The sequence below is a fragment of the Roseburia sp. 1XD42-34 genome (assembly GCF_009917385.1).
GTDB lineage: Bacteria > Bacillota > Bacilli > Bacillales > Amphibacillaceae > Virgibacillus.
Genome location: NZ_QWLJ01000030.1, coordinates 1 through 57,671, shown reverse-complemented (window position 1 = coordinate 57,671; position 57,671 = coordinate 1). Strand labels below are relative to the sequence as shown.

The window sequence follows — 57,671 nt, the reverse complement described above, 5'->3', positions numbered from 1 at the left end:
TATTCAAACCGTTTGTGAATATATTTATAGGCATAAAATAATCCATGTTTACGGATTAGGATTAAGCGCAATCGCGGGAGCAGACTTTAAATTTCGTTTCACAAGAATTGGAAAGTTTGTTGAAGTTGTCCAAGACCATAATTCGATTGAAATGATATCCTCCCTACTTAATAAGGATAATTTAGTGATTTATTTGTCATTACGCGCTAAAAATCAATATGTGTTAGACTCGCTGCTCCAGCTTCAGCAGCAAGGGACATCTATTATCATGATTACTTCAAACCAATCGCCAGAAATTAGAAAGCTAGCAAATGTTACGTTACTGACGTCCACTTTAAAAAACACGAATGAAGTTGGCCAAATCTCTGTACAGATTCCGCTTCTTATTATAATTGATATGATTTATTCCCAGTATATTAGCATGTACAGAGAGAATATAAGCAAATGGATCCACACAGAACATGCTTATTTACAAGGTCACAATATGTAATGCAAGCGACTGTAAAGTGAATCTTCACTCAGTGGAGGTTTTCATTCATCGCCGATAAATAGTTTATCGTAATAGTAGAACCTAAAGCCTTCTTTTGAAATAGGGATTTAGGTGCTGTTATCCCCCACCGAGGCTTGTCGCTGTACAGATTATCCAACTCCTGAAGTGAGAGACTTACAGCACCTTATATGTGTGATAAGAAAAACCTAAATTAGCAAGCAAAGCTATCCTTCATAAAATAAAGGAAAATTTTAATAGTAGCTGTAAAACAAACATAGTTATAGACAGTGAAAGTTGTAAGCTGTTTTTAACTAATCCTAAAATTCGGGGGAATGCTTTGCATCTTTTTCAACAGTACCAATTCTTTGCTGATTAAGCATTATGAAGCAAGTGGTTAATAAACCCACAGAGCCAATATTTTAATAGCTTAAAGAAAAGGGGTATAGAATGACACAATATCTCGCATTTGATTTTGGAGGCACTTTTATAAAATACGCGTTGGTAGATGAAGAGGCAACCATTTCTTTTGAAAATAAGATTCCTACTCCCGAAAGTTTACAAGGATTGATGAATTTTATTCAACAAACTGTCCAACAAATAAAGCTAAAGGAAGACATTCAGGGGTTAGCGATTAGTTGTCCAGGAACAATTACAGCTACTGGAGATGTACAAGGTACCAGTGCCATCCCATATTTGCACGACCTTTCCTTAAAGGAAACACTTCAAGAGATAACTGGCGAACAAGTTGCAATAGAAAACGATGCAAATTGTGCAGCTCTTGCTGAACTATGGAAAGGTGGTGCGGCCGGTCTTCAAAATGTATTAGTCATTGTCATTGGTACAGGCATTGGCGGTGCCATTATTTCAAACGGCAAACTATATCGAGGTGCCCATCTGTATGGTGGAGAGTTCGGTTATTCTATTTTGTATGCAGACCCAGAAACAAAAGATATCAATCATTGGAGTCACATGGGTTCGACTTCTGCAATAATAAGAAAAGTAGCTAAACAAAAAGGAGTACCAACAAATCAGTTTTCTGGTGAACAAATTTTTGCAATGGCTGAAGATGGAGATGCGATATGCCAGCAGGCTATTGATGAATTTTATTTCATACTAGCTACAGGCATATATAATTTACAACATATCTATGACCCAGAAATCATTTTAATTGGTGGCGGAATCAGTACACGACTCGATTTTATGTCTACATTATCTACTAACATACATGAGATCCAAGAAATGATGAAAATAGGTAACCCGCACGGGAAAGTTGCCACTTGTACTTTTTTACAACGGGCAAATCTTATCGGTGCAACGTATCATTTTATTCAAACCAATCACTAAAGAAAAGGTGGTAACTATGTCACAATACAGATTTCCAAATGACTTTTGGTGGGGAAGTGCTGCTTCGGCTACCCAAACAGAAGGTGCTGCAGCAATTGGGGGAAAAGGTAAAAACATTTGGGATTATTGGTACGAGCTAGAACCGAATCGCTTTTTCCAGCAAATAGGTCCAACTGAATCATCCCGTTTTTATGAAAAATATAAAGAAGACATCGCATTAATGAAACAATTAGGTCATAATTCCTTTCGCTTATCCATTTCCTGGTCTCGACTCATCCCTAATGGCACTGGAGACGTCAACCAAGAGGCTGTAGCATTTTATCATCAAGTACTGGATGAGCTTCACAAAATGGGAATCGAACCTTTTGTAAATCTATATCATTTCGATATGCCACTAGCATTACAACGAATAGGAGGCTGGGAAAACCGAGAAGTTGTCGATGCTTTTCAGGCGTATGCACGTGCTTGTTTTCAATTATTTGGTCCGAAAGTCAGCAAATGGTTCACGCAAAACGAACCAATTGTACCTGTGGAAGCAGGTTATTTATACGATATGCACTATCCCAATGTCATAGATTTTAAACGAGCTGTCCAAGTAGGATATCACTCTATCCTTGCTAGCGCTAAAGCGATTCAAGCTTATAAAGAAGAAAGACACCAAGGGAAAATAGGTATTATCTTAAATGTTACACCGTCCTACCCAAGAAGTAACCACCCCGCCGATGTAAAAGCTGGAAGGATTGCGGATTTATTATTCAACCGCTCTTTTTTAGATGTTTCTGTTAAAGGTTATTTTCCCGAAGAACTTGTGCTATTACTTGATGAACACGATCTTTTGCCACCTACTAAAGCAGAGGATAAAGCAACCTTCTCGCAGCACACGATAGATCTATTAGGGGTAAATTATTATCAGCCCCGTCGAGTAAAAGCAAAAGAAAACGCCCCTCATCCAGATGCACCTTTAATGCCAGAGCATTTTTTTGACGCCTATGAAATGCATGGAAGAAAAATGAATCCATACCGTGGATGGGAAATATATGAAAAAGGAATCTATGATATTTTAATAAATTTGAAAAACAACTATGGCAATATCGAATGTTTTATCTCTGAAAATGGAATGGGAGTCGAGAACGAGGATCGATTTAAAGACGCATCTGGGGTTATTCAAGATGATTATCGAATTACCTTTTTTAAAGAACACTTAAAATGGGTACATAAGGCTTTAGCAGAAGGCGTAAATGTAAAAGGTTATCACGTTTGGACGTTTATGGATAACTGGTCCTGGATGAATGCATATAAAAATAGATATGGATTAGTAGCCGTTGATTTAAATAATAACGCAAAACGTTCTATTAAGAAAAGCGGCTGGTGGTTTCGAGATGTTGCTACTTGCCAAGGATTCTCCGATGAATAAACAATATCGACTTACATTTCAGCCGTGGGATCTCCTCACGGCTTACTTTATTCAAAAACATACCAAAAAGATAAAGTGGAATTTTCAATCAGCAGAGGTTTTCTTTCACCCCCAACTCATTGTTAGTACCGTAATCGTAAGACCGAAAGGCTTCTTACAAAATAGTACATTTAGGTGCCGTTATCTGCAGCTGTTGTAGTATCAATTCCTCAATACCTGCAGTAGGATTCTTACAGCATCTTATTATGGCAAGGCAACAGTAAATGTCTGCTTACTGATTATTAATCCACCCTCTAGCCTGCAACGTTTTAATCCTCTGCTGCTTTCCTTTGGGATTAAAATGATGCAAATTACCTTCAGTCGGATGACTATGACAAGTTTTTTCTTGAACTCCTTCGTCTAAGAAAGTTTATTACTTAGGGATTTCTCATCTAAAATAAATGAAAAATAAACTTTAAAACCAATAAACTCCAAAAGCATCTTAGCCTATGTATGTTTACCTTTATCCCCCTTATCTGCAAACCGCTTGAAACTATCGTTTTCCTAGCCTACTATGCTTGGAGTGTTGCAATACATTAGATGCATCTATTAGTTAAAAGTCAATAGGTTAACCTACTAGTATAATTGTGAAATTTCGATCAATAATAAGAAAACAAATATTCTATTACTGATAACTAACTTTTTTAGGTGTTTTTGTCGATTTTTGAGCTTTTTTGTTGAATCAATTTCCCAGTATGCTATATTAAAAATGGGAATGGAAATATTTAGCAGATTTCAGAACTTTTCTGCTAATTACAAAAATATAATTCTTTAAGGGGATAGGAACATGACGAAACAGAGTCAATTTTCAATGCCGTCTATTAATCTATTTGGCCAAGGGAGTATTCAAGAAACTGGTTCACGCTTAAAAGATGCAAATGCCAAGAAAGCGCTTTTAGTAACGGATGATGGTCTATTTAAATTAGGAATTGCAGACAAAATTGCTAGTATTATTAAAGCAGCTGGATTGGAAGTAGAAATTTATCCAAAAGCAGAGCCAAATCCTACTGACAAAAACGTTGCTGATGGTGTGAAAGCTTTTAAAGCAGCAAATTGTGATTCCCTCGTATCGCTTGGAGGTGGATCTTCTCATGACGCTGCAAAAGGAATTGGGCTAGTTGTATCAAACGGAGGGACGATCCACGATTATGAAGGGGTAGATAAGTCTGAAAATCCGTTAGTGCCTTTAATTTCCATTAACACAACTGCTGGAACAGCAAGTGAAATGACAAAGTTTACGATTATTACAGACGTAAAGCGCCATGTAAAAATGGCAATTATTGATAAGCATGTGACACCATTAGTATCCATTAACGACCCAGAATTAATGGTTGGACTACCGCCAGCTCTAACTGCTGCTACTGGATTAGATGCTTTAACGCATGCTGTTGAAGCGTATGTATCAACTGCAGCAACGCCAATGACAGATTCAGCTGCTGAAAAAGTTTTTGAACTTATTCCTGAATATTTACCACGCGCCTTTGCAAACGGACAGGATATAGAAGCACGTGAAAAAATGGTTTACGCACAATTCTTAGCTGGAATGGCATTCAACAATGCTTCTCTAGGATACGTTCATGCGATTGCTCACCAAATGGGTGGATTCTATAACTTGCCACACGGCGTATGTAACGCGATTCTTTTACCACATGTATGCCGTTACAACCTAGTAGGTCGTGAAGATCGCTTTGCTAAAATGGCAGCATATTTAGGTGAAAGTGTAGAAGGCTTAAGCAAACGCGAAGCAGCTGAAAAGGCAGTTGCTGCTATCGAACGCCTTGCTAAAGATTTAAACATTCCAACAGGCTTTAAAGAGCTTGGAGCAAAAGAAGAGGACATTCCTACACTTGCAGAAAACGCAATGAAGGATGCTACTGCTGCAACGAACCCTAGAAAGCCGAAACTGGAAGAAGTTCAAGCAATCATTCGCCAAGCAATGTAAGTCTTTTCGGATATAGAATTAAATCCAACCCGCGCGCAAGAGGTAACTAAAAAAATTCAAAGATATGATTCTCCATTTATTCATGAGAATCATATCTTTTTCATTACAATAAAGTGAGGATAATGTCGGCTCTATTAATTGTACCCCTTTTACATTCTTATCCTGATTACCGCCTTTTGAACACACAACACATTAACTAACTTTATCTTGCAATTGAATCTCATGCTTTACCTTTAATCTTCCCGACCAACTCAAATATGTCCAGATACGCATCATCTTTTCAAATGGACCAGACCGAAATCTTTTTATATAATAAAAGCTTACCATCATTTGGATAGCAAAAATGACAATAGATAGTCCAACGCCAGAAAGAACGCCTAGTTTACCAAATAACCCTAGACCGTATCCGTAAAATATACTTATACATACCATTGTTTGTAATAAATAGTTACTTAACGAAAGCTTTCCAACTGCTTCAAGCCCTTTCACCACCATATCATACGATTTATGGTGAAACAGAACAGAGAAGGCAAAAATATATCCAAAGGCGAGCACTGGTCCACCTAAGCTAAAACATAAATTAGTTATTCCCTCTTCATTGATCATTAGTGGTAATGACTTAAGAGCAATACCGCTAACGATAAACAAAATCGCTAATCTTCTCCAACGCTTTTGGTATCTATCCAGATTTACAAACCATTTTCGGTTAGCTGCATACATTCCAAACAAAAACATAGGAAGCAATATGAAAGGTGTAATCAATAAGGTTGCTGCTAGTTCCTCTTCCGTAAACATTTCAAAGAAAGGATCCTCACTGCTAAATGCTAAAATATCCGCATAGCTACCATTTTGATAAACTTTTTTTGACTTTTCTATATGATCTTCCATCACGGAAGCTTCGTCTATAGGTGCGTCTACCTCTTTACCCCCGTAACTTAAAAATGTAGTTATAAGTAATAAGGCTATTGCCCAGATTAAAATCGTTTTCGTTCTTCGTTTTAGAAATAGGAGCAAGATAAATCCGATCATTCCATAAATGAATAAAATATCCCCTTCCCATAAATAGGAGCCATGAAGATAACCTATTATCGAAAGCAGGAGAAACCGCCTTGCTAAATAACGCTTAACAGGCAAACGCTTCACTTCTAATTTCTCTTTCATCTTTATCATGCCGTAACCAAACAGAAAAGCAAAAATCGGCATAAAGCTTGTTTCAATAAATATTTCAATTAAATGACGGGTGATATGATCAAACTTGGAAACGGAAAAATGCTCTAATTCATCTTTTCCATACATTCCATATTGAAAAATTAACATATTCGCCATTAATATGCCAAGTAAACTAAAACCACGTAATTGATCGACAACTGTTATTCTTTTGTTATTCAATCTTCCCATCCTCCACAATATAAGTTTAACTATGAAATATCATACATTCCCATCCTTACGTTGATCATTAATGCATATTACAAGAGGAGAAACACAGCTATAATGAGGTAAGGTTTTCGTAATGTTTCTGTGATAATATAAAATAGGAGGTAGGTGTCATATAATGGAAAATTTAACTATTTTATTAGTCGACGATGAAGTATCCATCGTACAAATGTTAAAAAAAGTGTTACATAAAGAAGGGTATTCCCATATTAAAACAGCTTACAATGCTGAGCAGACCTTGCAACAAATTAATCACTATGATTTTGATTTCATTGTTCTTGACGTGATGCTTCCAGACGGAAACGGGTTCGATCTAGGACCTAAGATCCGCGAAAAATCAAATGCACATATTTTATATTTAACTGCAAAAACAACTGACTTTGATATCTTAACAGGCTTCGCCATGGGTGCAGATGATTATGTAACAAAACCATTCAATCCGCTTGAAATTGTGGCACGTATGAAAGTAGTGCAAAGGCGGCTAACTCACTCAACAGACCAACAAACATCTAGACTTAGACCATTTATTCATAATTTTGGTCATTTTCAAGTGAATGAAATAACAAAAGAACTGAAAGTTAATGGACAAGTAGTCTATTGTCCTGCTCTAGTCTTTCGCCTGCTAGTGTTTTTATGTCGCCATCCGAATCAAGTTTTTACAAAATCCGAGTTACTTGAGGCAGTTTGGGGACTGGACCAATATGTAGATGAGAACACTGTAGTTGTTCATATTAGAAGAGTACGAGAAAAGATTGAACCAAATCCCAGCCAACCAAAGTACCTCATTACGGTTAGAGGCTTAGGGTATAAATTAATTGCGGAGCGTAACGTATGAATTCAATTAAACGGAGAATTGCTATCCATTTCTCACTTCAATTTATTCTAATGATTTTGTTAGTTACAGGTATTATACTTCTTATCTTATTCGTGTGGATAAAGGAATTAATAAATTATGAAATCCATGGTAATTATCCAAATGGTATGTTGGATGCTATTGTAACAGAAACCGTTGTTGATGATAACCATACTGTTCTTCCTGAAAAATGGATGAAGAAATTAAGAGAAAAAAACATGTGGTTACAAATCATTAATAAAACCGGTGTAGTTATCTATGAAGAAAATACTCCTAAAGATTTACCAAACCAGTATTCATTGAAAGAAATCATAAACTTAGATAAGCAGAAGACGTTAGGTGAGTATCAAATTGCTACATTAGTAGATTCTTTTTATTATAATGACCCTTATTACTTTGTCCTTGGTTATCAAGATGAAACTCAACACCTGTTAACGGAATGGGGACAGTTAGCTAATGAAGGCGGCAGTATTAAAGAAGAACATATTCCTAAATTGCAAAAGGAAGTAGAATCTTTAGGTGGATATTTAGACATCGTTAAGCCAAATGGCGATGTGATCAGACGAATTGGCAAAAGCAATAAACCCATGAAATACGATAATTTACAAATTACAGCACAGTTAGCTGAACCTAGCCACTATGGAACATCCATTCATGTAACAGATGTAGGAAATAACCTTTGGGTATTGCATTCCACATTGGATGAATATCAAGGAGAGGACTCCATCGTTCAGAAAGCTATTTTCGCTTTAATCTGTGTAAGTATTACACTACTAATCTTCATCATTTGTTTATCCATATGGCATGGAATTCGTTACGGACAACCTTTGCTACTATTTATCAGTTGGTTGGAACGAATGAAAAACGGTCAATTTGAAAAAGTGTTTACAGAAAAAGAAAAACAAAAATTATTTACTAAAAAAAATCAAATTAAAAGAAGATTTCGCCTCTACAGAGAAGTCATTGATGAAATTTACGATATGGCAGATCAGTTTTCCTCCCTTGAGAAAGAACGTGTACAACTCGAAAGGAAACGAGATGAATGGATGGCAGGTGTCTCTCATGATTTGCGAACCCCGCTTTCAACTATACAAGGCTACGCGCACTTGCTAGAAAGTGCACAATATCAATGGAATGACACTGAACTTAAAGAAATTGGTGAAGTCTTGCGTGTCAAAAGTGACTATATGCTTAACCTTGTAGAAGATTTCAGTTTTATTACTAGATTAAAAGAGCAAAAAGGAGAGGATGCCTTTTCAAGTATCGATATAAAAACAGTCCTAACAACTTGTCAATATAAATACAAAGAATATAAAAATATTCATATTTCTTTACCCAGCCAATCACTACTCATAAGAGGAAAGGAACAATGGCTAGAACGTTTACTAGATAATTTGATTATGAATGCCGAAAAACACAATCCTCCAAACACCCAAATTACTGTTACTGCAACATCGCTCTTACCCTATGTGGTTATTATAGTAGAAGATAATGGCATAGGAATGGATGATGAAACGAAACAAAATCTTTTTACTCGCTACTATCGTGGCACATCTAGTGCAGAACAAACAGCTGGAAGTGGATTAGGGATGAGTATTGCAAAAGCTATTGTCGAAGCGCATAATGGCTTCATTGAAGTTTCATCTCAACTTCAAAAAGGAACGCTGATTAAAGTAAAAATCCCTTCAACTAAAATATAATTAATATAATTCCATTATCTCTATAACTCCTAGGGCAAGTAGATATTTGTCACATTACTCTAGGAGTTATTTACTCACATAGACACAAATTTAGTATCCGTTTTCAACTTCAGATATGGATTCTATTATTGAGACTAACGTTTTACACTAAGAAGATTGGTAGAAACTAACTATTTAATTCTGTTCTTCCCATTTCGTCACCCTATTCAGCATAAGCCTCCGTTTTGATTAAATCTAATTGTATTGATCAATACTCCAATCAATATAGAGTGAAACTTCATTCAGTAGGAGTTTTCTTCCATCTCCTACTGAATGTTAGTACAGCAAAGGGTACGGAACTAAAGGCCCTTAAACGAATTGGGCATTTACGTGCCGTTTGCTCCCACTTAGACATTTTTGTATCCATTCAAGATTTTGATATAGGAGTCTTATCGCACCTTACATGCGGGATAAATATTACGATGAGACTCCCAATAGTTCAATTACGCGTTTCGTCAAGTTCGGTACAATCTCAAAAGAATATGTCATTTCAACCCGTTCCAGACTCTTATGCGCGTCCATACCGTATGGTCCAATATTAATCACTGGTACATTTAATTCTCGAATATCTTCATAAGATACCTTGTGCTTTGTTCCCCATCCAGGATTATTATCTATCACGGCTTGAATATCTTCTTTCGAATCACGGATAGCTAGAAAGCTCATATCTGAAATATGTGGAAAAAAATGCCGTGACGCTATAGGGTGCGGATAATTTGGTTGCACTTCCGCTACAGCCTGTTCCATAGCGGTTAAAATCGCCGCCTCTTTTTCATTCTCTTCCGATAAATCAATCCTTGGCGAATACAAAGAAGAGTAAAATAAAATAATAGCAGGTGCTTTATCTTTCATCCATTTCCAAGCCTCTTCTACTACATACACTGAAAATAGCCGCGTATCTAAGTCCTCTTGTTGGAGGAGAAAATTTTTAAATGCTTGCATATGCTGTATAAACGCCTCACCATGCTCTTCTATTAATAACTCCTTCATTTCATTGTAAGTAAGTACTCTAGGTCGCCACCCGAGAGTAGAAACTGCTTCTCCTCTTTTCTCCCCATATTGCTGAAAGCGCTGCTCTAATTTAGTAACTGCACGTTCAAAAGCGATATAGGCCTCTGTTTTCAATTTCTCCAATACCTCTTTTGGGGACCAGGAATGTGTAAAAAAATTATAGTACACATAGGCAGCTAAAGCCGTTTGCGTTGTATAAGTCGGTTTGAGATCAGATTGTTTAAGGGTTACCGGCGGCGGTGTCACTTCTCCGTATGCCTCATCACATAGATCTGGATTATAATTGATTTGACTGGTTAGCTCGGAAGCAATAAAATTAGGATCTAATCCTTCAAAGCAAGATCCTACATGCGTTTCTGCCCCGGTGATAAGAAATGTTGGAAGTAATTTCCCTACTGTTCCTTTATATATATAACGATTCTCGTCACCTGCAAATGCAGGAGACACAAAATCAGCATTGATAGCAACTGCATAGTCAAAGCCTTGTTTCGTTTGCAACTCTTTTAATATCTTTAACGCTGACAAAACGCCATGCGAGCTATCTTCCTCATCGCAAGCCGCTAAAAACACAAGATTACCATCCAACTCTTCTGGATGATTTGCATAATACTTCAATAAATATAAATGACTGGCAAGCCCACTCTTCATATCCAAAACGCCTCGACCAAACAACCAATCCTCCGATTCCAAATGTGCTTTTACAGATGATGACAATGGTTCATCGTGAAGGCGTGTCATCAATGCTTCTGGCGAGCATGCTTCATTTTGCAAATGCTGAAAATCAAATGTATCCACCGTGTCCAAATGTCCCATGAGTATAACCGTTCTACTGCTCTGTCCTTTTGTCCCTTTAACAAATGCAAGCACATTGTACCTCTCTATATGATCATTTACAGTTGGTTGTAAAATAACTTGATCTGTATGTTCTCTAAAATAATGGTAACTGGAAATAATGGAATAGAGCGACGACGCCAGCGTCTTTTCCCCATCCGTATTTACGACACTCTCTATTTGTACGAATTGCTTTGTCAAATGCAATATTTCTTCTCTGCAATCTAACATGCTATTCCTGCCTCCCTTATACTGTTTTCACAAGAAATCATACTATTATGATAACAGATTTTTTTCTGATTTTCAGGCCCTGCTGCAGTAACTTTTACCATAGGGATAAAAACCTTCCGTGTATACGTCCGCTCCAGCCAATTAACAATTGGCAACGAAAGGTCCCTTTCATTGATTACTCACAATATCCAATTATCCTTCTAATCCTCATTTGAATATTTCAATTATTTTTGTTATTATTTAAAAATTAACAACTTTCATTTTATACCCTTTCTTGGAATTAAATGATATGAAGGGAGCAAACGTATGCAAGAAATACTGCAATCTATTACAGAGCTTCTTTGGGGGCTTCCTCTCCTTATTGTTATTCTCTTTACTGGCCTGTACTTTACAGTTGGTAGCAAATTTTTTCAATTTATTTACTTGCCTCACATTTTTAAAAAAACATTGCTTAGCATTTTCAAAAGAAAAAGTTCCCATGATAACACAACCTCCAAAGGCATTATTACTTCCTTTGAAGCAGTAAGTACAGCTATTGGCGGGTCTGTTGGTGTTGCAAATATCGGCGGGGCATCAACAGCAATTGCTGTTGGGGGACCAGGAGCTATGTTCTGGCTATGGGTTTGTGCCTTGCTTGGGATGATTATTAAAACAGTTGAAGTAACCCTGTCTGTGCATTACCGCAGTACGGACGAAAACGGCGATCCATATGGTGGACCAACCTATTATATGGAAAAGGGGTTAGGAGAAGAGCGGAAATTTCGTTATTGGATGATACCTGCACTTTTATTTGGTTGTGGTATTTTCGGAACCTTCTTTTTCACCCTGCAAAACTACACCATTTCTGAAGCAGTAAGCTCTACATTTGACATAGGTATGATTCCCGTTTCATTAACACTTATGCTCGTTACTTATTTCGTCATTTACGGTGGTTTAAGACATATAGGAAAATTTGCAGCAAAGCTGGTTCCCTTCATGGTCCTATTTTATATTCTGTCTGGACTATATATTATTTTGAGCCACTTCACAGAGATTGGCAACGTGTTTTCTATTATATTCCAAGGTGCTTTTGGAGGAACTGCAGCAGTTGGAGGATTTGCTGGCGCAGCAGTGACTCAGGCTATTAGCATGGGAATGGCCAGATCCGTTTATAGTAACGAAGCAGGCTGGGGGACTTCTCCTATGGTTCACTCGACCGCTAAAGTAAACCATCCGGTAAAACAAGGACTATGGGGTGCTTTTGAAGTATTTATTGATACGATCGTTGTTTGTTCTGTCACTGCTTTTGTTATTATTATTACTGGAAAATGGTCTTCTGGCATGTCCGGTGCGGAATTAACGTTAGCCGCATTTGAAATGGGAATCGGTGGTACGGGAAGAATCATTATTACCATTTCCATCTTTCTATTTGGACTAACGACACTGACAGGATGGTTTGTATATTACGAGGTACTGCTTCGCCACTTATTGCGAAACAAAAATCAAACCTTTAAGAAGCGCATATTAACGTTTTACAACTGGTTCTACCCGATTCCAGGCACAGCATTAGTTATTTATGCTGTAAGTTATGGTCTAACAGGGCAAACCGTCTGGTACTTTGCCGATATCGCTTCAGCCATCCCTACATTCATTAATGTCGTGGCTATTTTGTTATTAAGTAAAACGTTTTTTACCTTGCTTCAAGATTATAAGGCAAGATATTTAGGCATTGGGCAAATTGATCCAACTGTACACCTATTTTATGAGGATACGCAGTCAAAAACAGAGCAAAAAATGAATATTTTGTAAACGTTATGCAACAAATACGATCACATAGTGTATTTGTGGGGAGTTCTTTGGTATGCTAAATTTATAAAGAAAACCTTCGTTCAGTTAAGATATTTTTCTTTCAACTCCTACTGATAGTTTACTCCAGAAGGGTATGACTTAAAAGTTTCTGAACAAATTGGGCTATAGATGCCACTTTGTCGTAATTAGACCTTTTATCAGCTCCATGCTCCTCAAAAAGCGGGAGACTTCCGAGAACTTACATTTCAAATAGTATAGATATTTTTTCTTTTTTCTCTGTACTTCCCTTTTTTATCATTGTCATTGAATATCATTTTCATTTGTTTTTTAATAAAAACATTTCATTTGCGCTTGATTTTTAAAAAATCTACAATAACCTACATGAATAAGGCTTTTCACCTCTCATTTTTCTGTAAAAAGTAGCAAAAAAGGTAAATCCTTGACAAACAACGACTACTAATTAATAATAGATGTGTAATTAGAATTATTATAGCTAAAGCTTTTGCTTTTTAGCTCATACATCAAAATACTTCTAGGAGGAAGATTGTTATGTCTTTAATAGGAACCGAAGTACAACCATTTTCTGCAAAAGCCTTTAAGCAAGGCGAGTTTATCGACGTTACAGAAGAAAATTTCAAAGGGCAATGGACTGTGCTCTGCTTTTACCCAGCAGACTTCTCATTTGTATGCCCAACAGAACTAGAAGATTTGCAAAATGAATACGAAAATCTAAAAAAACTCGGTGCTGAAGTGTATTCTTGCTCTACAGACACACACTTCGTACACAAAGGCTGGCACGACGCCTCTGAAAAAATCAATAAAATCGAATACGGCATGATCGGTGATCCATCTCAAACACTAACTCGTATGTTCGATGTGTTAAACGAAGAATCAGGTCTTGCTGATCGTGGTACATTCATCATTGATCCAGATGGTGTTATTCAAACTGTAGAAATTAATGCAGACGGTATCGGCCGTGATGCAAGCACGCTTGCTGATAAAATCAAAGCAGCACAATATGTACGTAACAACCCAGGTGAAGTATGCCCTGCAAAATGGAAAGAAGGCGAAGAAACACTTAAACCAAGCCTTGACCTAGTTGGTAAAATCTAAGGAGTGCTTTAAATGGTACTAGACCCAGAGATTAAGTCACAATTACAGCAATATCTTGAACTATTAGAAAACGACCTTGTGCTTAAAGTAAGCACTGGGGACGATGATATATCACAGGATATGCTAGCTCTTACTGATGAGCTAGCAAGCATGTCCAGTAGGATAACTGTTAAGCATACACCGTTACCAAAAACCCCAAGCTTTAGTGTTAACCGTGTCGGTGAGGATTCGGGCATTGCATTTGCCGGTCTTCCTCTTGGACATGAATTCAATTCATTAGTGTTAGCTCTATTACAGGTTAGCGGAAGAACTCCAAAATTAGATCAGAAGGTCATCGATCAAATTAAAGGAATAACTGATGAATATCATTTTGAAACATACGTTAGTCTAAGCTGTAACAACTGCCCAGATGTCGTACAAGCGTTAAATATGATGAGCGTGCTTAATCCAAATATTTCACATACCATGATTGATGGTGCAGCGTTCAAAGACGAAGTGGAAAGCAAGAACATCATGGCAGTTCCAGCCGTTTATTTAAATGGAGAATTCTTCAATGGTGGACGAATCACACTCGAAGAACTTCTAGAAAAACTGGGACATGGCGTAGACGCCTCTGAGCTTTCCGAAAAGGATCCATTTGACGTTCTTGTCGTTGGCGGTGGTCCAGCGGGTGCAAGTGCAGCCATTTATGCTGCGCGGAAAGGAATCCGTACCGGTATTGTTGCTGAGCGCTTTGGCGGTCAAGTTCAAGATACATTGAGTATCGAAAACTTCATTAGTGTCAAACGTACAGAAGGACCAAAGCTAGTAGCTAATTTGGAAGAGCATGTCAATGATTACAACATTGATGTAATGAACTCTCAACGTGCAAAGAACATCGAAAAGAAAGATTTATTCGAACTTGAATTAGAAAATGGTGCGGTACTAAAAAGTAAAAGTGTCATCATTTCCACAGGTGCTCGTTGGAGAAATATCGGTGTTCCTGGAGAACAGGAATTCAAAAATAACGGTGTAGCATACTGCCCTCATTGTGATGGTCCATTATTTGAAGGAAAAGATGTTGCTGTTATTGGCGGGGGTAACTCCGGAATTGAAGCAGCCATCGATTTAGCAGGAATTGTTAAGCATGTTACCGTTCTTGAATTCGCACCAGAATTAAAAGCAGACGAAGTTTTACAAAAACGGTTATACAGCTTACCAAACGTAACCGTTATAAAAAATGCACAAACGAAGGAAATTACAGGTACGGACAGTGTAAATGGTATTACCTATATAGACCGGGATAGCCAAGAAGAGAAATATATTGAGCTCCAAGGTGTATTCGTACAAATTGGTCTTGTTCCTAATACAGAATGGCTTGAAGGTAAAGTTGAACGTAATCGCATGGGCGAAATCCTTGTAGATAAGCAAGGACAGACAAATGTCCCAGGCTTATTTGCTGCAGGAGACTGCACCGATAGCGCTTATAACCAAATTATCATTTCTATGGGATCAGGTGCCACTGCCGCTTTAGGCGCCTTTGATTACTTGATCCGTAACTAGTCATATAGATAAGTCGTTATGCTGCCAAATGGCAGTATGGCGACTTCTTTAAAAGATAAGAAAGTATAAAATGAGGTGCTTGGGGATAAAGAAATAACCGAATAAGCCACGTCCGGCCCCATCACCCAGCAACTAGGCGACTTCACGAATCGCCCTACGATAAGGCCTCATCGATCCGTCTTTAAGAGGAAGACCGATTAAAAACGGGCTTACCGCCCAGACGTCGGCATACCCCTGTTTAAGTGACGTGATTCCTTTATTTTTAGTTGATTTGTTCCATTTACTACGTTGCTAAACGGGTGCTTGCGCCTTTGTTCCGTAAGATCATGTAGAAGTAATTCCGAATATTACTGTTATGAAAAAGTGAAAACGATTTGTACCATTCCTTTATTTTGAAATTCACCTAAATATAACTTTAGCTCCTTTCGGAAAAACGTCCTGCCTCAAAGTATACATACCTTTTCCCTATCTGTTTGATCGCTCTACATTAAAAAATGAGTCTCTACTTAAAAATATCTTTCCTAACTTTAACGTAAATAAATACACATCTGCCCATTATTTTGCATAAGATATCGTGCGTGATTACGATTATGGGAAGGAATGAATAACGTGTATAATTATCCATACTTGTACCCCACCTATCCTGGCTATTACAATGCACCGCTCTATCGCGGGAGCTATCAGCCAATGTACTTGCAGGAAGCTAACCCTATGGGTTACCAAGCCTCACCCTATTTTTTAGCGTATCCAGATCAAGGTCTACCGGAAGCCACTCGTGTTACAGATTATGGAGGACATCCATATGTTGTAAATATTGAAAAAGCTACCACGCAAAATAATACATTTCGTACTGCTATATGGACCGGTAACCATCTCCAAGTGACGTTAATGAGTATTCCTGTTGGTGATGATATTGGGCTCGAGGTACATCCAGATACCGATCAGTTCTTACGTATTGAAGACGGGCAAGGTTTAGCACAAATGGGAAACAGGAGAAACAACCTTTATTTTCAGAAAAAAGTATCTGCCAACGATGCTATTATGGTTCCTGCTGGCACATGGCATAATGTAACCAATACTGGCAGCAAACCACTTAAGCTCTATTCCATCTATGCTCCCCCAGAGCACCCTTTTGGCACAGTGGATCGAACAAAGGCAGACGCAGCAGCAAGAGAAGAAGAGCCTCATTATCAATAGCTATATTGAACAAATGCGCAAGCGCCCGGTTAGTAACGTAGCGAATGGAAAGAAGCAACGAAAGATAAAGTGAACCTTCGACCAGCAGGGTTTCTTCATCCCCGCTGATGGTTAGTAGCCCAAGGGTATGACCTAAAGGCTTTGAACGAATAGGGGATTTAGGTGCTGTTACCTCCCCGCTTAGACTTGTTCAGCTCACATCTTCCATTCTTAGACCGTGGGAGTCTACAACACCTTTTTATGGGATAAAGGAATCATGCCACTAAAACTAAGGTTATTTCGTTATCCCCAAACACCTCATTTTATACTTTCTTACCTTGCAAAAAAGAGTTCAATGAAATCAAACATTTCATTGAACTGTTTCCACGTATTGTCCCAATTTTGGAATGAAACGAATAGAGCAAAACACCATTATCCCTTACTAGGGAAAATCGTATACGACCAAGAATAAATAAAATCAGCCACAAAAACAATACTCCATATCATACCAATAGAAAAGATGGTTTCATTTGGATAAGGGGAATTTTTGATATCTCCCTGATCCACCCATGATAGATCTGTCAAATATGATTTCATTTCCTGCCAATTGTCTGTTCCCAATGACCAAAAAATCGTTTGTACAATTAGGAAGATAACGAAGTGAATGAGTGAAGAAATACGATACTTTTTCGCAACATATTTAGGATCTTTATTTCTTCTTATGGCGGCGTAATCTTTTTCTGTAAGCAATTCTACACCACGAAACTTGCCAATTTTACTACGCATCCAACGATCTAGTCTTAAAAAATCAACAATACCAAATGTACATGCATAGATGACAAAAATGGTAATAACGATAAGAAACGTCGAAATCTCCCCTGTCTGCATATATACATACACACCTAATAGAGCTTCTGCAGCTAATAAAAACAAGAATAAAAGAATAAACAGCACGCCCTGCTTCGGCCGATTCAAAAAATAGCGAAATATACCAAATAAAATCAAAGAACCAAGGGATAATATTTCCGCAGCAATAAACAATTCCCAGCTATAATCAACTACTATTTCCAGAATAACTTCTCCCTTCTTCCTTGGATTAACTCCAAATTAAAATATTAGCCTACTCGATTTTCCACTTGGTTAATCCAAGTCAAATCCGCCTCTAAATGTAATAACGTCCCAGTAACTAATAAATATCGACGCTCATCCCCTTCAAGTATTAATTCAGTTTTTAATTTTGTTAACTCCATAACTTCCTTAACGATTAATTCTTTTTGTTGTGTCAACATCAATTTTTCCAGTTCCGAATTCGTTTTTCTGGCACAGCTCCATTTAAAGAAAAAATCTTCTTTGGTGTTGCTATAGGCTACTGGTTCTATTAGCCATTTATTCAATTCCTCTTTCCCTTTTATGTGGATATCATATAACCTTCTGTCCTCCCCATCCATTCCTGGTGAAGTAACAAACCCATCCCGGATTAGACGATCAAGCGTGGTATATATTTGACCAGGATTGATTTTCCCCTTAAGTCCAAGCAGAGAATCCAGTTCTATTTTTAATTCATAACCATGACATTGTTTAACCGATAATAGTGTTAAAATCCCATATTTTACTGACATGTTAATCAACCTTCTTTAAGTGATGATGCAACGTTTTGACTCGTAACGTTTCTACTGGAAACCCAAGCTGCACAAAGACTTAAGGTAACACCAGCAATCATAGCTAGTATAACGTTAACAAACGGCAATTGAAAAGATATAAAACCTTCCATAAACGTCCATTCACTAGTTACATATATGAGGAGCGCACCGATTATAATCCCACCAAATACTCCAGCTAGCCCTATTAGCAACCCTTCCAAAAGTACCATTTTACGTACCTGTTGCTTTGTAAAGCCAATAGCCCGCATCGTACTAATTTCTGATTTTCTCTCTAATGTATTCATTAATAACGTATTAGCAGTACCAACGCTAGCTAAAAGGATAATCAGCAGCAACATAATTAAAATAAGGTCGTTCATCCCTTTGACAGCAGAAGTTGTCGATTCAATTTCTTCCTCTAGGGTTTGCACTTTTGCCAAATGGTCTCCTAAATCATTCCACAATTCTGTACGTACCTGTTCAGTTTGCTTATTAACCGTAAGCAAAATATCAAACGCGCTAGACCAGCCAAATTCTGTCTGAAAATGACGGTTATCCATAAATGCAACATACCCTGAATAATGCGAGGTATTTACTACATCGATCACTTCATACCTTTGTTTTCCAGAAGGAGTATTCATCTCTATCGTTTGCCCTATATGACCTCCCCATTCATCAAAGGCCCTACTTCCAAGAATAACCGATGGCTGATTTGCTAATTTCGTATAGACACTTTTTTCAGCCTTGAGTAAAGAGGGACCATTGCGGTTAACCGAAAAAACAGAGAATTGCCTATCTTCTCCTTGCGTCGTTTTCCAAGTAATCGGTTTTGCCTCAGCTAAAGGTTCAACATTTGTCACAGATTCGTAGGACTGAATCTTTGCTATATCTTCTTGTGTCCAAGGGGATTCAGACGTGACGCGAATATCTCCCCCATATGTCTCCCTAATTTCTTTTCCAATCGACTTAGGAGCTGATTCAATCGCAGCACCTAGCAATAGGATAATAGCGATACCTACAGCAAGAATAGCAGCTGTATTTGCATTTCTATTTAACTGTTGATCTAGGTTTTTGACAGCAACCCTACCAGGAAAATAAAACAAGAGCTCTAATACAGGTTTTAAAACCCATTTTAATCCCCTGACAAAGCAAGGAAATAGTAGAACCGAGGCTATTAAAATGGCAATATATGAAAGGGCACTATCTACAAAAAGAAAACCTAGCAATCCCAAACCTAAGATATTCCTGATTAAAAAACGATGCGATGTAGGTTGATTAGTGTTTGCTTCCTTTATAGCCAATAAAACAGGTGTTTTTCCCGCAACAAAACTCGGAAATATTGAAAAAATAACAGGAAATATGAGCCCAATCAAACTAGCTATAATAATTGGCAGTTCCCATTGCAGTGTGTAAACCATATCAAATTTAAACACACTTAGTAGCGTCGCCATAAATATATCTCCAAGCCATACACCCAAAGGCACTCCAATTAGCGTTCCTACTGAAGCTAGTAAGGTCATTTCAACAAGTACCAGCCTAAATACAGACCTTTGTAAATAACCGAGGCTTTTCATCACGGCAAACTCTTTTCTTCTTTCCATAACGCTTGTGTAAATCATATTAAACACGATAAACCCGCTAATACAGATAGATAAAACAGCTACTACATAAAAAAATGCATACAGCCCTTCAATATCGTTACTTTGTAAATCATCTGCAACTACTGGCTGAATATACATATTTGTATCTTTAAGCACTTGTTGCACGGATTGAAAAAGTTCTTCTCCATCCCCTTTTGTTTGAAATCGCATATAAGAAATATCGTTATCCATTCCTGTCCATTTTCTTAACATATCCAACGGAGCCATAATGCGAAAGCTTGTTGAATTAGCATCTTCCCAATTGTCAGGACTTGCAAGTAATTGGGTGTATTCTACAATTGCTGATACTTTTGCTGTTCCTAATCCTTCAATAGCAATAGTGTCGCCAACCTTTTTGTCCAACAACTCTGCTACCGCTTTTGGAATAACAAATCCCTGATTATCCAAGCTTCCCTCAATAACAGGAAGTTTAAGTAACGAACTAGCTTGATCACTTACGCCAGTAATACGAACAGATCTTTCCTGCAAGGTACGTTTTTCATTAAGTTCAAAGAAACCTTGCTTATCCAGTGCTAGTAAGGAGTTCGTAACTTCAGGGTTGTTTATAACACTAGATACTTCAGCTTCAGAATAAGTATGTTCATCACTTAAAATCCAATAATCGGCATTGGCTACATACATGTTTTCATAATATCGAAAGACGTCACTGGTCGTTCGATCAGCGATTAACATTGCTGTTAAAAAGGAAACCCCAAAAATAATTGCTACTAAGGAAAAGAAAAATCGCTTTTTATGGGTTGTCATATTACGCCATGAAATGCGCCATATATTTAGCATAATCTTCATCCTTCCTAGAAATAATCTTCTCAATAACACCATCCCTAAAAAGAATGATCCGATCAGCAAATCCCGCTGCAAAGATATCATGCGTAACCATGACAATTGTCTGGTTATGTTTACGATTAAAGGTCAACAATAAGCGTAGAATATCCTCTGCTATCGTTCTATCCAAATTTCCTGTTGGCTCGTCAGCTAATAATACAGAGGGGTGATTAACAAGCGCCCTCGCAATAGCTACACGCTGTTGCTGACCACCACTAAGGAGATTAGCCCGCTTTTTCTCAAAACCTTTTAATCCAACCTCTGAGATTAAGTTAGTTATTGATCGTTGGTTTCGTTTCCTTATTTTTCCATCAGCGTGAATAGGAAATGCGATATTTTCTTCCACTGTTAAAGTTGGGAGCAGCTGATAATTTTGAAACACAAACCCTAAATGTCGTCTGCGAAAAATTGTTCTTTTCTTTTCGTTCATTTCCTGTAAGGACTGTTGATTAATTTGTATATCGCCACTCGTCGGTAAATCAAGTCCTCCTATTAATTGCAGCAATGTACTTTTCCCAGACCCGCTAGGACCCATAACAGCTACAAATTCTCCTTCATTAATTTGTAAATTTACTCCTTTTAGTACTTGAATTTTTTCTTGTCCTTGCATATACTCTTTAGTTACATTATGGACTCGAATCACATCTAGCTCTCCCATCATTTTTTGTTTATCACGATTATATACTAAGTATATATAATAAATCAATTTTTTGCGAAAAATAGCCAAAAAAAGACCATTACCATATATACTTAGTATATATGGTAATGGGAGGTTTATTATTATTACTTCATTCTTTTATAAGTAGGAGGTTTTCACTCAACCTCACTAGTCGTTATAACCCCAAGCATATGACTTAAGATCCTCTTCTTAAGCGAGAGGGTATTTAAAATGTTGTTATCTTCGAATTAAACTTATTGGAATACAGACTATCCAACTCCTTGCGCAGGAAACTTAACGCACCTTACATAAGATAAAAACAGCATTTTAATTACTAGCTAATTACCGCTATTCCACTCCATCACATATTCTTTTTCTCCTGTCGGTTCATCTAATTGTTCGGCTTGGATCTGAAAGCCATTTTTACGATAAAAACGAATTGCCTGCTCGTTTTTCTGATACACTTTCAATTGAATTTGCTTCCGTTGCTCTTTTACAAATTGTAAAAGTTTTTTTCCGTATCCTTTGTCCTGATACTTTACATGGACGAATAACGCAGCTAAGTAATTATCGACCATAGAAATAAAGCCCACAATTCCCCCCTCTGCATGGAGGACACGCGTTTCTGCCATTGGTAAGTACGTTTCTTTCATCGCTTTTCGTTGCGAATCCCAATAGCTTTGCATGATAAAGCCATGTGCATATAGTGAACCTTCATACCAGATCTCTACTAACCTATCTAATTCATCTGGATGATATTTTCTTATTTTCATTCTAAATCACCTGTTCACATATTTCGTCTATTTACTGTTATTCTTAGTTACAATTATTTTACTTCCGCAAATTAATTTTAATTTTTACGTTCTACTACCCATCTCCTCTGTATTATCAAATGGGTCGAAGATAACTTATTTTACCAAATGAACTTTCATTCGCACAATACTTTTAAAAATAGTTCACAGTATCCATCATTCAATTGTAACAGTGAAAGTTGGAACTTTCCTTCCAAGGAGATGGGTCTTGCAGTTCATATCAATTTCCACACTACTTTAGAATTTGAAACGTAAAATATTATTTTTTGTTTATCACATGGGGAAATCATTTATGATGCAATGCTTTCTTTAAGCAACAGAATATGTACATGGATTAACATAGTAGCCCAGGCAATGGATTCATGCCAAATTCAAACGAAGAAATGCAATTATCCTCATTCAAAAACAGTTAATACAGCAAAGAAAATCATGAACATCTTTATTTATGATATCTGGTGGCACGTATTAACATCTATGAAAAGAGCATTATTCGACTTGTTAAATAAATCCGCTCCTCTATAATCCCATCGGTTGGTCATTACAAACTGCTATAATGAGTTAAGTAATAACTTCATTATAAACATCACTCCAGCTTTTTTTTGCCTTTTCCATGTAAATATCTATTGCTTCTCCAATAAATTTTTCCAATTCTAAAGACATAAAGCTGAAATGAAATAGAGCTTCACCTTCTAGTTCCAACTCATCAATTTGCTCTAATAATTCCTCCCCAAACATATTCACAATGAATTCCATTAGCTGTTCGAGGGTAGTCTGAACTTCAGCCTGATATGGCAGATATCTTTGTTGATGAAATTGTTGGAGCTGCTGAATATATATCATCGTCTCCCGTTCTATAACTAGCCTTTCCTCTTCTGATAAATGACGCATAAAGATCTGTTCAACGGTCGACGGTGATAAATGTTTAGCTAACCACGCCTCAGTATGTCTTTCAGTTTGTGTAGCGTGAATAAGCGTGAGTAACAGGTCGCTATCTATTTCATTGGTCTCTGTAATTTTCTCTACCCGTGAAATGGTGCGAATAACATGATCAAGATGTTCGCGCTTTTCTTGCAGTAATTTTTTTTGTTGCTCTAAAGTTTCACCCATGTTTTTCCCAGCGTTTTCACTAAGATGTTCTATAATTTCCTTCAAAGAAAATCCCAAATATTTTAAGGTAACTATTTTTTGCGCTTTAAATATATCAGCATGCGTATACAGGCGATGACCATGTTCTGTATAATCTGCCGGTTTTAATACCCCTTTTCGGTCATAATACTGTAACGTTCGCACCGTTGTACCAATCATGTTCGCAAATTGTTTCACTGTGAAATACTCTTCACCCATTCAAAATCCCCCTCTCTCACTTTTCTATCTCAGTTTACCTTATGACGTAGCGTAATAAGCAAGGGTAAGCTTGTAGATATCTGCTAATCAGTTTAAGCACTCTCAGGTCTTTGGTCCTTTGACTCCATTGTCCGCATTAATCTGTGGTGATGTACTTTATTGAAGAACTTCTCTAAATCGATATCGATAACCCAACGATAGCCATCCTTTATATAGCTTCTCGCTTTCCTGACTGCGTCATGTCCTCGTCTATTCGAACAAAGGCGCGGGGCGCCCGTTTAGCAACGTAGCGAATGGAACGAATCAACTAAAGTTTTAGGAATCATGGTGAGGCACGAACCAATGATGACTTATCGTAGGGCGATTCGTGAAGTTGACTAGTTGCTGGGCGATGGAGCCGGACGTAGCTATTCCGTTATATCTCACCCAAATATAGCCTCCATGAAGTTCGTGTTCCTAAGAGCGGAGATTCGCCACCGACTTCCTTCAGATACCTAGACACCCTTGTTTTAAACTAACCACTACTACTGCATTCGTGGATCGGGACTTCAACTTCAACCCAGAGAATATGCGCATGCCTGGCACACTAAAAAGTGCAGAACGTATACGTTTTGCACTCATTGTGCTAATTAAATATTACTTAGTTACTTGCCTATTTCAAGCATTTTTCATTAGAATTTGTTTCATTGTATATGTATTCGAAAAGTAGCCAAATATTTTTCATATATGAAACGTCAACAAAACAATTATGCGTCTTATAAATTCAAATTAAAGCTCCACATCTTCCACAAGATAATTCTTCTATATCTTTCATGCTCTAACTCCGACAAAGGAAGTAATATAAACTCCTTGCACTTCTACTTGTGAGCTTAATCATTGGAAAACAGCTTCTTAGATTCAGCCAATTTCATTAAGTAATAGCGCTCTTCCCTAGCCATATGATCAGCCATGGAAGCTGTAAACGTTCCTAATACTTCTGCACTCAATTCCATTTCTTCTAATTCATTCAAGAACGTCTTAAATAACTCCATCTCCAGTTCGACGTCATCTGTAAATCTATTTAATGCAGGGAAGGTTTGTACATTTGCTCGTAAGTAACCCGTTAATTCGACAGCTTTTAAATAAAATTGATCGAAATGCTTGTTAAATGCTTGGCTTTTTTCTTTTAGCCTTTTCTCAACCCTATCCATCCTAGAATCTATAGCACCTGCATGGCCAGAAGCATCTAAAAGCCAGATTAAATGATGATGCTAGTTCGTGAAAGATTGGAGGAATCTTCCCTTCTTTAAGATAACTTAACACGAGCTAATATTCTTCCAATTCATTTACCATATGGTTCAAAAAAGTAGGGGTAAGGTGGATACCAATATCCCCAAATAATTGGCGCTTAATAATGGAAAGCTTGAATGCTCTTAATTGTTCAACTATATTCTCTACATTATTTGCAAAAAGCGATTGCATTTGTTTCATTTAAAGATTTTGCTTTAATTAGAAGTTGATTGAAATGCTGAATAAAGTAAGTAGCTTTTTCAATATCCTTTTTCTCCGATGGATAAAGAGAATCATGTATAAACCTTGCATGATCTTCTAATACCTGTAGCCAAAACTCATGTTCAAACATAGCGCTTTTTAAGTAATTTTCCAACTAATCATCTCCTTTCACTTACTTCATTGTATTCAGTAGTTAACTGTATTATTAGTTTTTTTCATCAATAGCAAATTAACATCTATACACCCATTTGCACAGCTATGTTACGCCACTGGTAGTAAATATGGCATAAAGTGGAACTTCATTCCGTTGAGAATTTTCTCCATCTCCTGCTGGCATAAGTAGAACAACGGCTAAAGCCTGAAGCCTCCTTAAAACCTTTTTCCACTTGAGAAGTAACGCTTCCAAAGTTTTTTCTTATTACTGGAAAAAGAGGAACACTTCTTCAACATGCGATACGTTGCTGATGTAGCTTTCCTTGTCCTGAAACAAACACCTTTTCTGCATGTGAGGTCAACATCCTCCCTGATGCGTCGTATCAAAAAATGAGATGGTACTATCCATTCAGGACACAAGCTGTATAATTTGCTTTTTTAATACTGTCTACTTGGCAGGGGTCACATCAATCAGTGAAGGTTTTCATTCATTCTCCACTAATTGTCGGTACCGCCATGGTATCGCCTAAATTCTCTTATAATATAGGGCATACTGTATATAAACCAAACGTTGTACAGATATGAATCTAAAGCCAAATTGGAACGCTAGCCATTAATTCTGGTTGTACATGAAAGACGAGTATTCCCCTAATCCAAGGAGCGATGGTCGTACGATAATCAAATCCATTAGCATCGACATTAAAACTAGTTGCTAAAAGTCCAATAATGATTGCCATTCACACAAAAATTAAGGCTACCCAATCACTCGTCGAAGTCGTTACTTTAATTCGCTTTACACTTATTCGGCGATACATATTACCAAGAACAAATAGATCTAGAAAGGAAAGTATTCGAAGTAACCTCAGAAAGAATTATGATAACGAACCTTCCTGGAGAGATTCAATATGTTAACCCTGCCTTTACAAAGAGGACAGGCTACAGTAAAGAAGAAGCAATCGGGAAGACCTAGCCTGAAAACAGGAAAAGTCTTTTTATGAAATAATGTGGCAAGGTATAAATAAACATGGTTATTGGCAAGGAGAAATATGGAACAAGCGAAAAAATAGTGAAGTGTATAAAGAGTGGTTACATATAAGCACCATTAAAAATAATACTGGACAAATAAAATACTACGTTGGCATGTTTAATGTTTTATCTATGTATAACCGACCAATCATCAGCTGTAAAAATGTTTCTTCATAATAAAAGTTATTAAGGGGGCGTTCCTATGTCTATTTACAGGACTTGTAGAAGCCTTCTTTTGTATGCATCTCTTTGTTTTCACGTAAACTTTTTAGCTTACGCATTTTCATACTATCGGAAATAAAAATAGGGCACCAAATATATACGAAATTGTTTTTGCTTCCATTAATGAAGGGTATGGAATAATAGATACGTAATTATTATGGAAATTCAAACTGTAATACAGTACGTATGCATGATTGGAGGTAACGACAATGAAAAAGCGGCGAAAGATGATACGAGCTGTTAAGTATACTGGAGCTATCGTTTTAACTATCGGGATTTTAATATTTTTATATGGTTTCTTTATAAGTGACAGAAGCTATATAACAGGCATTGGGATCGGTACTGTTATGGGCGCAGGCTTCCTCTTTATAATGGGTATCTTTTTTGCAGCAACAGAAGAATCATTGAAAGAAAGATTAAGTAGATGGAGAAATACATTTAGACGAAAAAAATAAAAAGGTGGGGTGTTTTTCACCCCTTCTTCCAACACCTACGAATACTCGTCTAGTCGCTAAACAAGTAGTGGCTCTTCTAGTAAAAACGAGATGCTTAGAAAAACTTGGCTTGTCGCCAAGTCTTATGGCGAAAGCTTTTTGTTTTTCTTATACTATAAACCAAAAAAATCTTATCCTTTCCTATAGTGAAACAAAGGCGCAAAGCGCCCGTTTAGCAACGTAGCGAATGGAACGAATCAACGAAAGATAAAGTGAACTTTTGCATCTTCTATTCTTAGACCGCGGGAGTCTACAACGCCTTTTTACGGGATAAAGGAATCATGCCCACTAAAACAAGGGTATGCCGACTCTGGGCGGCAAGCCCGTTTTTAGTCGGTCTTCCTCTTAGAGACGAACCGATGAGGCCTTATCGTATGGTGTATTTCTAAAGTCGCATCGTTACTCGGCTCATGCGCCGGACGTGGCTATTCGGTTATTTCGTTATCCCCAAGCACTCATTTTATACTTTCTTTTCTGCCCAGAAAGGAAATCATTACTAAATATTATCTATTCCCAATTGGCATAGCTAAATGGAGCAAACAACATCCAAAAATTCCGGGTGACGATCCAGAGTGCAAAAAATGATTGCTTAAGGTTAAATAAAGCGGATCTTCAATCAGTAGAGGTTTTCATTCATTCCCCACGGCTTGTTAGTACCGTAATGATATGACCTAAAGACCTCTTACGAAACAGGACATTTAGGTGCTGTTATCTACAATTAGACTTGTTACAGTAGATTATTTGACTCCTTTTATGAAGTGGGATCTTACAGCACCTTATATGCGGGATAAATGATGTTTCCCATACGAATTCTAAAATTAGTCACTTCCGAATTTGTGTCCTCCCTTTCCTTATTCATTCACTTACCGCTTACCATGATATACTGTAATGCTAAAACCTCTCTTATGTAATTAAAATATATAAACAGGAAAAAAATGAGGTATAAATAAAATCTAGCTAACAATCTAATGGTTGGTCGTTTTTGCTAAAATCAGCTGATAAGTTAAGAGATATAAGGCGCATCCTTACAAGAAATACCACTACTATAGACAATAGCTATAATTTCATTTTAGTAGCATTGAATGGTAAAATAGTAATACATTATCACTCTTTTTAACAAAGAAAGCAGGTGACAGCATGGCAGACTTCTCACATTTTAATGAACACGGCAGGGCTAAAATGGTTGATATTTCTGAAAAAAACGAAAGTGAAAGAATGGCAATCGCCCGGTCAAGTGTAAATATGAATAAAATGGTTTATGAAAATATTGTCGACCAAAAGAATAAAAAGGGAGATGTACTGGGGGTAGCTCAAATAGCTGGTATCATGGGAGCAAAGCAAACATCATCGCTAATTCCGATGTGTCATCCGATACCGATTAGCAGTGTAGACCTTTCATTTACTTGGGTTGAGTTAGATGCCTATGATATGTATCAGTTAGTTATTGAAGCTGAGGTTAAAACAGTCGGTTCAACAGGAGTGGAAATGGAGGCGTTAACTGCAGCCGCCACCGCAGCATTAACTGTTTATGATATGTGTAAGGCGATTGATAAAGGGATGACGATTGGACCAACCTTTTTGCAACAAAAAAGCGGTGGAAAAAGCGGCGATTATCATAGGGACACAGACTAGCTACACATTACATCAGTAAAGCAGGTATATTGTTACATAGCAGGGAGGAAAATTCCCCCCCTGCTATTTTTTATGCTGTTTATTTCTCGTTAATCCGTTCATTAAGAATAATAAAACAAACGAAAAACCAATACTGATGAGGGCATAATAGGCTGCAATTTCTATTTGTCCCGATTCAATTGCAAGATAAATTGCGGTTGGAATGGTCTGTGTCTTCCCCGGAATATTCCCAGCAAACATCAGCGTTGCTCCAAATTCGCCAAACGCCCTCGTAAAGCTTAAAATAAACCCAGTTGCAATGGATCGATAAGATAATGGAATTGTAATGAAAAATAACAATTTCCAACTCGACGCTCCGTCTACCTTGGCCGCACCGCGAATATTATCGTCAACCATTTGGAATCCTGTTTTAAGTGATTGATACATGAGTGGAAAAGCAACAACGCTGGCAGCAATAATTGCCGCAGTGACCGTAAATAATATCGTTTGCCCATGTAGCGTGGAAATGGCTTGCCCGACAAAACTGTTGTTACCGAAAATCATAATTAGTAGAAACCCGATTACTGTTGGCGGTAACACAAGCGGCAAGAAAACGATAGTTTCAATGATCGTTCGCCCTTTAACATTTTTTTCTGTCATCCAGAATACAGATATAATTGCAAATGTAAAAACGATAACTGTAGCTATACTAGCTACGACAAGGGAAAGCTGAACAGGATGCCATGACCAAGCCATTAATCACCCACCGACTTATTACTGATAACAAAACCAAATTGGTTAAACAGCTCTCTACTCGTTTCATTTTGCACATAATTATAAAATTGTTGAGCTGCTTCTTTCTTCTTCGCGGATTGCTCATTTCCATTTTCGATCATCGCTACGTAATAGGATATAGGTGTATGTAACTTAGGATCAATCTCTTCCATCACCTCTACTCCGTTTACACGATGAAGGTCACTACTATAGACAATGCCTGCAGCAACCGCATTATCTTCCACTAACTGAAGGACATGGGATACATCTTTAGCAAATACCAGTCGCCCTTGAAGGTTCTCCCAGACTTCCATATTTTTTAACACTTCTTGGGCATAAAAACCCGCTGGAACTGCTTCTGGCGTACCAATAGCAAGTTTTTGTTCGGTATCAATGAAATCCGCTAGAGACTGGGCAGGTACCTCTTTTGGTTTAATAGCAATTAATTGGTTTTGTAGTAGCTCCTTACCTCGATCAATAAAGCCTTCCTCCATTAACTGTTCATAATCTTGCTTGGAAGCCGAAAAAAAGACATCGATTGGTGCTCCTTGTTCAACTTGCTTCCGTAACGCCCCTGTACCACCAAAATTAAATGTCACATCAATCTCCGGGTTCTCTGCAACAAATTTTTCTTTTACATCCATTAATACCTCGATCATACTAGATGCTGCAGAAACAGTAAGCTCAATAGGTTTATCAGCTTCAGAACTTGTCTTCGATGAAGTTCCACAAGCCGTTAAAAACAACAGCATCACTACGAAAATGAATATAATTGTTTTTTTCACGTTGCTTCATCCTTTTATTCCGTATCTAATTCTCATCATGCCCAGTGGGTTCTATTGGAAGAAAACAGAAAAAATTCCTGTTAAGCAGAAACCGCTATTATTGATCACCTTTTTTATTGACACTAATGAAAGAAAGTTATAGTTTCATTTTCGCTCTAAATCTTTCCTCACTTCCATTACCAAATGCCCTAGTTCTAAAAGAATAAGCTTTTCCATAGCTAATCTTACCGCCCCACTGGAACCAGGGATGGCAAAAACAATCCGGTTTCGAGATACTCCAGCTATCGCTCTTGATAAAATGCTTGCCGATCCAATATCCAATTGATAGCTGAGCATTCGAAACAACTCACCGAAGCCTGGTAACTCTTTCTCTAATAATGGCTTAACAGCTTCAAACGTAACATCTCGATATGAAATCCCTGTTCCTCCATTAATGATAACCGCTTCCACTTCTTTTCCATAATTTTTTAAACAGGACTGAATATTCGCCTTTTCATCTGGAATAACATCATATGCCCGAACAGCGTGACCTTCTTTTTCCAGAAACGACTTTATAAGCTTTCCACTTTTATCTGTCTCTTTATTCCTTGTATCGCTGACCGTCAAAATGGCACAGGTAACTGCTTTTGGTGAAAATTTTCTATGATCACGCAGCAATGTTAGCACCTCCAGTCTACGTATTTTCTGTCTCTCCAACATATTTTTTGTAATCCATTTGCCGATTTATATTTAAGAATGCCTCTACATCTTCTAATTCCACATAATGCGTATTTATTTTTTCTAACAGTTGATCTATTCTTCGCTCTCCCTGATCGAGCTGTTCTTTTATTCGTTCTTTTACAGAGCAATCGAATAAAGCAACAAGTGGTTGCATTTTTCCAGCTACGATTGGGATCACTGCATCTACATCACTCGAAGCGTGGTGGAGCAACATCTCTAAAATCTTCGGCTTCATAAACGGAACATCGACTGGCAACGTGATTAGCCACTCCGTATTACAAATCTCCATTGCAGTATATATGCCCGCTAGCGGGCCATGCCCCTGATAGCGAGCTACATCTTCTATCACCTGTAGCTCTATCTCGTCATGCTGAAAAAACGAAGCTAACTCAGGACTTGTAACCATGCAGACTTTCTTGACAAATGGACGCAGTACATCCACAGAAATTTGGTAAAAAGGCTTCCCATCTTTCTTGGCAAATGCTTTTGGGGATCCAAATCTTCTGGAGGCACCTCCAGCAATTACCGCCCCTGTTATTTTGTGCTTCACAAAAGCGCCCCTCTCCGATTAAATATCGTTTGCTAGCAAAACCGTTCTCTAAATTCCACACGCATTATCAAAAAGATCGTTAGGCTCAAATGGATTCCCGCTCATACGAGAACTGAACACCAAAATACAGTCTTCATAACTGCCCTTTGATTCTCTACCCTCCGCTTACTGGCGGAATAAAAGCAACTGTATCACCAGCTTTTATCATTTCCTGATCATTTACATATTCCTCATTAATTGCTGTCATCATTTGCTGAAGCTGAGGTAAGTGATGGCTTTCCTGGAGTTGTTTTTTTAATTCCTCAACAGTCATTCCATCTCCATTTACTTGTAATCGATCCGTCCCCAAATCTTCCTGAAGCTGTGCGAATAATAAAACATCAATCAATTAGATTATCCTCCTTTATCTTCACTATTTTAAAGTCCTTATTTATTTTAGATCTATGGTCGAACAGCTTCCATGTTCGTTCAACTATTAAGATCCAAATATCCTATTAGAGTTTCAATTGAGCAAAGAACAGAGGCGCGGGCGTCCGTTTAGCAACGTAGCGACTGGAACGAATCAACTAAAGTTTTAGGAATCATGGTGAGGCACGAACAATGATGTATCGGAGGGCGATTCATGAAGTCGCCTAGTTTGCTGGGCTTACGCGCCGGACGTGGCTATTCGGTTATTTTGGTATCCCCAAGCTCCTCATTTTATACTTACCTTTTTAGAAAGACTTAGCTTATCGCCAAGTCTTATGGCGAAAGCCTTTTGTTTTTCTTATACTATAAACCAAAAAAATCTTATACTTTCTTATCTTAAGAAGAAATGCTTTCGTCCATTTTTCCATCTATACTGCTTGTATTTCTGTAAGCTCAACCACCTATATAAGACATTTCGATTTTTTTCCTATTTTTTGCTGTTTCCTCTGTCCGCTCATCAGAGTACCGATCGTCTCTTTTCTGCCACGCAGACACCACCGCTGAACGTATTGCTTCATCGTCCGATTCAGAACGTAATATACTCCTTAAATCTAATCCATCTGATGCGAATAGGCACATATACAGTTTTCCATCTGCTGCGATTCTTGCTCTAGTACAGCTAGAACAAAAAGATTCAGAAACAGAAGTGATAAACCCGACTTCAGTAGTCGACCCCGTATACCGATATCGTTTTGCTACTTCTCCAACATAAGCTGGATTCACAGCTTCTAACGAAAAATGCTTTGTTAATTCATCGTAAAGTTCTTTTTTCGTAATCACTTGGCTAAAGTCCCAAGCATTTGTCGTACCCACATCCATAAATTCAATAAACCTTAGTGAAATACCACGTTTTTTAAAATAGGTCGCCATCGGAATGACTTGGTTATCGTTCATCCCCTTTTTGACTACCATATTCACTTTCACTCCTAACCCAACTTCCTGTGCCTTATCGATTCCTCTTAGAACCGTGTTCGTTTTGTAACTGGAATCATTAATTTCCGCAAAAACGGCATCATCTATAGCATCTAGACTTACATTTACCCTGTTCAAACCTGCAGATTTTAGTTCCCAAGCCATGCGCTCTAACAGAGAGGCATTCGTCGTAAGGGCTACATCTTCTAATTCAGGAATAGAGGCTAATTTTTCAATTAATACAGACAAATCTTTACGCAATAAAGGCTCTCCACCAGTTAATCGAATCTTCCTTACTCCCAATTGAACAAAGATTTTGGCGATCCGCTCTATCTCTTCGAACGAAAGCAGCTGCTTTCTCGGCATAAAGGTGAAATCTCTGCCAAACATTTCCCTTGGCATACAATATCTGCAGCGAAAATTGCAGCGATCCGTGACAGAAATCCGTAAATCTTGCAATGGACGCCCAAATTTATCTTTGATTACAGACATTGAACCCCCTCCTTCTCCCTTTCCTACTTAGATTCATTCTAACAGAATCAAACTCTAAATACCTTACAAATTGGTGAATTATTCGTATAAAAATACTGCCACTGAAATTATTGAAAGTACATGGTATTGTACTAGTGAAAGATAACCGAAGGAAGTTAAAGTACATCTTCTATTATTGGGGTATCATCCCCTCCTCACTGATTGTTAGAGAATGAAATATATCGGGAATTTAGATGCTGTTACCCCCATTTAGACTATTTTATCCAATTCCTGAAGGGGGAGTCTTACAGCATCTTAAAAACAGGGATAAAGATTTCACCCCTTTCATTATTATCAATGAACTTTAGTAATTAGCAGCTTCACTGTTCCTGCAGGTATTTCTACCAATACTTCATCGTTTTCTTTCCTACCGATCAATTTTTTTCCAATTGGTGAACTAGCGGAGATATGCGCTTTTTGCAGATTTGCCTCGGCAGGACTAACAATCTGGTATGTCTCTTCAAGTCCATCGGGTAATTCTTTAAACGTAACAAACGCACCAAGTTCAACGACATCACTTTTGGTTACTTCCATTATTTCTACACGGTCCAGTATGGATTCTAATTCTGTAATTTGCGCCTGTATGACGCTTTGTTCCTCCAAGGACTTTCTAAATTCTGGATCTTCATCAAAATCACAGAAAGCCCGCCCTTCCTTTACTTGTTGATTTACCTCTTGCAGCTTTACTGCTTTTAAATAGGTTAGTTTCTTTTGAAGCTCTAGGTATCCTGATTTAGTTACTTGTATGTTGTTTTTCAAACTATTTACCTCCACTAAACACAGCATACTATATCATTTGGAAAACAAGCTACCAACTGGCTCTCCGGTATTAGCGACAAAATCAGATCACGTCCTCTTCTTGCCTTTTTCAGCATTAGTATTAAATCATAGATACACTAGAAGCTACACTTATCACAAATCCAATAGAGAACCCAATAATAGCTCACCGACTAAATAGGAAGGAGATATTCATCTGGCATCGTTTCCTTATGGTTCTAACTCATCGGTTATGACCTTTACTTTACTCCATCTTCATTTGAAGTAAGTGTAAATTTTCAATAATTTATACTATCGTATCTGATTCCAAGCCTTTATCTCAACTCACGAACTTAGCAACACTTAAATACCGAGTAGAGGGAAGGATTAAGAACTTCTCACACCACCGTATAAAAAGTTCCGTATGCGACATTTCAATCTTTCTGTTCCATTAGGTACCCTTCCGTTCATTTACGGTTACTCCACTTGCTCCTTTATAACGTACACGCTTTTATAGCCGTCTTTCATATTTCGTTTGCTTAGAATCTCTTCTAAAAGTTTCACACTCTTTTCTTCCTTTCCATGACGAAGATTAAATCTATTTTTGAATGTCCTTTGAGATACGATCATACTTTCATCATTAACACATTCAGAAGTTTATCCTTCGTGAATTCATGGCATAGAAAATTATCCAACTCCTGAATCGGGAGTCTACAAGCCTTTTTACGGGATAAAGGAATCATGCCACTAAAACAATGGTATGCCAACGTTTGGGCGGCAAGCCCGTTTTAAGTCGGTCTTCTTCTTAGCGACGAACCCATGATGACTTATCGTAAGGCAATGAAGTGAAGTCGCCTAGTTGCTGGGCCTTAAGCCGGACGTGACTATTCCGTTATATCGTTATCCCAATGCTAAAATTTTTATACTTTCTTATCTCTCTTATCTCTTAAAAAAAGACAAGGCGATTAACCTTGTCTTTTCTACAAATAAATCTCTACTTTGTTTTCATCAGTTTGTAAATATTTTTCCAGTTCTTCGGCTTGGACCATGATCGCTCCCTCTCGATAAGGATTATCTGCTAACGACGTAATACCCACATTATTACCATTAATAATCACTTGTTTTTTCCCATGTTGTAAATGGTACTGATACGTTACTGGCTTCCTATCATATTGAAATGTGAACTCTAATTGATCCAATTCCATTGGCAAAACGGGGTCAATTACAAGATTTCCTTGCTGACGGCGTATTCCTAATGCATTTGAGATCAATTGATTCATATAAATCCCTGGTCCGCTTGAATAAATTCGCCATCCCGCTTTTACTGCAACATCTCCAGTACGGAGTTGAGCAAATTTTTCTCGTGCTTCATACCTTGTAGCAAATTTACCATCCGAACTGCTAAAGTACGTATTACTCTGGCGAATTTCTGCATGAGGTATTTCTTCTTGAATTAATATTGGATTAATTACAGACAAGCCTTTCCATACTTCATGATCATAACCAAGCTTTGCCATCGCTTCCACAAAGCGAATATGCGCATGCACATATTGCAGCCCTACTTCTCGACCGAAGTTCGCCGCCTGCTCTGCACGTTTAAAATGCGTACTTACTCCACCTTCATAATTTGCAGGGCGATTCATTAACCGAACGCCATCCGGAAAATACAGGTGTTCTTTAATCAACTTATAGTGTTGTTCAGCCTGCTCTTTTGTGAATAATTCGCTAATAATACTACGTTGCATTGGTAATAAGCGATAATGGATGCCCGTTTTTGAGTCCGTAGGATGAAGCATAAACTCAATATTACCTGGTTTTTCCATATATACAAAACCTGGAATGATATTCTCTGAAAGGATATATTTTTTAAAATCAGACTCTACACCTGAAGCAAGCTCTTTCATCTTTGACGATTCTTTTTCATCATACACCGCTAACGCTTGCGCCATTTTTTGTAATACTTGGTACGTTAGTGCGACCGTCCAGCTTGAGGACATGTATTTCTTTAAATGTTCATTCGCAGGTTGCAGTGTATCATCCCAATCACCATCATCATATAACGATAAAAACGTATCATGGACAAAGTGGTTCTTGATATAATCTACTTCTTTTAGAAGATGCTCCATAATCGTCGCTTTTCGTGTTGTAAATGCAAATGTACCTCTATCTGTATACGGAACTGCTTCCTCTAAGATGCTATAATCCCCGGTCGCTTCCAAATAATCAGCAACTACTTTAAGTGGCCAAACAATAATATCCCCATGGCTTTCTTCCTGTTGAACCCTCGTATACTTATCAAACATAAACCATTGCGGCCAATTACCTGTATCTTCATATTGATGAGAAAAAACGGTTTTAATAATATCCCGAACAGCTTGATCATTTTGCGTAGCTAGAAAATATTCGCTTGGACCTTGGCACACATCACGAGTACCCCAAGCGGCTCCCCCATATTGTTCTAATCCATGGGGAGATGAAAAATGTACGAGCATTTGATGCGTATACCACCAAGCTAACGTATTTATTTTCTCTAGTTCCCTCGTAGACTTACCAGAAGTAGTTAGTTTAAACCCCTTATTAACTTGACGGTAATAGATGCGATAACGCTTTATCTCTTTAGCAATATCCGACAGTTGAATGAGTTGTTCTTGTTTAGTTAATGAACCTTGGATGTTCAGTTTCCATTCAGCTGTAGGACTCATAGTCATGACTAAAAGTGATGCAGATAATGGAGAAATGTTTGTAGCTAATTCTCGCTCATCGTCAACGGTTATCTTAGTACCTGTAACGTGAATATAATAGTTTAACTCCGGATATACAGCCGCACTATCTGATTTAGAGTCGGCAGTACAAACAACGATATTTCCATTCTGTTTTATATGAAAAGGGACTTCATATTCATTATTATTCATCGTTACTTGATTTGTAACCATAAACCTATACGCTTTTCCTTTTTCCGATTTTACATGCAGCTGAATTACAGCTGCATCAACCTTAGTAAGATTAGTAATAACAATAACATCATCTAGAAATTTATAATACCATCTGGCATAATTAAAACCTATTTCGAACATAGAAGGCATCGTTAACAAACGATACGTTCCATCTATTTGAATATAGATCCTTTGCCCCGACGTTTTCATAATATTTAACGGATTTCGTGCATTAGTTATCATTTTATTCATAGAAGTATTACCAATGGCGGTCTGTGAGTTAAATATTCCATACATATATGAAGTAGTTGACATCGTATCTTCTCGCACTTGATCATTATGTCCACTCATGATGATATGCCCATGCGGACGCTCCACAAGTTCTTCTTTTCGCTTTAAAACGACATGTTCATACGTATCTGTAAAAAAGGAAAGTAATGTTCCCTGAGCAAACTCTTCCAGCTGACGATTAGGAAAATATTTTTCGATTTCTTGTGTTGTCATTTCCAATGTTTGCAGCGGATCTCCTATTTTAGATAACAAACGGACCCTTTTTAATGGACTATTATCTTTTGGTTCGGATCTTATATAACTCCATGCTTTTTTAATTTCATGATCAAATTCCAACTCCTGAATTGCAGAAGAATGATTTTCTTTAAACAAACCATAAAATACGAAATGCCGCTCCCCATTTAAAATAAGTTTCTCTGATTGTAATGCTGTATATGCAAATTCATACTGATAGTTTTTATTTGTTAAACAAGGTTTTGTTAACACTTCGGCTTGATTTGTTGTTTTATAGGATAAGCCAAAAAATTGAAATCCATCCGTAGAATAACCTACGACCTTGCTCAAAGCACCTTGCTGTATATAAGGGAATCCACTTTTTTGCGGTTGATTTTGTCTGGTACAAATAACATAGCCCTTTTGCTTATCTCTAAAAATAGAATGATCCATATATTGAGACATGTAAGCTTCGTTCGAGCGAACAGCACCTTTATCAGCCAAACCTAAATCTTGAGCATAAATTAAGTCTACTTCTATATCCTCTCCAGTTAACAACACATCCCAAAACCAAACTCCTGCATCCGTTAAATAGAAAGTGACCTCATAGTTTACATCCTCAAAAAAACCTTTCCACTTCACATATTTTTCAGTAGTAAAAATCTCACTATTCGACCGGATACCTATTAAAGGAACCGCTGTTATATCCCCATTGCGATATATCCGTAAATATATATTATTGAGCGCTCCATCAATAGGGTTTGACAGCCACTGATTAATCATTGTTTCTTTATGGGAAATTTCATAAATATCGCCACTTTGAAGAAATGTAAATGTGATGTCTCGTGCTTTTAAGTGAAATTTATCTCCTAGATTCAATAGTTATTCTCCTTTCGTTTTACGCAATTCGAACGACAATGCCATTACATCCACACTATTTGGACCAACATACACTTCAAATTTCCCTTCATCGCTATGAAATGATAAATCTGCATGATAATAACGTAGGTGTTCTTCTGTCAACATAAACGTAACTTCTTTTTCCTCACCTGGTTGTAAATATATCTTTTTAAATCCTTTTAATTCCTTAAGTGGACGCACAACTTCACCGACTAAATCTCGAACATAGAGTTGTACCACTTCCTCTCCAGCTACATCTCCCTTATTCGTTATCTTTACCTTGATCGTTAAAGGCTTATCTGGTGTTATCGTATCTGAAGAGAGTACAAAATTACTATAATCAAAACTGGTATAGCTTAATCCATATCCAAAAGGAAACAAAGCTTCATTCGGACAATCTAAATATTGCGATACGTACCGTTCCTGGGCGTTAATTGCACCTTTAGGACGTCCCGTATTATAGTTGTTGTAGTATACTGGGATCTGCCCTACACTATATGGAAACGACATGGTAATTTTCCCGGACGGATTTACCTCACCGAAAAGAATATCTGCAATCGCTGAACCGCCTTCTGTTCCTGGATACCAGGCTTCAAGCACTGCATCTACCTTATCAACGACACCATGTAAATCAAGCGGCCGTCCATTAAACAATACGGCAACAGTTGGTTTTCCTAATTCAGCCAATGCTTCTACTAATTGTAATTGAACGTGCGGCAATTGAATATTCGCCCTTGAACCAGCCTCTCCACTCATATCAGAGCTTTCTCCTAAGGCTAAAACAATCACATCAGATTGCTTGGCAACCTCTATCGCTTTAGCTAGCTCGCTCTCACAGCTAGTATCAATTCCGCAACCATTTGCTACGACTAACTTTGAAGCAGGTACTTTTTTCATAATTCCTTCATATAGCGTTACAGCGTCATCCTTTGCTCCAAGCCATGACCACGCACCAAGAATATCGTTATTGTTAGCAAACGGACCAATTAAACCTACTTTTCGTGTTGGATGAAGCGGCAATATATCTCCCTTATTCTGTAACAGGACACAGGATTTAGCGGCAAGTTCACGTGCAACCTGTCGGTGTTCTGAACACATAACGATCTCAGCTTCCCGCTTTTCATCAGCACCTCGAAACGGATGATCGAACAATCCCAACTTGTCTTTCAACTCTAGAATACGCATTACTGCTTCATCTAAAAGGGATGTATCGATTTGATTTGATTCTATGAGTGATTGTAGGTGATTAGCATAACAGTCTGTCATCATTTCAATGTCCACACCCGCTGACAGAGCTTTAGCGGCTGCTTCCGCTTCGTCCTCTGCAACACCATGCGGAATCAACTCTTTCACTGCACCCCAATCAGAAATAACAACACCATCGAACTTCCATTCTTCACGTAGTAAGTCACGCATCAACCATTTATTTCCACTCGCTGGAATGCCGTCAACTGTATTAAAGGCTGTCATGACTAACTCGCTTCCAGCTTCCAGGGCTGCCTTAAAGGCTAGGAGATATGATTCACGCAGATCTCGCTCTGACATATTCACCGTGTTATAATCCCGGCCACCTTCAGCTGCACCATAACCAGCAAAATGCTTGACGCACGAGGCAACACGTTCATGATCATGTTTTAAATCAGTACCTTGGAAACCACGAATCTGGGCTTTGGCAAATGCACTATTCAAATAAGGATCTTCACCTGTTGATTCCACCACCCTTCCCCAACGTGGGTCACGAACTAGATCCACCATCGGTGCAAAAGTTACATGTACACCACTAACAGCAGCTTCTTTAGCAGCAATGGTTGCGCTTTTTTCCGCCAATTGCAAATCCCAAGAGGAACCTATTGCTAATGGAACTGGAAAAATAGTCTTATAGCCGTGAATAATATCAGACATAATAAGTAAAGGAATGCCTAACCGATTATCTTGTAAATATTGCTTTTGGATCAATTTGGTCTCCTTTGCTCCAGAAGCACCTAAAACAGATCCTGCAAGTTGCATCATATTTTCTGGTATATTTATATCTTTCATTGGTCCAGTTATTTGCCCTTGATCAGAAGCACCTTTAAAAAATGGGGTGGCCAATTGTGTGACTTGTCCAATTTTTTCATCCAAGGTCATCTTTCCTAATAGATTTTTGATCTTATTTTCATTCAACGTTACCCCTCCTCCTAACTATAAAAAGCAACTTCATTCGAAACGTTTCAATTAAGAATACAACCTGGATTATAAGTGTTTATTTAACGTTAGTCAAATGGAATCCCGCTAAAATATCCTTTTAACATTGATTTATAAACATTTAACGAAAATATATATTAAAAACTTAAGTTGTCCACAAAAAATAGTTGAAAGCGACTTCAAATTTTATTATAATCAATTTATCGAAACGTTTCAATAAAATAAAAGGAGTGTTCTATAGTGAAAAAATGGTTGTTATTCTCTTTTATCGCAGCTCTGCTCGTTTTAAGTGCATGTGGAAATGATAAAGCTTCTAAAAAAGATAGCGAAAGCAGTGATGAAACCCTCACCGTTTGGGCAATGGGTGAGGAAGGGAAGCTTCTAAAGCAGCTAACAGAAAAATTTGAAAAAGAAAATGAAGGAACCAAAGTAGATGTACAAGCTATTCCCTGGGACAGCGCACACGACAAACTCTTAACTGCAGTTGCCTCCGGAAATGGTCCTGATATTTTGCAATTAGGTACTACTTGGGTTCCAGAATTTGCTGAAGCAGGAGCATTATTGGATTTAACCGAATATATGAAAGAGCATCCAGAATTTGCGCCTGAAAACTATTTTGATGGTGCTGCAGAAATTATGCAGTTTGATAACCAAATCGTTGGTATCCCATGGTATGTAGACACCCGAGTATTATATTACCGCACTGACTTATTAGCTGAAGTAGGTTATGATAAAGCCCCAGAAACGTGGGAAGAATTACAGGACGCTGCAAAGAAATTAGCAGATCGAGGAGAAGGCCAATACGGACTTGATATAGATCAAAATGACCAAATCATGCCATTTATCTTTGCTTGGCAAAATGGCTATGATGCAAACCTTAAAGAAAATAAATTAAATTTTGATACTCCAGAATTTATAGGAGCGATGGAATATTATACAAGCTTCTTTAAAGAAGGTTCTAGCCAAGTAGAACAAGGCGAAGAAATTATTCAAGCATTTGCTAATGGTAAAAAGCCAATGTTCTTCAGTGGACCTTGGATGGTTAATATTTTAAACGAACAAGCCCCTGATGCAGAAGGAAAATGGTCAGTTGCTGTTATGCCAGGCAAAGAAACAAAGGCTTCCAGCATGGGAGGAGCTACATTATCTATCTTCCACAATTCAGAAAATGTTGATAACGCATTGAAATTCTTATCTTATATGAATGAAACAGAAACACAACTCGAATGGTTAGACATATCCAATACATTACCTTCTAAGCCAGAAAGCTGGGAAAATCCAAAATTACAAGATGATCCAATGTATAGCGTATTTGGAGAGCAATTAAAAGAAGCAAAAGCAGGCTTGCAAACAGAGCAGTTCGAACGAATTGCCCAAGAACTGCTTAGTTCCTTAGAACGAGTAAATGCTGGTGGAGCCGATCTAAAAACTGAAATGGAACAATTCAACAAGACAGCTCAGGATTTATTAACAGAATAGCTTGTTAAGAAGTATATAAGACCTGGAGGTTCATGGTCTTATATACTTCCACCAAAATACGTTTCATAACGATAGGTGGTTTATGATATGTTAAAACATAAAATTCGTAATCGACATCCCTACATGTTTATCGCACCAGCCGTTTCATTATTAATCATATTTAGCATTATTCCGATTACTATTGCTTTTTTCATCAGCTTTACAGATTTGGATTTAAAAGGGTTAGCAAATTGGTCTAACATCAACTGGATAGGATTTGAAAACTATCAAAATTTATTTGCTGACGATACATTTTTAAAATCCATTTTCAATACTTTATTTTATGTCATGATCGGTGTTCCGCTTGTCATCATTTGTTCATTGGGAATTGCATTAATGCTTAATTATGGAAGCAACAAACTTTTTTCCATATTCCGGTCTGTATACTATATGCCCTCGATTACTAATATTATTGCAGTCGCCGTCATTTGGGGGTACCTATACAATACAGAATACGGATTATTTAATTATATTCTATCTTTACTTTCTGTAGAGAACATACCTTGGCTTCAAGAACCTACGATTGCTAAAATTTCGCTTATCATTCTCGCTGTCTGGAAAGGCATTGGGATTAACATGATCATCTTTCTTGCAGCACTGCAAGGAATACCAAGAGCTTACTATGAAGCAGCTAAAATGGACGGCGCCAACCGAATTCAAACATTTTTTAATGTCACATTACCCTTATTGAGATACGCAACGTTTTTCGTAACAGTCACCACGCTAATCGGTTGGATGCAATTTTTTGAAGAGCCTTATGTGATGACGCAAGGCGGACCGCTAGACGGAACCTTATCTATTGCATTGTTTATCTATAAGGAAGGCTTTCAATTTAGTGAATTTGGTTATGCTGCTGCTGGCTCTTTCGTACTGTTTATTATGATTATTATCGTAACTTTAATTCAATTTAAACTTCGAAAATCCGATACGGAATTTTAACCTTTCTGAAATGAGGGAATTATCTTGGCAATTTTAAATTCAACAAAAGGAAAAACAGAAAAAACCCTTATCACAGTGTTAATGATTGTTGGTGGGATACTGGTATCCATTCCATTCATTTGGATGATTACAAGTGCATTCAAGCCAGAAAGTGAAGCATTACGCATTCCACCGACCTTACTACCTGAAAACCCAACACTTGAAAATTTCAGGCACTTATTTACCGAATTAAATTTCCTGATTTATTTACGAAACACATTAATCATCGTATTCTTTTCATTCATCGGCTTGCTATTTAACGGTATGGCAGGATACGGATTTGCAAAGTTTGAATTTAAAGGTAGGGAAAAAATATTCTACCTTGTCCTAGCAACCATGATGATCCCGGGGCAAGTAACAATGATACCTGTTTATTTATTATTAAATGGTATCGGATTAACGAATACATTACCGGGAATTATTCTTCCAGGTCTAGTTGCTGCCTTCAGCATTTTTTTATTCAGGCAATTTATGACGACCATCCCGACTGATTTAATTGAAGCGGCACGGTTAGATGGAGCAGGTGAATTTTATATTTTTTTTCGGCTTATTATTCCAATAGCAAAGCCCATTTTCGCCGTACAAGGTATTCTCGCATTTATTGGTGCGTGGAACAGCTTCTTATGGCCGTTAATTGTCGCTAATGATGAAAGTCTATACACTCTTTCTGTCGGACTTTCCTTGCTACAGGGACAGTACAGCAACAACTTTGCTCTGCAAATGGCTGGAGCTGCATTTATGGTTGTACCAATCATTATCATTTTTTCATTCTTTCAAAAGTACATCGTTGAAGGGTTTACGATGTCAGGAATTAAATAAGAAAACGGTAGTGTATGCTCTTCAATATATTTCAAAATTGACTGGAACTAGAGACGTCAATGTGTGGTATTTTCTACCGGATGAATAACTTATCCTGTTAGTTACTAACTCTATCAACGCATATGGATCAGTAAATGTATTTCAAAATAAAAGAACACTACTAAAAACAACGTAGTACGACAATTGTGTTTTGGACAACCACTATTTTTCACATATATAGTGCTAATGATAAAAAACTAAGATACAATGATATTGAACAAAGCATGGAATCGTTTTTATGGAGGAAGTGTATTCATGGCAACAATAAAAGATGTAGCAAAGCTCGCTGGTGTAGCAGTCTCCACTGCTTCTTATGCATTAAACAATAGTAACAAAGTGAGTCAAGCTACAAAAGAAAAAGTAGAAGCAGCGGCAAAGACGTTAAACTATAAGAAAAATGGCTTTGCTTCTGATTTAAAAAGGACCAAAACGAATACAATAGCTTTAATACTAAGCGATCTATCTGGTCCATTTTATTCAGAATTAATTCAAGGGGTTCAAGATGTAACTACCGCCAACGGTTTTGACTTAATAGCTTGTAGTTCTATAGGGGGAGCAAATTCAACTGCGACGAAGTTTTTACAGGAAAAGCGGGTAGACGGTGCTATTATACTTGCACACAATATTAGCGATGAAGTAACCTTGCAATCTGCAAGAAAAGGCTTCCCGCTCGTTGTGTTAGATAGGAAATTAGACAGCAACTTTGTTTACAATATTGAAGTCGATAATACACATGGAGGCTACTTAGCGACAGAGCATTTAATACAAAATGGCCATCGTGAAATCGCCTATGTAAGTGGACCTTATAATTCTCATGATAACAACCTTAGGTTTCAAGGGTACATGAATGCTTTAAATGATCACGGAATAGCCTATCAACCAAAGTGGAAAATTATTGGCGATTTCACTCGTGAAGGTGGGTACCGTACAACGAAAATGCTAATCGCACAACGGAAATTTCCACACGCCATATTTTATGCCAATGATGAAATGGCCATTGGCGGTCTAGAGGCACTAAGAGAAAATAACATCTCTGTTCCCGATGATATATCCATTATTGGATTTGACGATATTCAACTTGCTGAATATGTTTCACCGCCATTATCAACAATTAAACAACCAAAATACGAAGCAGGCTCATTAGCTGTACATGTCATCTTCCAGCTTTTAGCTGGGGAAAAAGTTGACCATCATTATACACTATCCACTGAGTTAGTGAAACGACAGTCTGTTAAGCAACGGAAGCTACCTGAGCCTATAACCTAAAAGTTCATTCACGAAAGCCGACTTAAACAACATCCTAAGGCGAACCTTCAATAAGTAGGAGTTTCTTCACCCCCCTTTGAATGTTAGCACCACAAAAATATGACCTAAAGGGCTTTAATAGAATTGGGCATTTGACGTACAATTGGATCTCCTACTTGCTCTCTTGAGTTTCACTTCCCAGGATAGAAGTAAGGTCTTCCTGCCAGTTACTTACTTGATTAAACGAGTTATATCTATAGTATAAAACTAAAACTTTAAATAACATGAGCGTAGATTTTCCTGCGCTCAAATTTCATTCATCACATTATATCGATCACCTATCAGATTTTGGTATCTACTAACACAATTAGTTCCAATCTCTTTTACCAATATCGACTTAAACAATGAATTATCTTGTTTTTATTTATCTCTTTGTTCAGTTTCTTTGTCCCCATGTATTTGTTAATGTGTACTTGAGACTGCCACGAGTGGGCCTATTTCATTGAACCCAATTATTACTAGAACAAAAGCAATCAGCAATATAAACGGATGATTCCACAGCTTTTTACTTTCTACAGATGTTTGTCGTATTACCCACAAAATTAGAATCATAGTCATAAGAAAAATCATAAACATGACTCGAATAAAGGGGTCTTGATAATCCTGCATGATCATCTCTCCTAACATCGCCCCCATCATACTTCCCATCAGACCCGATAATGTTCCATCTAGCACAGCTAGTAAGCTAACTGGGATTCCTGCTAAGCAACCAACTACTATTCCTACTAGCATAGAAATTACTGTTGAATAAAATAAATTCCCCATTAACAAAATGCCAACAATGACTCCAATAGTAAGCCCAACAATCATTCCAAGCGCCATCGCAATCATCATGCCAGTCATGCTTGCAATCCTATCCCGATATATCATTGTAATTCCTATCACAAAAGTCGATAAAATGATAACAGTTACTATTACAATCATTAATGGCATAGTCATTTACATTTCCCCTTTATACTCGTCCTACTTTCAATATATGATTGTACTTCATAAAGATTCGCGTATATGCAAATAAACCATCAGAAAGTACTAATGCCAATAGTTTCCTCCTCTTTTTATACATGTTAAAACTCATTTAAATAAGGTTAAGCCTTCCCCTATGGCGTGATTTTTTTGGTCATCTGCTTTTCTTATTTCATAGTTTTTCAGTTGAATTATTGCTTTGTAATAGAACTGTTACAGTACTTTATAGGTAGTACCAGATTTTAAATAGTTCCATTTTATGTAAATTTTAAAATTACTATATTGTATACATTAAGTGCTTCTATTCCACAATTCAAATAGCAATCTCCTTTTTTTGTAATTCATGTGAGAGCTTTAATCAAACGTTTGTTTAGACTAACCTCTCTACGCACGCTTCGTTTTATAATATTTATCCATATTTAAAACATTTCCGAGAATCATACACCAACTTTTCAAGCTCATGTGGCTTTCTAGTTCATAAGCCCCCAAAAGAATTTGGACAATAAGAGTGCAAATTAATATAATACAAAGTGTCAGGGAGGCTATCATATGAAACGAACAAGACATTCTAAAGAATTTAAAATATAAGTAATCAAAGAAGAGATGGAGACTGGGAAAACATCTGTTGTTGCACGTCGATATGTTCCAAACACGGTGACAAGATAGGTTCGGGAGTACAAAGATGGAAAATATGGTGATATAGAGGTAGCTACTGTTCCAGACCTTGATTCCAAACACCTTACGAATGAAAATGAGCACTTGAAAAAAAGCATTTTAAGAGATCTCATAAAAAAGCAAAACCCCCACTTGCTGAAAAATGGAAGTAGCCGATACATGGATTCAAAAGGGATATGCCATTACATTGGTATTAAAAATATTGAAAATTCCTCGTTCTTATCGAAAGAATTAATCGTGTGAACGAGAAGCAAGTGAGGGAGGGGCGTCCAGCACCAGGCTACTCCATCAACGAGGACGGAAAGAAAATAGCTGGTGAACAGATTAAAGAATTTTTATTAGAGCTTATATCTGGAGAGTGTCACAGTTACGAAAATCTCAAATTAACTGTTATTCTTCGCCGTCAGTACACGCCAATCATTAATAAAAATAAGGTGTGGTGTATCGTCTCTGTAAAGAACTAGATATCTCTTACGTCCTCAAAGAAGGAAAAGAGTTTCACATCCTAGAAATTGGCACGAAATCATACCATTACGGAATCCAACCAACTTTAGGAGGCAGATATAAAATATGGATATATTTATGGTGAAGGTTGATTCCTGTTTGTCTTTTCCATTATCGATATTGGCGATAGATCCATCGTTGATTACCATATAGGGCTGCGTTGTGGGGCTAAAGATGCCGTACAGATAAATGGCCCACAGTTTATTTCTAACACATTTGAAGACTATTGTGCTATAGAACATGAACGAATACCGCCAAAAATGCCAAATATGAATGCACATATTGAATCATTCCATCGGATTATGGAAGATGATTGTATGTCCCGATTCGAGTTTGCAACCTATGGAGAAGCGTATGAAGCGATTACAGATTTTATGGACTTTTACAATCATCGACGTATTCATCAAGCATTGATGACTTAGCACCAAATGAATTTTATGAGTTGTATAAGGAAAAGAAGATAAACATAAATTAAATACGGGTTTAATCCCCCCTTTTTTCTTCCTTGTGTCCTGCCTTACACAACATGCCAATGCTGGCATGGAATCAAGGGCGAAGCGGAGCAAAGGGCAAAGCCTTTACTCTTGGTGGAATGGTAGCGTTGCTATTATCTTAGAAGGGCAAAAGTGAAGGTAATTCATGAAAAACAGCGAATTTCTAAGTAAAAGTTAGTTTAAGAGTGTTTTTGTCCACAATCAGGGGGTTAATCCGTTTTCGTTTATTATTGATGAAGTAAAAGAGAGTTCTTCAAATGTGAAGGATACAATTATTAAATGGCTAGATAGAGCTTGAAAAGCAATTTATTATCCATATAGATTACGATTGTATTAAAACCAATATAATAGTAATGTTATTACTGCGCTTTGAATTAATAATATTAAGGATGATTTCCATTTGATTTGGTAATTATTTTTTCTTATTATATAAGTTTGAGATATAAAATTAATAATCAACACTATAACCAGGACTAGTAAAAAGCTAAAGTAAAAGGGTAATTTCATAGTAATCATATAGTAGTATCCCTCCACATTTATTTTAGGGCGGGCATGGTGCATGCCCATCCTTTTACTTAAGCACTAATAGATGCTCTTGTAACTCTAAAATTACCGCTACCTAATAATTGTACTGTTAGGTAGGTATTATATTCGTCTAAATATTTTAAAGCTTTAAATTTACCGTGACTACGTACTTCCCATACACTTGGGTCAAGTTTATCTATCCAAGTTTTGTCAGACTCACTATACATTGCGCCAGACAATTTGACATCCTTTGTAGCTCCTTTAATTTTACCTCCACTATATGTAAATTCTCCAGCTAGTCTATGTTCAAAATTCCACCCGGCAGTGTTTTTTACATATGCGTGATATAACTTCTTTCCTGAAGGTTTAGAGGCGAGTAGTTGTACGTCACTATTATTATAAGTATTTGTATCTTTAACCTCAAAACCTAATTCGATAGTTTGATCACTGTTTCCTAGTTTTTCTTCAAGAACAATTTTAGTATCCCCGTTCTCAATTTTTTATTTGCCTCATTTATCATTTTATCGAGGGATTCGTTTACTAACTCAATTTCTTCTTTTGTAGGGTGGGTCAGATTTTCTTTACTTGAAGACTTGCTCGTGTCAGCGAAAGCAACGCTTGGAATGAATAAGACAAATAAAATTGTTATTTTTTTCATTTTCTATCCCTTTTTCGTCTTTTTAAACAAGTACGTTATACAGATTTAATGAAAAAAACACAGTATTTATCTTGATTTTTTTGATAAATATACTAAAAATTAACGTTATAGGGAATTATAATGCTATTTAACATTTTCATAACTTTCCTTGTACACACGATCCATTTCTTTAAGCTGAATGATGTTCTCTATAAAGCGGTCCACCAATGCATGACTCGCTTTTCCATTAAAATGTTGACTGACTTTGGTTAAGATGTTCTGATGTTTTTGGGAAAGTAACCAACCAGCATAACTATGTTCGAAGTGCAATTTTGTAATATCTATATTTCCTTCTAAATCTTGTTTGATTTGCTTCTCTAACGCTTTTTTTGCGCATTGGTTTCCAGGTAATCTTTCCACTAATCACTCATACTACTCATTACCACACCACTCCTATTGACGTATCTGTAACCATTGAGCAAGTATTTGACCCTCTGTTTAAAACCTTTATTCATTTTTTCACGTTATAAGCTATTTCCCCTGTATCATGTTGGCTTTTTTGCAGTTTTTCCAGCAGTTGGTACGCTTGAAAATGAAAAGAGGGTAGAACGGTTGGAAGATTTAAATAGCCCAGCTTTCTCAATATCCGGAGATTACCGTGAGAAGCTGAGAGACAAAGGTATAGACACCACAGGCTTTCACTCCATGGAAAGTGCAGAAGGAACGATGAGCGTGTTCGCCAGTCGCCTTAAAAACGGGCGCAGCTGGTGTGAAAAAGGACTTGATAAATTTATTGACATTATGGTTACCCTAAAAGATAATCTTGAGATTAAGACACACTACAGGGTATGCTTAAACAGACAATGGAAATAGCAGAAAAAAGCAAGAAAGAGAAGCCACCTAAACACTTTGTAAAGAAGTTGAAGGATAGTGCTGTAGAAGCAATCCGGAACAACTTGGGTTATTTAAAAGGGGCTCTTGGAAAACCAGTTACGGCTGCTTTAAAAGGGTTGCGAGGAATTTAAAAAAAGTAAAAGAGCTTTAAAGGATGAAGAAAGGGAAAGCTGAAATCGCTACCAAAAATGGAAGCTGAAACCATGCAAAATAAGGGACTTTAAAAATCTCCCACAAGTACTTGACACAATCGATGAACTCTTATCAGTTGCAATATCTTTTCATTTTGTTTATAATTGATTTATACTTCATATTAGCCCTCCTTGGTTCATTTAAGGGTTCATTTTTGCTGTTTAGCTTTGAACACCTCGTATCATACCAAGGGGGCTTTTTTGTACAATCCTCATTTTGCTTTATTACAGGAATTTTTTCTTATCTTTTAAAAAAATCCTGAAAGGGAGACCTCTCAGGATTTTTGCGTTGGTTTTTATTAATTGGACTTCTTCCAATAAGCAGCCTCTTTGTTAGAACGAATGGGTGGAAATTGGTCTCCACTGCTAAGTTTAATGCTTTTTTCGTCCTCTGTAACTTCACTTTCGTTTCCACCGTTTACTAAACCATCAAATTCGTAAGTTCCGTTTTCTGGTGCTTTTTCTCCTGTTTTGAAACGTTTAGTCATTGTGAAAAACCCCTTTGTTAGAATTTATAATTAGTGTGCGCACATTAATTACATACCCACGCTCAAATCCTATTAAACTACAAATATGCCTTTTTATTGTATTTAATTCTTTTTTCAATTGTTTATAGGATTGGTGATGACGATATCCAAAAGTAGTAGATAATATACTACTTCTTCATTCACTAGAATGTTACCGAACACCAGCGATTGTAGAAAAATACTTGTGGTGCACTAGGCGATATAAAAATCTTGGCTATAACTACATCTTTAGATATTTGAGTTTCTAATAAATTAATCGGAATAATAAAGAATACCGACAAAGAAAATAATAAAAACAATTATAATAAAAAATGACAGCTACAAGCAAAGTAACAATAGTAGTAGCTTTGTAGGAGTTGTGGCAGTTTGTTTTGGCGTACTTCTCCTAATTCTTTTACAGAACGGGACATGATATTCACCTCTCCATAATTTGTTCGTTATTTTTCCATCATAATTGTAGTAGTTATAGTTGTAATGGATGTATTCTTTGTTCTAATTGATGAGTTGGACCAGTAAGTCCATTTAAAAAGCTCCATCTCGTAAAGATCTAGTACTTGTTTTTAGTTTGTAAAAAATAACCTATTCCTCTTAGGGAATGCCTCTGCCTCTTCACTCCGACAGCTTTCTAACAATTTTGCTAGAATGTAAATGGTTCACTCACTTATTTTCTTTGTTCTCTACTCTATCTAACTCATTTAGAAGAGCATCTAATTCTTGAGACACTATTAAAATTTGCGAATCATTTGGATCATTTTTATAAATTTCATACATCTTTTTTCGTAATCTTTCTATCTTCTCATTTAATTGTTTATTATACAGCTTGAAACTTCCTCTCCACTTGAATGTTTAAAATCTATTTTGAGTGTCGGCGAAGAATTGACTTTGCTAAAATCCTATTTCATTCATTATATTAGTAACCTACACGTCTAGTAAGGGAATATACAAAGTTCATCATACAATATAATTATATATTGTGAACGCATTCACGAAAAATGCACAACTTGTCTTTTCGTATAACTTACTCTATTAAGGTAAATATTAGATATCTTAGCAGACAAACTCCAATACAATTTACATCACCGACAAAATATCTTATTACATATAATAGTAGGTATGTCAATCAATCCTACTCATTCATGAAAACAGTTCTTTTATTTCCTATACTTTCCTACTAATCCATATAATACATACCCACCAAGCATATACATTATATTTTGCTTGAAATTTCTTATATTTAAAGCTGGCATTTTTTGTTATATACTGACTGTACAAAATTATTATGGGGTGATTAAGTGAGAGCAATTATAACGAAATGTCGGTTATGTGAAGTTCCAATGGAATTAAACCCATTTTCATTTTGTCCTACATGCCTTGAAGACAGAGAGAAAATTATCCACTATATTATGGAACACCCCCAGTCTTCGATTAAACAAATAGCAAAATCCACGCAAATATCTTTAGCTAAGGTTAATAAATTAACCTCGTTGAAGCTTTCTCATAATAAAAACTGAACTACAAGACTTCTTCTTTTTCCCTACTTTTACCATATATGTATTTTCAACCTTATTTTAACGAACTATCAAAATTAATTACTATAGTAAATCGCTAAATGATAGTCATATACTACTCCTTTTTACAGCAAAAACTATTATATATTTATATTTTGTCACATTTTGTCAAGTTTTGTTAACTCCTTTTGTATGTATAGTGGTACAATAGGAAATGGATATAAAAGTTAATGTTTAGGAGGCTTTAAAATGGAGAAGGTAGCAGTAGTTACAGGATCCGCAGAAGGCTTAGGAAAGGGTATTGCACATCGCTTATGTAAAGACGGGTTCAAAGTAGTCATACACGATATTAATGAACCAGTTTTAAACGAAACGGTGAAAGAGCTTAAAGAAAGTGGATTTGACGTCATTGGCGTTGTAGGAAATGTCGCCAAGCGAGAAGATCAGTTTAATTTAGTAAAAGAAACAGTGGAACATTTCGGCAGATTAGATGTATTCGTTAATAACGCCGGTGTTGACACCGTTACACCATTCTTACAAATAGAGGAAGAAGAGCTAAACCGCTTATTCCAAATCAATGTAAATGGAACTGTATTCGGTACCCAAGCAGCTGCAAAACAATTTATCAAACAGGAAACGAAGGGTAAAATCATTAATGCCTGTAGTATTGCTGGTCACGAATCATACGAAATGTTAGGCACTTATTCAGCTACAAAACATGCTGTAAGATCTTTTACACATTCATCAGCAAAAGAACTTGCTAAACACCAAATTACTGTTAATGCATACTGCCCTGGTATAGCAAAAACAAAAATGTGGGATAGAATTGACGAAGAAATGGTGAAACATAGCGATAACTTAAAACCAGGTGAAGCTTTTGAACAATATTCTTCTGCAATTGCATTACAACGTTACCAAACCCCAGAAGATGTTGCGAATTTAGTTTCATTCCTAGCTTCAGATGACTCTGATTATATTACAGGTCAAACTATTCTAACAGATGGTGGACTTGTTTATAGATAAAGTAAAGTAACACCAAATCGGTACATTTGGTCAAATAGAATAAAATCTGCTGGTAACGACTAGCAGGTTTTATTTTAATTCCTACGATAGCAGCTTGTCAAAATAACCTTCCCTCTAATCATTAAATGGGTTTAGAAAAACAGACTGCTTCTATAACATTACCTATAAGGTATGCAGGGCTATACTATTCGTACCAATGATTTTTTAACAAATTCATCCATGTATTTTTTGAAATTAGTATTAAAATATTACGGATTTGCGGATGATAAAAAAACCCTCAAACAGTAAGAGTTCTTATTATCCTCCCACTGATTGTTAGAGGAACGAATCGGGTATTTAGTGTTGTTAACTCACTCTTAGATTTTGGCAGTGCAGATTATCCAACTACTGAAGTCGGAGTCTTACAACACATTATATGCATGATAAAAATACTATTGTTCAATAAAAATAAGGATTATTTCCTTTTAACAGCGAGAAATAGCATTATTATTTATTAAAAAATTATTTTTTCAAAAAATAGCGTTTATTTTGTTCAATCGTTTATAGTTTGATCATTCAGTGGAAGCCCCTTTCCACATATTGGATTACACTACATTATTCCATGCTTAATAATCTAGTTGCCGCAAACTTAAAATTATTTCCTCTTTACTATTTTTCTTCAGCTTGTATTTCCTCAACTTACTTTCAATCGTTTTTGCTTCGTTTGGCTTATTACTAAATTTATTAGCTATTTGATAAAATAACTCACCTAAAATATTGCTAGTCCCAGCTGATCCTAGCTCAAAGCCCAATGTTCCTTTCTCTGAAAGTGAGTGCCCTGTCAATGACATCACTTCATTTTTAAAGTCATCTTTAATTAATATTTGGGGTGCATTATTTTTCAAAGCCAGTAGCAAATCATCTATATTGGCAGCCACAAACATTTTAAATAAACCTCCCTTCATCCTTTGCAAGTTTATGTTACATAAACAACATATTCACCTATGTGGATTACATTAACATCAAAAATTATCTATGATATCACTTTCATTATACCATAATATTCCTTAATTTTCCTAGTATAACCATATTTTTTACCATTAATTAAGCCATTATAAAATTAAATAACCTCCTCTCTCTACCCAAAATTCCTCTTGCAGTATTTTTCATTCACAGGGAATCGAGTTGGAGTTCTTTCATTAAATCTAGACACTTTTGAGAATGACTCACAATAGTGCTAATCACTAGTTCAATTTATGTTAAGTTAAGTTAGAGATTTAACTCAGATTGTCAAAGCCTTAACGCAATCGCACGGACTCACATTTAAACATAGTAGTATTTGCAAAATTATAAAAGCTTTATTGTTAATAAGTTTTTCTCTACAGCCTTTTTATATTAACGCTCAAGCCTAATATGTTAAATCCCATTAAACATCCAACTTGCACCACCAGAAAATTTAACAATTCCTCTTTAATCCATCAGTACTTTGGAGCTGAGACCATTTCTTCATCGATCTTAATAAATAATTGTAAAAACCCTCAGGAAGACTCATTGTAATCCTCACCAACTTTTATATACTTAATAATATATATTACCATTTTTATACAATTATACAATGTTTTAACTTGAAGCTAATTGGTAATATATACAAATTATAGAGAGGGAGTGAGTTTTTATGTTAAGAGTTTCACGTTCAAGGACATTGGTTTTTATAAGTAGTATTTTTATCGCATTTATTATTATGTTGGTATTTTCAAATGAAGTATCTGCTCATGGCTATGTCGATTCCCCTAAAAGTAGAGCATTGCTCTGCAAAGAAGGAACTAATAGTGGTTGTGGAGCAGTAACTTATGAGCCACAAAGTGTAGAGGGACCAGGTGATTTTCCTAGTGTAGGAGCACCTGATGGAAAAATCGCAAGTGGCGGCAGCAGATTTTTTGAACTTGATCAGCAGTCACCTACCCGTTGGGCAAAAAATCCGATAAAAAGCGAAATGAATACATTTACTTGGACAATAACCGCCCCCCACGCTACAGAGAAATGGGACTATTATATTACAAAAGAAGGTTGGGATCCTAATCAACCGTTAAAGCGTTCTGATTTAGAATTATTCTGTAGCGTAAATGATGGCGGAAAAGTTCCGGGATTCAAAGTAAGTCATAACTGCTCTGTACCAAAACGTACCGGTTACCATGTCATCCTCGCCTATTGGGAAATCCAAGATACTACTAATGCTTTTTATAGTGTTATTGACGTTGATTTCGGCGGTAATTCTAATATTCCTACTGAACCGCCAGCTGATTCTGATAAAATTCCTACTTGGGATCCTTCCCAAGTATATGTAAGCGGAAATAAAGCTTCTTATAATGGAAGCATTTACCAAGCAAAATGGTGGGTAAAAAACGAAAAGCCTGACCAATCTCCAGCCTGGGAATTAATAAGCGAAGGTTTATCTGATAAGACTGCTGAAGATAACCGCATACTTCCTTGGGATCCGAATAAAATATATCTTTCTGGTGATAAGGTAGTTTACAATAACATTGTTTATCAAGCCAAATGGTGGACGCAAGGAAATACCCCCGATTCTAATATTGTTTGGGAAATTTCAGCATAGTAAAACATTAGCATAATCACAAAATAGCAGTCCCATAATGAACTGCTCCTCCATTGTTAGACATAATTCTAATAATTTGAGGAGCAGTTTTTTAGTTCCATTCAGCAGTATTGAAGAAGTATTCAAAACGAATCAGCTTCGTTTCTATTATATGATAAAGTTGTTCACTAAAATATGTTTGGAAAAAAGTAACTATCTAAACTTAGATAATGCTGGTCATGTACCTCCTATGCTCATTATACAATTAATAAGCTAATGCGCCTAATAGGCAAGAATTTAAAAATTCTTTCTGCTATAATTCAAGGTGTCGAACCAAATTAAGCATTCCTTATTAATTTACTTTTGAAAGGAAGTAACATATGTCAGTCAGAGGAAAAAGCATCAATTTGTATTTAATGGATGGAAGCCCAAACGGAAGGATAAAATGCACATTAGCGAATTGGACTGGGATTGCTTATAAAATTCCTCGTCCTGATCTAGAAAAATGTAAAAACAGAGAAGATTTAAGTCAAAGTGGGGTTTACTTTTTGTTTGGAATGTCAGATATAAATAATAAAAATAATGCATATATTGGACAAGCTAGCACAAGAAAAAGTGGTGAAGGTATTTTATCCCGCTTATTTGAACATAAAAGAGATCCTAAAAAAGATTATTGGACAGAAGCTGTTGTATTTACAACGTCTAATAATTCATTCGGACCTACTGAAATCAGTTATTTAGAAAATCGCTTTTGTAGATTAGCTAGACAGGTAGATAGATATATTATAAGAAACGATTACGATCCAGCTAGTGGAAACATAACTGAAGAAAAGGAAAGCGAACTAGAAGAATTTATTGACTATGCAAAAATTATAATGGGGACATTGGGACATAAAATTTTTGAACCACTTACCCAATCGTCAATAGTATCAAATAAATTCGTAAATGGAGAAAAGACATATTATTTACACAGAACAATCCGAAGAAGTAATAAAACAATTAAAGCTATATGTAAACAAACCAGAGAAGGTTTTGTAGTTCTTAAAGGAAGTCAAATAGAGATTAGCGATTCTAATAGAATACCGCGTAAAATTAAGGAAGTAAGAAAAAATGCTCAGGTTGACAAGAATGGAGTTTTACAAAAAGACATGCTGTTTAACAGTCCTTCTTATGCTGCTAGCTTTGTAATTGGAGGTCATGCCAATGGACTTATAGAATGGAAGACTGAAAGTGGATTTACTTTGAAGGAAATTGAAAATAATAGTAACTACTAAAAGCATGTTAGCCGCACCTATTTTCCATAATATCCCATGTAAAACCGCATGGCCTTACATTTCGAGTAGCGGCGTTTTCTCCTTGTTATTAAATGGCAGGCTTCCCGACCCTGCCTAATCTCTCTAATGAGACAAACCAATATGTCAGCTTACATAACACTAAACTTTTAATCTTTTTTCATCTATCCGGATACTTAAAACTTAGTTTTTTTCCAACCTTCAAATCCATGTTCCGTGGTTTAAGTTAAAACGGTTCTATGTCAAATGTTGGGGTGGAGTGAGATGGAATCTCACCTACCCAACATGACTTCCAATTTTTTTATACTT

General features: G+C 36.8%; 52 protein-coding genes (1 of these 52 running past the window's edge). 24 read left to right on the top strand and 28 right to left on the bottom strand.

Going from position 1 to position 57,671, the window contains the following annotated elements:
- The 4 genes from D1839_RS14505 to D1839_RS14490 form a co-directional block, all read left to right on the top strand.
- A protein-coding gene (locus D1839_RS14505) for a MurR/RpiR family transcriptional regulator (RefSeq protein ID WP_120380654.1) crosses the window boundary here: on the top strand, nt 1-490 show its 3' portion. 329 nt of this gene lie to the left of the window's left edge; only the last 490 of its 819 coding nucleotides appear in the window; its start codon lies beyond the left edge, outside the window; it ends in the stop codon at nt 488-490.
- A gap of 447 nt (nt 491-937) precedes the next feature.
- Nucleotides 938-1,834, top strand: coding sequence for an ROK family protein (locus D1839_RS14500; RefSeq protein ID WP_120380653.1), 897 nt, complete (start codon nt 938-940; stop codon nt 1,832-1,834).
- 16 nt (nt 1,835-1,850) lie between these two features.
- Entirely contained in the window at nt 1,851-3,248 is a 1,398-nt protein-coding gene (locus D1839_RS14495; RefSeq protein ID WP_120380652.1) for a glycoside hydrolase family 1 protein, read from the top strand.
- Nucleotides 3,249-4,074: 826 nt separating this feature from the next.
- Nucleotides 4,075-5,229, top strand: a complete 1,155-nt coding sequence (locus D1839_RS14490) for an iron-containing alcohol dehydrogenase (RefSeq protein ID WP_120380650.1) — start codon at nt 4,075-4,077, stop codon at nt 5,227-5,229.
- 192 nt (nt 5,230-5,421) lie between these two features.
- Here the strand turns inward: D1839_RS14490 and D1839_RS14485 are convergent, their stop codons facing one another.
- Nucleotides 5,422-6,618 (bottom strand): DUF418 domain-containing protein, encoded by a 1,197-nt coding sequence (locus D1839_RS14485; protein ID WP_199690214.1) that lies wholly within the window; start codon nt 6,616-6,618, stop codon nt 5,422-5,424.
- Between the two features lie 163 nt (nt 6,619-6,781).
- Here D1839_RS14485 and D1839_RS14480 point away from each other — a divergent pair, with 163 nt between their 5' ends.
- Both D1839_RS14480 and D1839_RS14475 read left to right on the top strand, forming a co-directional pair.
- Nucleotides 6,782-7,498: a response regulator transcription factor gene (locus D1839_RS14480; RefSeq protein WP_120380648.1), complete on the top strand. Its 717-nt coding sequence runs from the start codon at nt 6,782-6,784 to the stop codon at nt 7,496-7,498.
- Complete coding sequence (locus D1839_RS14475; protein WP_120380647.1) at nt 7,495-9,216, top strand: sensor histidine kinase; 1,722 nt, start codon at nt 7,495-7,497, stop codon at nt 9,214-9,216. The genes D1839_RS14480 and D1839_RS14475 overlap by 4 nt, the downstream gene beginning before the upstream one ends.
- 456 nt (nt 9,217-9,672) lie before the next feature.
- On the opposite strand, the gene D1839_RS14470 is transcribed toward D1839_RS14475, so the two are convergent.
- Nucleotides 9,673-11,328: a M20/M25/M40 family metallo-hydrolase gene (locus D1839_RS14470; protein ID WP_120380646.1), complete on the bottom strand. Its 1,656-nt coding sequence runs from the start codon at nt 11,326-11,328 to the stop codon at nt 9,673-9,675.
- A 306-nt stretch (nt 11,329-11,634) separates the two neighbouring features.
- Here D1839_RS14470 and D1839_RS14465 point away from each other — a divergent pair, with 306 nt between their 5' ends.
- From D1839_RS14465 to D1839_RS14450, 4 genes are all read left to right on the top strand, one after another.
- Complete coding sequence (locus tag D1839_RS14465; protein ID WP_120380645.1) at nt 11,635-13,116, top strand: alanine/glycine:cation symporter family protein; 1,482 nt, start codon at nt 11,635-11,637, stop codon at nt 13,114-13,116.
- Between the two features lie 549 nt (nt 13,117-13,665).
- Complete coding sequence (gene ahpC / locus D1839_RS14460; protein ID WP_050349839.1) at nt 13,666-14,229, top strand: alkyl hydroperoxide reductase subunit C; 564 nt, start codon at nt 13,666-13,668, stop codon at nt 14,227-14,229.
- A gap of 12 nt (nt 14,230-14,241) precedes the next feature.
- On the top strand, nt 14,242-15,771 hold the full coding sequence (ahpF, locus tag D1839_RS14455; RefSeq protein WP_120380644.1) for an alkyl hydroperoxide reductase subunit F: 1,530 nt from the start codon (nt 14,242-14,244) through the stop codon (nt 15,769-15,771).
- A 609-nt stretch (nt 15,772-16,380) separates the two neighbouring features.
- Nucleotides 16,381-16,968 (top strand): cupin domain-containing protein, encoded by a 588-nt coding sequence (locus D1839_RS14450; protein WP_166554461.1) that lies wholly within the window; start codon nt 16,381-16,383, stop codon nt 16,966-16,968.
- A 411-nt stretch (nt 16,969-17,379) separates the two neighbouring features.
- Here the strand turns inward: D1839_RS14450 and D1839_RS14445 are convergent, their stop codons facing one another.
- The 10 genes from D1839_RS14445 to D1839_RS21360 all read right to left on the bottom strand — a co-directional run bounded on the left by D1839_RS14445 (nt 17,380) and on the right by D1839_RS21360 (nt 26,265).
- Nucleotides 17,380-17,988: a hypothetical protein gene (locus tag D1839_RS14445; protein ID WP_199690212.1), complete on the bottom strand. Its 609-nt coding sequence runs from the start codon at nt 17,986-17,988 to the stop codon at nt 17,380-17,382.
- Between the two features lie 74 nt (nt 17,989-18,062).
- On the bottom strand, nt 18,063-18,566 hold the full coding sequence (locus D1839_RS14440) for a PadR family transcriptional regulator (RefSeq protein ID WP_120380641.1): 504 nt from the start codon (nt 18,564-18,566) through the stop codon (nt 18,063-18,065).
- A 5-nt stretch (nt 18,567-18,571) separates the two neighbouring features.
- Nucleotides 18,572-21,025, bottom strand: a complete 2,454-nt coding sequence (locus tag D1839_RS14435) for an FtsX-like permease family protein (protein WP_120380640.1) — start codon at nt 21,023-21,025, stop codon at nt 18,572-18,574.
- Nucleotides 20,994-21,713 (bottom strand): ABC transporter ATP-binding protein, encoded by a 720-nt coding sequence (locus D1839_RS14430; RefSeq protein WP_120380659.1) that lies wholly within the window; start codon nt 21,711-21,713, stop codon nt 20,994-20,996. Before D1839_RS14430 ends, D1839_RS14435 begins: the two co-directional genes overlap by 32 nt.
- A 353-nt stretch (nt 21,714-22,066) precedes the next feature.
- Entirely contained in the window at nt 22,067-22,501 is a 435-nt protein-coding gene (locus tag D1839_RS14425; protein WP_120380639.1) for an N-acetyltransferase, read from the bottom strand.
- Between the two features lie 597 nt (nt 22,502-23,098).
- Nucleotides 23,099-23,884: a MerR family transcriptional regulator gene (locus D1839_RS14420; RefSeq protein WP_120380638.1), complete on the bottom strand. Its 786-nt coding sequence runs from the start codon at nt 23,882-23,884 to the stop codon at nt 23,099-23,101.
- A gap of 869 nt (nt 23,885-24,753) precedes the next feature.
- Entirely contained in the window at nt 24,754-25,122 is a 369-nt protein-coding gene (locus D1839_RS20400) for a DUF2935 domain-containing protein (protein ID WP_199690216.1), read from the bottom strand.
- 67 nt (nt 25,123-25,189) lie between these two features.
- Nucleotides 25,190-25,345: a DUF2935 domain-containing protein gene (locus D1839_RS21365; RefSeq protein ID WP_207667442.1), complete on the bottom strand. Its 156-nt coding sequence runs from the start codon at nt 25,343-25,345 to the stop codon at nt 25,190-25,192.
- A complete protein-coding gene (locus tag D1839_RS20390; RefSeq protein WP_199690208.1) occupies nt 25,323-25,529 on the bottom strand; it encodes a DUF2935 domain-containing protein in 207 nt (68 codons plus the stop codon). Before D1839_RS20390 ends, D1839_RS21365 begins: the two co-directional genes overlap by 23 nt.
- 586 nt (nt 25,530-26,115) lie before the next feature.
- Nucleotides 26,116-26,265 carry a respiratory nitrate reductase subunit gamma gene (locus tag D1839_RS21360; protein WP_120380637.1) on the bottom strand — a complete coding sequence of 50 codons (150 nt, stop codon included), beginning with the start codon at nt 26,263-26,265 and terminating at the stop codon, nt 26,116-26,118.
- 92 nt (nt 26,266-26,357) lie between these two features.
- Here D1839_RS21360 and D1839_RS21355 point away from each other — a divergent pair, with 92 nt between their 5' ends.
- From D1839_RS21355 to moaC, 3 genes are all read left to right on the top strand, one after another.
- Complete coding sequence (locus tag D1839_RS21355) at nt 26,358-26,498, top strand: PAS domain-containing protein (RefSeq protein ID WP_353616257.1); 141 nt, start codon at nt 26,358-26,360, stop codon at nt 26,496-26,498.
- 487 nt (nt 26,499-26,985) lie between these two features.
- Nucleotides 26,986-27,231, top strand: a complete 246-nt coding sequence (locus tag D1839_RS14395; RefSeq protein ID WP_120380635.1) for a hypothetical protein — start codon at nt 26,986-26,988, stop codon at nt 27,229-27,231.
- 1,176 nt (nt 27,232-28,407) lie between these two features.
- A complete protein-coding gene (gene moaC / locus D1839_RS14390; RefSeq protein WP_120380634.1) occupies nt 28,408-28,902 on the top strand; it encodes a cyclic pyranopterin monophosphate synthase MoaC in 495 nt (164 codons plus the stop codon).
- Between the two features lie 63 nt (nt 28,903-28,965).
- Here the strand turns inward: moaC and modB are convergent, their stop codons facing one another.
- From modB to D1839_RS14345, 9 genes are all read right to left on the bottom strand, one after another.
- Nucleotides 28,966-29,637, bottom strand: coding sequence for a molybdate ABC transporter permease subunit (gene modB, locus D1839_RS14385; protein WP_120380633.1), 672 nt, complete (start codon nt 29,635-29,637; stop codon nt 28,966-28,968).
- Complete coding sequence (gene modA, locus D1839_RS14380; protein WP_120380632.1) at nt 29,637-30,440, bottom strand: molybdate ABC transporter substrate-binding protein; 804 nt, start codon at nt 30,438-30,440, stop codon at nt 29,637-29,639. Before modA ends, modB begins: the two co-directional genes overlap by 1 nt.
- Before the next feature lie 144 nt (nt 30,441-30,584).
- Nucleotides 30,585-31,097 carry a MogA/MoaB family molybdenum cofactor biosynthesis protein gene (locus D1839_RS14375; RefSeq protein ID WP_286164821.1) on the bottom strand — a complete coding sequence of 171 codons (513 nt, stop codon included), beginning with the start codon at nt 31,095-31,097 and terminating at the stop codon, nt 30,585-30,587.
- A gap of 16 nt (nt 31,098-31,113) precedes the next feature.
- Nucleotides 31,114-31,710 carry a molybdenum cofactor guanylyltransferase gene (gene mobA / locus D1839_RS14370; RefSeq protein ID WP_120380630.1) on the bottom strand — a complete coding sequence of 199 codons (597 nt, stop codon included), beginning with the start codon at nt 31,708-31,710 and terminating at the stop codon, nt 31,114-31,116.
- A gap of 154 nt (nt 31,711-31,864) precedes the next feature.
- Complete coding sequence (gene moaD / locus D1839_RS14365; protein WP_120380629.1) at nt 31,865-32,098, bottom strand: molybdopterin converting factor subunit 1; 234 nt, start codon at nt 32,096-32,098, stop codon at nt 31,865-31,867.
- 473 nt (nt 32,099-32,571) lie between these two features.
- Nucleotides 32,572-33,582, bottom strand: coding sequence for a GTP 3',8-cyclase MoaA (moaA, locus tag D1839_RS14360; RefSeq protein ID WP_120380628.1), 1,011 nt, complete (start codon nt 33,580-33,582; stop codon nt 32,572-32,574).
- A 333-nt stretch (nt 33,583-33,915) separates the two neighbouring features.
- Entirely contained in the window at nt 33,916-34,380 is a 465-nt protein-coding gene (locus D1839_RS14355; protein ID WP_158589672.1) for a GreA/GreB family elongation factor, read from the bottom strand.
- A gap of 977 nt (nt 34,381-35,357) precedes the next feature.
- Complete coding sequence (locus D1839_RS14350) at nt 35,358-38,693, bottom strand: GH36-type glycosyl hydrolase domain-containing protein (RefSeq protein ID WP_199690206.1); 3,336 nt, start codon at nt 38,691-38,693, stop codon at nt 35,358-35,360.
- A gap of 3 nt (nt 38,694-38,696) precedes the next feature.
- Complete coding sequence (locus D1839_RS14345; protein ID WP_183030246.1) at nt 38,697-40,877, bottom strand: glycoside hydrolase family 3 N-terminal domain-containing protein; 2,181 nt, start codon at nt 40,875-40,877, stop codon at nt 38,697-38,699.
- Between the two features lie 261 nt (nt 40,878-41,138).
- On the opposite strand from D1839_RS14345, the gene D1839_RS14340 reads away from it, so the two are divergent.
- The 4 genes from D1839_RS14340 to D1839_RS14325 all read left to right on the top strand — a co-directional run bounded on the left by D1839_RS14340 (nt 41,139) and on the right by D1839_RS14325 (nt 45,518).
- Nucleotides 41,139-42,377 (top strand): sugar ABC transporter substrate-binding protein, encoded by a 1,239-nt coding sequence (locus D1839_RS14340; protein WP_199690204.1) that lies wholly within the window; start codon nt 41,139-41,141, stop codon nt 42,375-42,377.
- Nucleotides 42,378-42,464: 87 nt separating this feature from the next.
- The gene (locus D1839_RS14335) at nt 42,465-43,355 is read left to right on the top strand and encodes a carbohydrate ABC transporter permease (protein WP_199690202.1); all 891 of its coding nucleotides are present in this window, start codon (nt 42,465-42,467) and stop codon (nt 43,353-43,355) included.
- 24 nt (nt 43,356-43,379) lie between these two features.
- Nucleotides 43,380-44,213: a carbohydrate ABC transporter permease gene (locus D1839_RS14330; RefSeq protein WP_286164822.1), complete on the top strand. Its 834-nt coding sequence runs from the start codon at nt 43,380-43,382 to the stop codon at nt 44,211-44,213.
- 294 nt (nt 44,214-44,507) lie between these two features.
- Nucleotides 44,508-45,518, top strand: a complete 1,011-nt coding sequence (locus D1839_RS14325) for a LacI family DNA-binding transcriptional regulator (RefSeq protein WP_120380625.1) — start codon at nt 44,508-44,510, stop codon at nt 45,516-45,518.
- 441 nt (nt 45,519-45,959) lie between these two features.
- Here the strand turns inward: D1839_RS14325 and D1839_RS14320 are convergent, their stop codons facing one another.
- Nucleotides 45,960-46,496 (bottom strand): hypothetical protein, encoded by a 537-nt coding sequence (locus tag D1839_RS14320; RefSeq protein ID WP_120380624.1) that lies wholly within the window; start codon nt 46,494-46,496, stop codon nt 45,960-45,962.
- Between the two features lie 938 nt (nt 46,497-47,434).
- Here D1839_RS14320 and D1839_RS14315 point away from each other — a divergent pair.
- Together D1839_RS14315 and D1839_RS20875 are read left to right on the top strand one after the other, a co-directional pair.
- Entirely contained in the window at nt 47,435-47,659 is a 225-nt protein-coding gene (locus D1839_RS14315; protein ID WP_120380623.1) for a hypothetical protein, read from the top strand.
- A gap of 135 nt (nt 47,660-47,794) precedes the next feature.
- The gene (locus D1839_RS20875; protein ID WP_330585543.1) at nt 47,795-48,121 is read left to right on the top strand and encodes an integrase core domain-containing protein; all 327 of its coding nucleotides are present in this window, start codon (nt 47,795-47,797) and stop codon (nt 48,119-48,121) included.
- Nucleotides 48,122-48,768: 647 nt separating this feature from the next.
- On the opposite strand, the gene D1839_RS14305 is transcribed toward D1839_RS20875, so the two are convergent.
- The 3 genes from D1839_RS14305 to D1839_RS14295 form a co-directional block, all read right to left on the bottom strand.
- Nucleotides 48,769-48,957, bottom strand: coding sequence for a hypothetical protein (locus tag D1839_RS14305; protein WP_120380621.1), 189 nt, complete (start codon nt 48,955-48,957; stop codon nt 48,769-48,771).
- Between the two features lie 215 nt (nt 48,958-49,172).
- A complete protein-coding gene (locus tag D1839_RS14300) occupies nt 49,173-49,376 on the bottom strand; it encodes a hypothetical protein (RefSeq protein ID WP_120380620.1) in 204 nt (67 codons plus the stop codon).
- Nucleotides 49,377-49,499: 123 nt separating this feature from the next.
- Nucleotides 49,500-49,775, bottom strand: coding sequence for a hypothetical protein (locus tag D1839_RS14295; RefSeq protein ID WP_120380619.1), 276 nt, complete (start codon nt 49,773-49,775; stop codon nt 49,500-49,502).
- Between the two features lie 54 nt (nt 49,776-49,829).
- On the opposite strand from D1839_RS14295, the gene D1839_RS14290 reads away from it, so the two are divergent.
- Nucleotides 49,830-50,228, top strand: a complete 399-nt coding sequence (locus D1839_RS14290) for a UPF0236 family transposase-like protein (RefSeq protein ID WP_120380618.1) — start codon at nt 49,830-49,832, stop codon at nt 50,226-50,228.
- Nucleotides 50,219-50,380 carry a hypothetical protein gene (locus D1839_RS14285; RefSeq protein WP_158589670.1) on the top strand — a complete coding sequence of 54 codons (162 nt, stop codon included), beginning with the start codon at nt 50,219-50,221 and terminating at the stop codon, nt 50,378-50,380. Before D1839_RS14290 ends, D1839_RS14285 begins: the two co-directional genes overlap by 10 nt.
- A 359-nt stretch (nt 50,381-50,739) precedes the next feature.
- Here D1839_RS14285 and D1839_RS14280 read toward each other — a convergent pair whose 3' ends face one another.
- Entirely contained in the window at nt 50,740-50,928 is a 189-nt protein-coding gene (locus D1839_RS14280) for a YjzC family protein (RefSeq protein ID WP_120380617.1), read from the bottom strand.
- A gap of 696 nt (nt 50,929-51,624) precedes the next feature.
- Complete coding sequence (locus D1839_RS21350) at nt 51,625-51,759, bottom strand: aspartyl-phosphate phosphatase Spo0E family protein (RefSeq protein ID WP_442970616.1); 135 nt, start codon at nt 51,757-51,759, stop codon at nt 51,625-51,627.
- A 965-nt stretch (nt 51,760-52,724) separates the two neighbouring features.
- Here D1839_RS21350 and D1839_RS14270 point away from each other — a divergent pair.
- Nucleotides 52,725-53,498, top strand: coding sequence for an acetoin reductase (locus D1839_RS14270; protein WP_120380615.1), 774 nt, complete (start codon nt 52,725-52,727; stop codon nt 53,496-53,498).
- Between the two features lie 605 nt (nt 53,499-54,103).
- Here the strand turns inward: D1839_RS14270 and D1839_RS14265 are convergent.
- The gene (locus tag D1839_RS14265; protein ID WP_120380614.1) at nt 54,104-54,421 is read right to left on the bottom strand and encodes a hypothetical protein; all 318 of its coding nucleotides are present in this window, start codon (nt 54,419-54,421) and stop codon (nt 54,104-54,106) included.
- 731 nt (nt 54,422-55,152) lie between these two features.
- Between D1839_RS14265 and D1839_RS14260 the strand changes: the two genes are divergently transcribed.
- A complete protein-coding gene (locus tag D1839_RS14260; RefSeq protein ID WP_120380613.1) occupies nt 55,153-56,091 on the top strand; it encodes a lytic polysaccharide monooxygenase in 939 nt (312 codons plus the stop codon).
- A 359-nt stretch (nt 56,092-56,450) separates the two neighbouring features.
- Nucleotides 56,451-57,344 carry a GIY-YIG nuclease family protein gene (locus D1839_RS14255; RefSeq protein ID WP_120380612.1) on the top strand — a complete coding sequence of 298 codons (894 nt, stop codon included), beginning with the start codon at nt 56,451-56,453 and terminating at the stop codon, nt 57,342-57,344.
- Nucleotides 57,345-57,671: the final 327 nt, after the last annotated feature.

Coding starts and splice junctions, on each gene's coding strand:
- D1839_RS14320 (WP_120380624.1), bottom strand. CDS start 46,496: ATGACTATGCCATTAATGATTGTAATAGTAACTGTTATCATTTTATCG.
- D1839_RS14465 (WP_120380645.1), top strand. CDS start 11,635: ATGCAAGAAATACTGCAATCTATTACAGAGCTTCTTTGGGGGCTTCCT.
- D1839_RS14300 (WP_120380620.1), bottom strand. CDS start 49,376: ATGAAAAAAATAACAATTTTATTTGTCTTATTCATTCCAAGCGTTGCT.
- D1839_RS14285 (WP_158589670.1), top strand. CDS start 50,219: ATGGAAATAGCAGAAAAAAGCAAGAAAGAGAAGCCACCTAAACACTTT.
- D1839_RS14470 (WP_120380646.1), bottom strand. CDS start 11,328: ATGTTAGATTGCAGAGAAGAAATATTGCATTTGACAAAGCAATTCGTA.
- D1839_RS14500 (WP_120380653.1), top strand. CDS start 938: ATGACACAATATCTCGCATTTGATTTTGGAGGCACTTTTATAAAATAC.
- D1839_RS21360 (WP_120380637.1), bottom strand. CDS start 26,265: ATGGCAATCATTATTGGACTTTTAGCAACTAGTTTTAATGTCGATGCT.
- D1839_RS14420 (WP_120380638.1), bottom strand. CDS start 23,884: ATGGGTGAAGAGTATTTCACAGTGAAACAATTTGCGAACATGATTGGT.
- D1839_RS14265 (WP_120380614.1), bottom strand. CDS start 54,421: ATGTTTGTGGCTGCCAATATAGATGATTTGCTACTGGCTTTGAAAAAT.
- D1839_RS14395 (WP_120380635.1), top strand. CDS start 26,986: ATGAAAAAGCGGCGAAAGATGATACGAGCTGTTAAGTATACTGGAGCT.
- D1839_RS14325 (WP_120380625.1), top strand. CDS start 44,508: ATGGCAACAATAAAAGATGTAGCAAAGCTCGCTGGTGTAGCAGTCTCC.
- D1839_RS14475 (WP_120380647.1), top strand. CDS start 7,495: ATGAATTCAATTAAACGGAGAATTGCTATCCATTTCTCACTTCAATTT.
- D1839_RS14435 (WP_120380640.1), bottom strand. CDS start 21,025: ATGCTAAATATATGGCGCATTTCATGGCGTAATATGACAACCCATAAA.
- D1839_RS14270 (WP_120380615.1), top strand. CDS start 52,725: ATGGAGAAGGTAGCAGTAGTTACAGGATCCGCAGAAGGCTTAGGAAAG.
- ahpC (WP_050349839.1), top strand. CDS start 13,666: ATGTCTTTAATAGGAACCGAAGTACAACCATTTTCTGCAAAAGCCTTT.
- D1839_RS14490 (WP_120380650.1), top strand. CDS start 4,075: ATGACGAAACAGAGTCAATTTTCAATGCCGTCTATTAATCTATTTGGC.
- D1839_RS14255 (WP_120380612.1), top strand. CDS start 56,451: ATGTCAGTCAGAGGAAAAAGCATCAATTTGTATTTAATGGATGGAAGC.
- D1839_RS14260 (WP_120380613.1), top strand. CDS start 55,153: ATGTTAAGAGTTTCACGTTCAAGGACATTGGTTTTTATAAGTAGTATT.
- ahpF (WP_120380644.1), top strand. CDS start 14,242: ATGGTACTAGACCCAGAGATTAAGTCACAATTACAGCAATATCTTGAA.
- D1839_RS14335 (WP_199690202.1), top strand. CDS start 42,465: ATGTTAAAACATAAAATTCGTAATCGACATCCCTACATGTTTATCGCA.
- modB (WP_120380633.1), bottom strand. CDS start 29,637: ATGGCTTGGTCATGGCATCCTGTTCAGCTTTCCCTTGTCGTAGCTAGT.
- D1839_RS14440 (WP_120380641.1), bottom strand. CDS start 18,566: ATGTCAGTAAAATATGGGATTTTAACACTATTATCGGTTAAACAATGT.
- D1839_RS14425 (WP_120380639.1), bottom strand. CDS start 22,501: ATGAAAATAAGAAAATATCATCCAGATGAATTAGATAGGTTAGTAGAG.
- moaC (WP_120380634.1), top strand. CDS start 28,408: ATGGCAGACTTCTCACATTTTAATGAACACGGCAGGGCTAAAATGGTT.
- D1839_RS14480 (WP_120380648.1), top strand. CDS start 6,782: ATGGAAAATTTAACTATTTTATTAGTCGACGATGAAGTATCCATCGTA.
- D1839_RS14495 (WP_120380652.1), top strand. CDS start 1,851: ATGTCACAATACAGATTTCCAAATGACTTTTGGTGGGGAAGTGCTGCT.
- D1839_RS14280 (WP_120380617.1), bottom strand. CDS start 50,928: ATGACTAAACGTTTCAAAACAGGAGAAAAAGCACCAGAAAACGGAACT.
- D1839_RS21365 (WP_207667442.1), bottom strand. CDS start 25,345: ATGCAATCGCTTTTTGCAAATAATGTAGAGAATATAGTTGAACAATTA.
- moaA (WP_120380628.1), bottom strand. CDS start 33,582: ATGTCTGTAATCAAAGATAAATTTGGGCGTCCATTGCAAGATTTACGG.